This window comes from Micromonospora sp. CPM1 (assembly GCF_023896895.1).
Taxonomy (GTDB): Bacteria; Actinomycetota; Actinomycetes; order Mycobacteriales; family Micromonosporaceae; genus Micromonospora; species Micromonospora tulbaghiae.
The window spans coordinates 1-52,978 of the sequence record NZ_JAMHIU010000031.1; the positions used below are offsets into that span (position 1 = coordinate 1).

Genomic DNA, 52,978 nt, shown 5'->3' on the forward strand with positions numbered 1-52,978 from the left:
GCCCGCTCGACGGAGTCCGCCCGGCCGGCGGGGGGGGGCCCCCCCCCCGGGGGCCCCCCCCCGCTTCCGGTCGGTCCGTCGACTCAGCTGAAGGAGTCGCCGCAGGCGCAGGAGCTGCCCGCGTTGGGGTTGTCGATGGTGAAGCCCTGGGCGTCGATCCGGTCGGCGAAGTCGATGGTGGCGCCGGCCAGGTAGGGGGCGCTCATCCGGTCGACGACGACCTCGACACCGTCGTAGTCGGTGACGACGTCACCGTCGAGCGAGCGCTCGTCGAAGAACAGCTGGTACCGCAGGCCGGAGCAGCCACCCGGCTGCACGGCGACCCGGAGCCGCAGGTCGTCGCGGCCCTCCTGCTCGATCAGGGCCTTGACCTTCTGCGCCGCGACGTCGGTGAGGACGACGGTGCTGGGGGCCTTGGCCTCGGTCGACTCGGTCTGCGCTGGCGTGGTCACGTGGAAGTCTCCCTGCGCGGTATGAGGTCCGGACGTCCTGGCCAACGCCGCACGTCCGCCAGTGATTCCCGGTGTGGTCCGTCTTTCGATCGTACGCCGCCTCCGGCGTCACCACCCGGCGGCGTGACCAGCGGAACCGGTCAGCGGCTCCACTGCCGCGCCAGGCGGGCGCCGAGCGCGCGCAGCCCCTCGGCCGGACGGGTCATCGCCGCGTCCACTCCCCCGTGCTCCTCGCCGCCGAAGTGCTCGACCAGGCTGTGCGCCTCGGTGACACCGGCCGCTGCCGCCTCCCGCCGCCCGGTGCTCACCCGTCCCGCCAGCACCACGCAGGGCACGCCCCGGTCCCGGGCCGCGCCGGCCACGCCGGCGACCACCTTGCCGCGCAGCGACTGGTGGTCGAACGAGCCCTCACCGGTGATCACCAGGTCGGCCGCGTCGAGCGCGGCGTCCAGCCCCACCGCGCGGGTGACCAGCCCGATGCCGGACTCGCACCGGCCGCCGAGCGCCAGCACCGCCGCGCCGAGGCCGCCGGCGGCGCCGCCGCCGGGCAGCGCGCCCAGCCCGGACGGGCAGCCGGGCAGCAGCTCCGTCAGCACCTCCGCCCAGCGGGTCAGCGCGGCGTCCAGCAACAGCACGTCGGCCCGGTCGGCGCCCTTCTGCGGGCCGAAGACGCTGCTCGCGCCGTGCAGCCCGAGCAGCGGGTTGTCCACGTCGGTGGCGGCGACGAGCGTCGCGCCGCGCAGCCGGGGCTCCCCGTCGAGCGCGGCCACCCCGGCGAGCGCCGCGCCGCCGTACGGCAGGGCCCGGCCGGCGCCGTCCAGCGGCGTGACGCCCAGCGGGACGAGCATCCCGGCGCCGCCGTCGTTGGTGGCCGAGCCGCCCAGCCCCACCACCACCGTGCGCGCGCCCGCCTCGACCGCGGCGGCCACGAGCAGCCCCAGCCCGTACGAGGTGGTCGCCTTCGGATCGCGTTCGGCGGCGGTGAGCAGGTGCAGCCCGCACGCCTGCGCGCTCTCCAGGTACGCGGTGCCGTCGTCGGTGAGCAGGATCTCACCGGCGGCCGGGCGACCGAGCGGATCGACCGTGGGCACCGGCACCCGGCGTCCGCCCAGCGCCCCGGCGAGCACGTCGACGAACCCCGGCCCGCCGTCGGCGAGGGGCCGGACCAGCAGCTCGTCGCCGGGGGCGACGTCACGCCAGCCGTCGGCCACCGCAGCGGCCACCTCGGGGGCCGGCAGCGTGCCGGCGAACTTGTCCGGACAGAGCAGCACGCGCATGCGCAGCAGTGTGGCAGGCCACATCGGGGACGGCTGCGCCGTGGTCGCGCTGTGGGACCATGGGGGCGTGACTTCGACCTGGGTTGAGCCGTCCAACACCGCCACGGCGCTGCTGCTCCTCGGCCGTGGCAGCGACCCCGCCACCGAGCGTGGCGTGGAGTGTCCGGGTGATCTCCCCGCGCCGAGCGACCCCGACCTGGTGGCCCGCGCCGCCGCCGCGAAGGCCGCGCTCGGCACGAAGGTGTTCGTCCTGGGCCACCACTACCAGCGCGACGAGGTGATCCAGTTCGCCGACGTGACGGGCGACTCGTTCAAGCTGGCCCGGGAGGCGGCGGCCCGCCCGGACGCGGAGTACATCGTCTTCTGCGGCGTGCACTTCATGGCCGAGAGCGCGGACATCCTCACCTCGGACGCGCAGAAGGTGATCCTGCCCGACCTCGCCGCCGGCTGCTCGATGGCCGACATGGCGGTGCTGTCGCAGGTCGAGGCCGCGTGGGACACGCTCACCGACCTGGGCATCGCGGCCGAGACCGTGCCGGTGACGTACATGAACTCCTCGGCCGACATCAAGGGCTTCGTCGGCCGCAACGGCGGTGTGGTCTGCACCTCGTCGAACGCCAAGCGGGCCCTGGACTGGGCCTTCGAGCAGGGCCGCAAGGTGCTGTTCCTGCCCGACCAGCACCTCGGCCGCAACACCGCGGTGCTGGAGATGGGCTTCTCGCTCGACGACTGCGTGCTCTACGACCCGCACAAGCCGAACGGCGGGCTGACCCCGGCGCAGCTGCGCGACGCGAAGATGATCCTGTGGCGGGGGCACTGCTCGGTGCACGGCCGCTTCACGCTCGACAGCGTCAACGACGTACGCGAGCGGGTGCCGGGCGTGAACGTGCTGGTGCACCCGGAGTGCCGCCACGAGGTGGTGAACGCCGCCGACCTGGTCGGCTCGACCGAGTTCATCATCAAGGCGATCGAGGCGGCCCCGGCCGGCTCGGCGTGGGCGGTGGGCACCGAGCTGAACCTGGTACGCCGGCTCGCGCTGGCCCACCCGGACAAGCAGATCATGTTCCTCGACCGGGCGGTCTGCTACTGCTCGACGATGAACCGGATCGACCTGCCGCACCTGGTCTGGGCGCTGGAGGAGCTGGTCGCCGGGCGTGTGGTCAACCAGATCACCGTCGACCCGGACACCGCCCGACACGCCCGGTCCGCGCTGGACCAGATGCTCGCCCTCCCGGGAGCCTGATCACCGTCGGTGACCCCACTGGCACGGAAACGCACCGGACACCCCGGTTCGTGCCCTCGCTGGCGATGTGACCGATTCCATTCCCGTCACGGAGGGCTATGCTGCCGGGGCGACGACACACGCGGCCCGTTTTCCCATGACCGCGTTCCGGGTAGCGATGAACTTCGTGCACCCATCACTAGACACGGCAGCACCCAACGCGCTGGAGGTTGCGTTGACCGACGACGTCCTGGTCGTACACGGAGGCACTCCGCTTGAAGGGCGGATCCGCGTGCGCGGCGCGAAGAACCTGGTGTCCAAGGCGATGGTGGCCGCCCTGCTGGGCGACACACCCAGCCGGCTGTTCGACGTGCCGCGTATCCGTGACGTCGAGGTGGTCCGCGGTCTGCTCGGCCTGCACGGCGTCAAGGTCAGCGACGGCGACGAGGAAGGCGAGCTCGTCTTCGACCCCACCAACGTCGAGAGCGCCAGCACCGACCAGATCAACGTGCACGCCGGGTCCAGCCGGATCCCGATCCTGTTCTGCGGCCCGCTGCTGCACCGGCTCGGCCACGCCTTCATCCCCGACCTGGGCGGCTGCCACATCGGCCCGCGCCCGATCGACTTCCACCTCCAGGCGCTGCGCGAGTTCGGCGCAACCGTCGAGAAGACCCCGGAGGGGCTGCACCTGTCCGCGCCCAACGGGCTGCACGGCACGAAGTTCGCGCTGCCGTACCCGAGCGTGGGCGCCACCGAGCAGGTGCTGCTCACCGCGGTGATGGCCGAGGGCGTCACCGAGCTGCGCAACGCGGCGGTCGAGCCGGAGATCATCGACCTCATCTGCGTGCTGCAGAAGATGGGCGCGATCATCAAGGTGCACACCGACCGGGTGATCGAGATCCAGGGCGTCAAGAAGCTGCACGGCTACACCCACCGGCCGATCCCGGACCGGATCGAGGCGGCCAGCTGGGCGGCGGCGGCGCTGGCCACCCGCGGTCACGTCGAGGTGCTGGGCGCCCAGCAGGCCGACATGATGACCTTCCTGAACATCTTCCGGTCGGTCGGCGGCGAGTACGAGGTCACCGACCTGCGCCCGCCGCGCGGCGGCAGCCCCGGCCAGGAGGGCGGCATCCGGTTCTGGCACCCGGGCGGCGAGCTGAACGCGGTGGCGCTGGAGACCGACGTGCACCCCGGTTTCATGACCGACTGGCAGCAGCCGCTGGTGGTCGCGCTCACCCAGGCCCGGGGCCTGTCGATCGTCCACGAGACGGTCTACGAGCAGCGGCTCGGCTACACCGAGGCGCTGAACACGATGGGCGCCAACATCCAGGTCTACCGGGACTGCCTCGGCGGCACCCCGTGCCGCTTCGGCCGGCGCAACTTCAAGCACTCCGCGGTGATCGCCGGGCCGAGCAAGCTGCACGCGGCCGACCTGGTCATCCCGGACCTGCGGGCCGGGTTCAGCCACCTGATCGCGGCGCTCGCCGCCGAGGGCACCTCCCGGGTGTACGGCGTGGACCTGATCAACCGTGGCTACGAGGACTTCGAGGCCAAGCTGGCCGACCTCGGCGCGCACGTCGAGCGTCCCTGACCGTCCCGCTTCACTCGTCCGGTCGCGCCCGGTGCACCCGTGATGTGCACCGGGCGCGGCCGGTTGGCTACCCTTGCCGCGTGCCGTCGCTGTTTCGCCGCAAGTCCGCCGACCTCGTCGAGGAGTCCGTCACCACTGTGACGACCGACGAGGAGCCCGCCGCCGCCCGCCCTCGGGGCTACACGCCCAGCAAGAAGGAACTCGGGCAGCTCACGCCGAAGCGCCCGGTCGCCGGCCGCCGGCCGACCGCGCCGGCCAAGCCGCTGACCAAGGAGGAGGCCCGCGCGCAGCGCCGCGCCGCCCGCGCCGAGGCCGCCGCCGAGTTCCGCCGCGAGGGCGGCCCGCGTGACCGGGGCCCGGCGCGGCTGCTGGCCCGCAACGTGGTCGACTCCCGGCGGACGATCGGCACCTGGTTCTTCGGCGGCGCGCTGATCGTGCTGTTCGGCTCCAACCAGGCCATGCCGCCGATCGTGCGGCTGCTGTCGAACGTGCTGTGGGGCGCGCTGGCGCTCGGCGTGCTGATCGACTCGGTGCTGATCTCCCGGAAGATCAAGCGGCTGGTCCGCGAGCGCTTCCCGAAGAGCACCGAGAAGCTCGGCTCGCTCTACTTCTACGCGATCATGCGGTCGATCACGTTCCGCCGGATGCGCGCGCCCGCGCCCCGGGTGAACATCGGCGACAAGGTCTGACCGGGGCGACCCGGACCGATCGGCCCCTCCCCGCTTCGGCGGTGAGGGGCCGATGTCTTGCCGGGCGCGGCCCGGGCCGCCGCGCGACGCCCCCTGCGGGCCGCGCCGACGCCGCGCTCAGGCCACGCCGAGCAGGCGCAGCACCGCGGTGGTGGCCGCGGCCGCGACCACGACCAGCACGAACGGCGCCCGGCGCCAGGCCAGCAGCAGGCCGACGAGCACACCGGCGGGCCGGGCGTATCCGGCGAAACCGCCGGCCTCGGTGAGCGCCGCGGTGGCGGCGAGCGCGGCCAGCAACGTCGCGGCGCCGACCGGCAGCAGGTGACGGGCCCACTCGGGCAGGTCGAGCCGGTCCCGCAGCAGCACCCCGGCGACGCGGAAGCCGTAGGTGCCGGCGGCCAGCGCGAGGATCACGGCGATCAGCACGAGACCTCCCCGGCCCGCACACTCCGACCATCAGCGGGCGCGTCCGGCACGGCGACCGGACCGCCGCCCGGTGCGGCGTCCGGGCCGGACGGCACGCCGGACCCGCCGGCGGACGCGACGCCCGGGCCGGGCGGCGCGGCGGGTGGACGGCGGCGGGCCAGCAGGGGCAGGGCCAGCGCGGCGAGCGCGAGCAGCACCGGCAGCCCGGCCGGCAGCAGCGGGGTCGCCAGCACTGCCAGGCCGGCGCCGAGAAGCGCCACCCGGCGGGTCTCCCGGTCGCGCAGGCTGGGCAGCAGCAGGGCGGCCAGCCCGGCGGGGAACGCGGCGTCGAGTCCCAGGGCGGCCGGGTCACCGGCCGCGCCGCCGGCGAGCACGCCGAGCGCGGTGCCGGCGTTCCAGGCCAGGAACAGCAGCACCCCGGCGAGCCAGAACGCCCGGCGCCGTTGCGGCCCGGCCGGGCGGGCCAGCGCGAACGCGGTCGCCTCGTCGGTCATCAGGTGGCTGCCGAGCAGCCGCTGCGCGCGCCGGGTGCCGAGCGCACCGCCGAGGGCCAGGCCGAACGGGAGGTGCCGGGCGTTGAGCAACAGGCCGGCGAGCACCGCCGCCAGCGGGTTGCCGGCCACGACGAGCCCGACGGCCATGAACTGGGCGCCACCGGCGTAGACGAACGCGGACATGGCGAGTGTGGCCCACACGGGCAGACCGGCGGCCACCGCCACGGCGCCGAACGACGCGCCCACGGCGAGCATCGCCGCGCCGATGGCGGCCACGTCGCGGAGCACCCGGGCGTCGCCCGTTCGGTATGCCGTACGCATGTCCATTATCCTGAACGGGAGCACGCTGGTTCGTCAAACCGAACAAACCGACCGATGGAGCGAACAGATGGCGATCGACCCCGCTCCCCCACTCGCCACCATCGCCGCCGCGCTGCGCCGCGAACGCGAGCGGGCGGGCCTGTCGCTCACCGAGCTGGCCCGCCGCGCCGGGATCGCCAAGTCCACCCTGTCCCAGCTGGAGTCCGGGTCCGGCAACCCCAGCGTGGAGACGCTCTGGGCACTCGGCGTGGCGCTGGACGTACCGTTCAGCCGCCTGGTCGAACCACCCACCGCCGCCGTCCGGGTGGTACGGGCCGGGCAGGGGCCCCGGATCCGGTCCGAACACGCCGACTTCTCGGCCACCCTGCTCGCCGCCGGCGCGCCGCACGCCCGCCGCGACGTCTACGTGATGGAGCTGGAACCCGGCGCGGTCCGGCTCGCCGAGGCGCACACCCCGCGCAGCGTCGAGCACGTCGTGGTAGCCGCCGGGCGGATGCGCGTCGGCCCCGAGACCGACCTGGTCGAGCTGGAACCCGGCGACTACGCCACCTTCCCGGGCGACACCCCGCACCGGTACGAGGCACTGGCCCCCGGCACCTTCGCCGTACTCGTCATGGAGCACCCGTGACGGCGGACGGCCCGGCCGGGGCGCGGTAGAGCCGGGTCACCACCTCCTCGATGTCCGGCTCCACGATCGAGATGTCCCGCAACGTGGTCAGGCCGGCCAGCCCGGCCACCACCTCGGCGACGCTCGCCCGTTCCAGCGCGAAGACCAGCCGCCGCCCGTCCGCCTCCACCCGCTGCACCGGCGCGCCGGGCAGCACCGGCGGCTCGGGCAGCGCCGCGTCCAGCTCGGCGACCACCATCCGGCGCGAGCCGTACCGGCGGTGCAGCTCGGCGATCGACCCGTCGTGCACCACCCGCCCGTGGTCGATCACCACGAGCCGCCGGCACAGCCGTTCGATGTCGGCCAGGTCGTGCGTGGTGAGCACGAGCGTGGTGTCCCCGGCCCGGCCCAGCTCGGCCAGGAAGCCGCGCACCGCCTGCTTGCTCACCACGTCCAGGCCGATCGTCGGCTCGTCCAGGAACAGCACCTCCGGGCCGTGCAGCAGCGCCGCGGTCAGCTCGCCGCGCATCCGCTGACCCAGCGATAGCTGCCGGACCGGGGTGTCCAGGAACGCGTCCAGGTCGAGCAGGTCCCGGCAGCGGGCCAGCCGGGCCGCGTGCGCGCCGGCCGGCACCCGGTAGACGTGCCGCAGCAGGTCGAACGAGTCCCGCAGCGGCAGGTCCCACCACAGCTGCGAGCGCTGCCCGAACACCACCCCGATCCGCAGCGCCAGCCGGGTCCGGTCGGCCACCGGCCGCAGCCCGCACACCCGGGCCCGCCCCGCCGACGGCGTCAGCACGCCGGTGAGCATCTTCAGCGTGGTCGACTTCCCGGCGCCGTTCGGGCCGATGTAGCCGAGCATCTCGCCGCGCTCCACCCGCAGGTCGACCCCGTCGACGGCGGTCACCGTCCGCTTCTCGCGCCGCAGCGGCCCGGCCTTCACCCGTACCGTGAACTCCTTGCGCAGCCCGTCCATCTCGATGACGCTCATGACCCCGTACTCCGGTAGTGGCGGACCCCGACGCGCCAGGCCAGGGCGGCCAGCGCCGCCGCGACCACCGCGACGCCCGGCGCGGCCCAGCCCGCCCACTGCGGCAGGCCGAGCGGGTCGGCGCGGCCCAGCAGCGCCAGCGCCGGGTGGTAGCTGACGAAGGCGAACCCCATCCCGTACGCGAACAGCGCGCGGAACCACCCGCCGTACACGGTGACCGGGTACGAGGTGAAGTCGCGCCCGCCGTAGGTGACCGCGTTGGCCAGTTCGCCGGAGTCGACCCAGTAGAACGACACCGTGGCGGTCAGCACGAAGACCGAGCCGAAGAAGACCACGGCAGCCAGCGGGGCGACCACCGCCAGCGCGACCCGGCCCGGCGTCCAGTCGATGCCGGCCGAGACGAGCGCGAACAGCAGCACTGCCAGCCCGAACACGGCCCGGGACAGCTTGCGCAACGGCAGGTCCATCAGCAGCAGTTGCGGCAGCGCCCCCAGCGGGCGCACCAGCACGGCGTCGAAGAGGCCGGTGCGCACGTACCGGGGAAGCCGTTCGATGTTGCCGACCAGCAGGTCGGCGGTGGCGAAGCCGCACGACGACAGGCCGACCACGACGAGCGTCTCGCGCAGCGTGAAACCGCCCAGCTCCCGCGTCACGCCGAAGATCACCAGGACGGTGACCACGTCGAACACGGTGGCGCCCACGTTGCCGACCAGGTCCACCACGAACGAGGTGCGGTACGCCGCCTGCGAGCGCGCCTGCGCACCGAGCAGCGCCCGGTACGCCCGCAGCTCAGCCAGATCAGCCACCCTGGACCACCAGACGACGCTCGGCGCGACGCTGCACCAGCCGGCACAGTGCCAGCAGCAGCACCGCCCAGCCGGCCTGCACCCCGACCAGGGTGAGACCGACGGACATCGGCTCCCGCTCGACGAGCACGTCCAGCGGCACCTGGAGGATGCTGGGGAACGGGGTGGCGTACCGCAGAACCGCCTCCAGCGGGCCGGGCAGGAAGCCGAGCGGGAAGTAGAGCCCGGCCAGCACGCCGGAGCCGAGCGTCCACAGGATCATCGGGCCCCGGACGTCCTGCAACCAGTACGCGGTGGCGTTGACCAGGTAGCGGCAGCCGAAGCAGACCACCACCGCGAGCACCGCGGAGAGCAGGAACAGCGGCACCGTGGCCCAGTGCCGGGGCACGTACACGGCGAAGAAGAACGGGCCGACCACCAGCGGCGGCACCAGCCGGACCAGCGACGCGAACCCGGCCCGGCCCAGGTCGGTGGCGAGGTAGCTGGTCACCGGATGCACCGGCCGCAGCAGGTCGGCGGCCACCTCGCCGGTACGGATCCGGTCGGCCAGATCGGTCCAGCCCCAGATCGCGATCACCGCCAGCAGACCCTGGCCGGCCCAGACGAACGTGGCGAGCTGCGCCCGGTCGTAGCCGGCCACCGTGCCCGCCGCACCCGTCGCCGCGAGGAAGATGTAGCAGCGCAGGAAACCGAACACGGTGTTGGTGCACAACCCCGCCACGGCGGCCTGACGGTAGGTCGCGTGCCGACGGAACCCGGCCGCCGCGATCGCGCCGAATGTCCGAAACCATGGGGTAACGTGTGCGCCGGTGGGTGGTGCCACAGTGGCGGTGACCGAGCCCACGCCGTTACCCTCCTTCCGCAGCCACGACGTGCTGGACCGGGCGACTGTACCGGCATGTCCGGCGCCCCAGCGCGAGAATTTCCAATGAGGTGACACCGCCGTGAGCGAGCGACGCGAGCCGGCCCCGGGGCCGTCCCGCGCGAGCGGCGGGAGGGGTTGCCGATGAGTGGCTGGGGCAGCTGGCGCGAGCCGGCCGAACCGGCCTGGGCCGCCGAGCCCACCCACGAGTGGCAGCCGCAGTTCCCCGGGCAGCGCTACCCCGGTGACATCGGCATCGAGAACCTGACGCCGCGTCCTCGCGCCGTGGTCGGCCGGGCCGAGGTACGCCCGGTCAGCCCCGCGCCCGACGCGGACACGTACCCGGTGAGCCCCGCCGGTCCCCGGCCCCCGGCGCACGAGGGCGGGCGCCCGGTGAGTCCGGCGGGCCCTCGCGACGCCCACCCGGTCAGCCCGGCCGCCGGTCATCCGGTCGGTCCGGCCGACCCGCGCCGCGGTGAACCCGTCAGCCCCGCCGGCCCGCACGGCACCTACCCCGTCGGTCCGGCGGGTCCGCGTACCGGTGACCGCGTCGGTCCACGTGACGGTGAGGGCGTCGGCCCGGTCGGCCCGCGTCGCGGTGAGCGGGTCGGTCCGGTCGGCCCGCGTCGCGGTGAACCCGTCGGCCCGCGTGGCGGTGAGCCCGTCAGCCCCGCCGGCCCGCACGGCGCCTACCCCGTCGGTGCCGGTCCACGCGAGGCGCATCCGACCAGTCCCGCCGGTCCACGCTGGGCGGACCCGGTCAGCCCGGCGGGCCCGCGTGACGCGCACCGCGCCGGCCCTGCCGGTGCGCCGGACGCGTACCCGGTCAGCCCCGCCGGGCCACACGGCGCATACCCGACCAGCCCGGCCGCCCCCCGCGAGGCGTACCCGATCAGCCCCGCGTTCCCGCCCGGCGTACACCCGACCAGCCCGGCCGGGCCACGCGGCGCGCACCCGGACGGAACGGCGGGCCCACGCGACGGTCATCCGGACGGACCGACAGGGCCGCGTGGCGCGTATCCGGACGGACCGACAGGGCCACGCGGCGGGCACTCCGCCGGGTCGGCCGGGCCACGCGGCGCGTACCTGGACGGGCCGGCGGCCTCGCGCGGGGCGTACCCGACGGGTGCCGCCGGTCCCGGCGGACGGCGCCCCGCGGGGCCGGACGAGCGGCGCGGGCATCCCGACAGCCCCGGCGCGGACGGCCGCCGGGATCTCCTGCCCGGTCGGGACGGCGGCGAGCGCCGACCGGCCGGCCGCCCCGGTCCGCCGCCGGAGCGGCTCGACCAACGCTGGGTACACCCCGAGGGCGCACCGCGCCGGGCTGCCCAGCCGGGCTGGATGCCGGAGCCGAACGAGACCCCGCACCCCGCCCCGCACCGGCCCGACCGCCCGGCGGACGGCAGGCGCACCCCGGCCGACGGTCGCCCGGCGGCTTCCGGCGAGCGATGGGGCACGCCACCCGATGCTCGCCGGGACCACTCCCCCGGCGGGCGCCGCGAACCCCTGCCCGACGGACGCCGTGGCCCCTTCCCGGAGCCGTCACCGAGCGACCCCGGCCGGGGCCGGCGCGGTCCCGGCGTCGACCGGCGCGACGATGCCGTGCCGCCGCCGGAGCGGAACGCGGCCGGCTGGAGCGACCCGGCTCGGCGTGAGCCGGGCTGGGGCGAGCCGAGCCGGCGTGATCCCGGCTGGGGCGGGCCGGGCCACGACGGACGGCGTGAACCCGGCCCTGACGGCTGGCGCGAGCCCGGCCCACGTCCCCCGGCCGACCGGCGCGAACCGGCGGGTGGCCGGTGGGACGACCGTGCGCCGGGTCGCGAGGCCGCCGCGTACCCGGACACCCAGCGCCGGGCACCCGGGAACGGGCGACCCGCGCAGCAGGGCGAGCCCGACCGGTACGGCGCACAGCGACACCGTCCGGCCGACCCGCAAGCCACCGCCCCAGCACGGCCGGGCACCGACCAGCGTTGGCAGCGCCCACCGGCCGACCGGCCCCGCCCGCACCAGGGCGAGTGGCCCATCGTCGAGCCGCGCCCCCGGCCGGAACCCGACGCGCACCGGCCCGACGAGCGGCACCGCCCGCCCGCGGATCGGCCGGTACCGTCCCGGCACCCGATGCCGCCCGCCGACGACCCGCGGGACGGTTTCGTTCGCCCGGACCCGCGCGACGCCCGGCCTGCGAATGCGGGCGGACAGCCCGACGGCACCGGTCCGCGTACGCAGCCCCACCCCACCCGGCCGCCCACCGCCCCGTCCCGCCCGGACACCGCCCCGTCCCGTCCCGAGGCCGGCCGAGCGCAGCCGGAGCAGGACCGTCGCCGGCCGGACGATGCCGCCGCGCGTCCCGATTCCCGGCCGCAGCAGTGGCCGGTACGGCCCGACGACCGTCCCCGTCCCGCCCCGTCGAGGCCGGATTCACTGTCGGCACCGCGCACGCCCGTACGTCCCGGCGACGGGGCGCCGTCGACCGGCAACGCCCCGCTGCGGCCCGTGCCACCTGCTGATGCGGACGAGCAGCGGCGGATGCCGGCACCGGACCTGCGCGACGCGCCTTCCGGTCAGCCGCCCCGCGTACCCGCGGGCGGCACGCCTTCGGTTTCCACGTCCGGCGTGCCCGCTTCCGCGAGCCCGGTGACCAGCGCACCCGTCTCGGGTATGCCGGACTCCCGCAGGCCCGTCTCCGGCCCGCCCGTCTCCGGCCCGCCCGTCTCCGGCCCGCCCGTCTCCGGCCCGCCCGTCTCCGGCGGGCCCGCCTCGGGCACGCCACTTGCCGGCGCACCGGTCTCCGATTCGGCCACGCCGGTCGTCGGCTCGCCCAGCAGCGGTGCCCGGGCTCCGATCGGCACCGGACGGGCGGAGCGAAGCGAGGAGTCCACCCGCACCACGCCGTCGCGGGGACGGACGGAAGAACGTCAGGGCCCGCCTCCGGTCGATCCGGTCGATCCGACCCAGGCCGCGTCGGCCCGTCCCGCGCCGCCGGCCTATCCCGGCCCCGTCCCTGCCCAGCCGACCGTGCCGACCGCGCCGATCGAACCGGCGGAGCAGCCTGCCGGTCCGGAAGCGCAGGCTATGCAGCGGTCCGCCGTCGAGCCGCAGGCCGGTACGCCCAGCCGCTCCGGCACGGACACGGGCGCCGTACCCGTGCCAGCCACCGGCACCCGACCCGTCCCAGGCGCGGAGGCCGACCGTCGCGACGCCGACGCAGGCGCGACATCCCAGGCGAGCAGCCGGCCGACGCCGGACACGGACGCCGGACGTCCCGAAGCCGACGCGGCCGCCCGGCCCACCCAGGCAACGGACCATCCCGAAACGGACCGTCCCGAAGCCGACGCCGTCGCCCGGGCCGCCCAGGGCACGGACCGCCCCGGAACGGACGCGACCGTCCGGCCCACGCAGGGCACGGACCGCCCCGGACCGGACGCGGCCGCTCGGCCCGCCCAGGGCTCGGACCGTGCCGGAGCCGACGCGACCACGAACCGGAGCGACGAGCCGTCGGAGAACCGCCGCTCGGCGGAGAGGACACCTCCGCCCTCCCCCGGTGCCGAGGCATGGTTCCGGCCAGCCCAGTCCCAGCCCGCAGAAACCCCGGAGCCGCCAGAGATCTTGGACGATTTCGGCCCCTCTGGGGGCCGTTTCGTACCAAGATCTCCGGCCGGCGACGACTCGATCGAGCGGGCGGATGGCGACCGCAGTGGGGCGCCGTCGGTCGGGGCCTCGGCGGCTCCCCTCGGTGCACCGCTGCCGACCATGCGCACCGTCCACGACGAACCGTCAGCCGTGGTGCAGGCTCCGGAAGCGGTGGCGGAGACGCCGGGATCGAACGCCGGTCCGGCACGAGCGTCCACCGGAGACTCGGCCGCGCCCCTCGCCGACACCGCGCCATCCCCGGCAGCCGCGCCATCCCCCGCCACCCCGCCGGGCGGTGCCGCCCTGCCGCTCCCGGCCGCCCCGTCGACCGGCGACGCCGACCTGCAAGCCGACTCCACTCAGCTACTCGACGGCGGCATCACAAGCAGCACGTCGGCCATGTCGAGAGTGGACGTCACAAGTGGCGCGGCCGTGTCGAACACCGGCACCGCGAGCGGTACGTCGGCCGTGTCGAACACCGGCACCGCCCCCGCCGCCGACTCGAACACACCCGCGCCCACCAGCTCCAGCGAACCGGCAAGCACCTCCGACACACCGCCGACCCCGGCACCGGCAACTGCACCGGCACCGGCACCGGCACCGGCACCGGCACCGGCACCCGCAACAGCACCAGCACCCCCGCCCGCATCGGCACCCGCAGCCGCATCGGCATCGGCATCGATCGTCACCGCATCCGCCGCGGGCGCATCGGCCGAGGCCGCAACGACCACCGGCTCACCGCCCGCATCCGTGGACACGCCGATCATCCCGGCGGCCGAGCGGCCGACCGCAGAGGCCGGCACCCCCACAACCGAAACCGACAGGTCGGCCGCTGATCCCGAGCCGCACATCGCGGTGGCGGCGGCATCCGGCCTGCCCGGCCCCGGTCCGCAGCGCACTCCGAACGATGTCGCCTCCTCCGGCACCGCCGATGTCCGCCAGGACGGCGCGGCACCGCAGACCACCGCCGACGAGACGGCGCGGGCGACCACTGCCGCGGACACGGCCGAGGAACCGACGGCGACCGACGGCAACGCCGATGCCGACCGCACCGGTTCCACACCGCCCGCTCCCCCGCGGCCCGGCACGACGGCCGATGCCGCGCGAGCCGAGACGACGGCCGACGCCGAGCAGGCCGACACCATGCCCGCGCAGCCTTCGCCCACCGCGGAGGGGATCGCCGTCCCCGGCAGCACACCCGACGCGCACGTCGGCACCCCGACCGGCACCGAGGGCAGCAGCACCGAACCGGCCGAACATCAGCACGCCGGCACCGACCACGGCGACACCGCCGACGACGGACCAGGACACGCCGGCACCAGCCACAACGACACCCTCGACGACGCGCCAGGGCACGCCGACCACAACCGACACGCGCACCAGGGACAGGCGCAGGCCGACACCGACGGCGGCGTACCGAACGCGGCCGGCGCCGACGACACGCAGGAACCGCGTACCCCGGAGGAAGCCGGAACCGACGACGACGCGGAACCTGCGGCGGACGCCGCGCCGCCGCCTCCGGTGGACCCGGAGCAGGCGCTCGCCGCGGTCGGCTGGGAGCTGGATCCGCGCACGCTGCGCGAGCAGGCCCCGGACCCGGCGCAGTTGCGGGTGATCCGGGACGGGCTGACCGCCAAGCTGGACACCACACTCGACAACCGCAGCCGGGCCCGGCTGCTCAGCCTGCGCGCGGTGGCGTCCCGGATCCTCGGTGACCTGGACGACGCGCTCGGGGACGCGCGGCTGGCCGTCACGTACGCGGAGGCCACTGGCGAGTTCCGGCGGACCGCGCTGGCCCGCGCGCGTCTCGCGGAGGCGCTGCGGTGGCGGGGTGACCACGCGGAGGCGGACCGGCTCTTCGCGGAGGCGAACTCGCCGGAGCTGCCGGACCGGCTGCGCGCGCTGCTGCACGAGCACGCCGGGCGGTGCTGCTACGACCAGGGCCGGCTGACCGAGGCGTGCCTGCACTTCGAGCGGGCGCTGGACCTGCGTCACGGCGAGGACGCTCAGCTCAACGCGCGGGTCGAGGTCGCGCTGGACGCGGTCGCGGAGCGGGCCGCCGCGGACGGGTTCGGTCCGCCGCCGCGCCGGCCCGAGGAGGTGCTCGGCACCCCGCGTCCGCCGGTGGCGACGTTCGACGAGGAGCAGCAGCTCTGGGGGTACGCGGACGCCGACGGCGAGATGGTCATCGCGCACCGGTACGCCGAGGCGCAGCCGTTCCACGAGGGACTGGCCTGGGTGCGCCGGCCGGAGGCGTCCCGTTGGGCGCTCATCGACACGTCGGGCGCGGCGCTGATCGAGGCGAACAACGGCTACCGGTCGGTGGTGGCCTTCTCGGAAGGGCTGTCCTGGGTGTCGATGGACGGCAAGGGCCGGTGGATGGCCGTCGACCGGATGAACATCGTGAAGATCCCGCCCGGGTACGAGGAGGCCCGGCCGTTCCGCAACGGCCTGGCGGCGGTACGGCAGAACGGCGGCTGGGGCGCGGTGGACCTCACCGGCGAGGTGGTGGTGCCGACCCGCTACCACCGTCTCGGCACGCCGCTCGCCGACGGGCGGGAGGTCGACGGGTTCACCGCCGACGGCCTGGCGGTGGTGGAGCTGGCCGGCCGCCGGGGCGTGGTGGACCGGGCCGGGCGGGTGGTGGTGACACCGGCGTACCCGACGGTGGTGGTGCATCCGGTGGCGTTCCTGGTCGCCACCGAGTCGGGCCGGTGGGGCGCGCTGGACCGGCGCGGCGAGCCGCTGATCGACCCGGTGCACCCGGGCCGCGCGGCGGTGGTCGCGGAGATCGACCGGCTGCTCGCCGACGCCAGCCCGGTGCTCTGACCCGCGCCCGGCACGTCGTCCGGACCGCCCGCGACCGGCCGCGCCGTCCACGCCGCCGGGCGGGGAGCGCCGGACGGCGTCGGGGACCGGGCGGGTCTAGGGTCGGGAGCATGGAATTCCGTCACCTGGGCCGCTCCGGCCTGATGGTCAGCGAGATCTCGTACGGCAACTGGATCACCCACGGCTCGCAGGTCGAGGAGGACGCGGCGGTCGCGTGCGTCCGCGCCGCCCTCGACAGCGGCATCACCACGTTCGACACCGCCGACGTGTACGCGGGCACCCGCGCCGAGTCGGTGCTCGGCCGCGCGCTCAAGGGCGAGCGTCGCGAAGGGCTGGAGATCTTCACCAAGGTCTACTGGCCGACCGGTCCGGGCCGCAACGACCGGGGTCTGTCCCGCAAGCACATCATGGAGTCGATCGACGGCTCGCTGCGCCGCCTCCAGACCGACCACGTGGACCTCTACCAGGCCCACCGCTACGACTACAGCACGCCGCTGGAGGAGACGATGGAGGCCTTCGCCGACGTCGTGCGCTCCGGCAAGGCGCACTACATCGGCGTCTCCGAGTGGAAGGCGTCCCAGCTGCGCGAGGCGCACGCGCTCGCCCGCGAGCTGCGCATCCCGCTGATCTCGAACCAGCCGCAGTACTCGATGCTGTGGCGGGTCATCGAGACCGAGGTGATCCCCACCAGCGAGGAGCTGGGCATCGGCCAGATCGTCTGGTCGCCGATGGCCCAGGGTGTGCTGTCCGGCAAGTACCTGCCGGGCCAGCCGCCGCCCGCCGGCTCCCGCGCCACGGACGAGAAGTCCGGCGCCGGGTTCATCGCGCGGTTCATGACCGACGACGTGCTCACCCGCGTGCAGCGGCTCAAGCCGCTGGCCGAGCAGGCCGGGCTGACCATGGCGCAGCTCGCCGTCGCCTGGGTGCTGCAGAACCCGAACGTCTCCTCGGCGATCGTCGGCGCGTCCCGGCCGGACCAGGTGCACGACAACGTGAAGGCGGCGGGCGTGAAGCTCGACGCCGACCTGCTCAAGGCGATCGACGAGATCGTCGAGCCGGTCACCGAGCGGGACCCGGCGAAGACCGAGAGCCCGGCTCAGCGCCCGTGACGTCGCCTCGTTCCCGGGCCGGCTCGCACCGGCCCGGGAACGACCGGGTGGCTACTCCCAGAAGCGGATCAGGGCGTAGCCGATCTGGTACAGCTCGCGCGGCAGGCCGAGCGCGTCGCCGACGGCGAAGACCGCGCCGAAGAACGCCCGGTTGATCTGCGGGCTCCACAGCAGCGCGAACAGCAGGATGAAGCCGTACGGGGCGAACAGGTCGTACATCCGCCGGTAGGCGGGGCTGAGCCAGGGCTGGAGCATGTTGCCGCCGTCCAGGCCCGGCACCGGCAGCAGGTTGAGCACGCTGGCGGTGAGCTGGAGGAACGCGAGCAGCCCGACGCCGGCCCAGAACTCCAGCGGCCCGCCCAGCTCCGGCCCCCACGCCACGGCTGCCACCAGCACCAGCGTGAACAGCACGTTCGTGGCCGGCCCGGCGAGGCTGACGAGCGTGTGCCGCAGCCGGCCGGGGATGGCGTGCCGGTCCACCCAGACCGCGCCGCCGGGCAGGCCGATGCCGCCGAGCAGCACCACGACCACCGGCAGCACGATCGACAGCAGCGGGCTGGTGTACTTCAGCGGGTTGAGCGTGAGGTAGCCCCGGTGCGCGATGTCCCGGTCACCGGACCGGTACGCGACCACGGCGTGTGCGTACTCGTGCAGGCACAGCGAGACCAGCCAGCCGGAGACGACGAAGAGGAACACGTCGAAGCCGACGTTGCCGTACCGGTTCCAGGTCATCGCCCCGGAGGCGACGAAGAGCGCGACCAGGGCCAGGAAGATCGGGCTCGGCCGGAACGCCGCCCGGGGCACGCCGAGGATCAGCGGTTCGCCCGGGCGGTCGTAACTGGTCATTCGGCCGGGGGTTGCAGGCTCATCCGGTAGTCCACCCGGTCGTCCTCGACCAGCACGACTGTGGTGACGCCGGATGCCGCGAGCTCCCGCCAGGTCTGGCCGATCCACGACTCGGCGTCCGCCTGGCTCGTGAACGATTCGGCGGGTCCGTCGACCGCGTCGCCGTTCGTGCCCTCGTACCGCCAGCTCCACGCCATGCCGCGTCTCCCCTCGCCGCCGTCGTCCCGTGGGACGCCAAACCTCCGCAAGCCTAGTCGGCCCCGCCGACGACGGCCCGTCACCACATGGATCATGCCCACCCGCACCGCCGGCCCGCACCCGCGATCTTGCGGTTGCCGCCCCGGCAGAGCGGTCATTCCCGGCATCCGGAGGGCCGCAACCGCAAGATCGGCGCGGCGACGGGACGGGGAGAGGACGAGGAGGGGCGAGCTGCCCGGAACGCGGGCGGGCGAACTAAGGTACGGGCATGTCCGTTGACGGGTGGCACACCCTCCTGGTGCTCGGCGGTATCCGCTCCGGCAAGTCCGAGTTCGCCGAGTCACTGGTCGCCGACGCGCCCACGGTCCGGTACGTGGCCACCGCCCCGGCCGGCGACCCGGAGGACACCGAGTGGGCGACCCGCCTCGCGGCGCACCGGGCCCGGCGGCCGGGGAGCTGGACCACCGAGGAGACCGCGGCGAACCCGGGCCGGCTGGTCGAGGTCATCGCCGCCGCCGGCCCGAACGAGACGCTGCTCGTGGACGACCTGGGCGGCTGGGTGACGGTGCTGCTCGACCCGGCCCACCAGCCGGCCGACGACACCGCGACGATCGCCGAGCTGGCCGCGGCGGTGCGCTCCAGCACGGCCCGGCTGGTGCTGGTCAGCCCCGAGGTGGGCCTGTCCCTGGTGCCCACCACGCCGCTGGGCCGGGCGTTCACCGACGCGCTCGGCGCGACCAACCGCGCGGTCGCCGACGCCTGCGACGCGGTCGCGCTCGTGGTGGCCGGTCAGACCGCGTGGCTCAAGCCGACCACTCCGGCCCCCGCGCACGCCGTGCCGCCGGCCGCCACGTCGCCCGAGGCCGCACCGAGCCGAGCCGCGACGCCCCAGACCGCCGCGCACCAGGCCGCACCGGCCCAGGCCGTGCCGGCCGACCTCGGCGCCGGGGACGTGACGCTGCCCGAGGTGCTCACGCCGGCCGCCGCCCCGGTGCCCGCCCGGGCCGCGTCCGACGAGCCCGGTACGGGCGACTGGGCCGCACCCACGATGGCGCTGCCGATGATCGCCACCGGTCTGGTGATCCAGCCGGGCATGGAACTGCCGATGCCCGACGACTACACCGGGCCGCAGGCCGTCGACCGGCTCGCCACCCTCGACATCCCCGGCGCCGGTCTCGGCGTGCTGGAGCAGGTGGTCGGCTTCGCCGCCGCCACCCAGGGCACCGCGACGCCGCGTCCGTGGGACGCGGTGCGCGTACTGCTGATCCAGGGCGACCACGAGGGCGGCGCGTCGGCCGGCGCCACGCCCGGCGAGTCGTCCCGCCGCGCCCGGCAGGCCCGCGCCGGCCGGGGTGCGCTGGCCCGGCTGGCCGCCGAGAACCGGGCCGGCCTCCAGATCGTCGAGGCGCCCGCCTCGGCACCGATGGAGGAGCGCCCGGCCCTGTCCGCCGACGAGGTCGAGGCGGCGCTGCGCTACGGCTGGCGGCTCGCCGAGCAGGCCGCCGACGCGGGGGTGCAGCTGCTGGTGCTCGCCGCGTGCGGTGCGGGTGCCGAGGCGGCCGCCGCCGCGGTGCTCGCGGCCACCGCGGGCGCGGAACCGCCGACGGTGCTCGGCCGGGTGGTCACCGAGCAGGGCGAGATCGACGACGCCGCCTGGATGGTCCGCTGCGCGGCGGTGCGGGACGCGCTGCACCGCACCCGGCGCTCCGCCCGAGAGGCCAAGGACGTCCTGGCCGAGCTGGGCGGCGGCGACATCGCGCTGGCCACCGGCGTCCTGCTGGGCGCCACCGCCCGCAAGGTGCCGGTGCTGCTGGACGGGCCGGTCGGCACCGCCGCCGCCATGGTCAGCCGCGACCTGGCCGGCCAGGCCCGGCACTGGTGCCTGCTGCCCGACCACGGCGGCCGTCCGGGCGTACGGCTCGCCGCCGACGTGCTCGGCCTGACCCCGCTGGTGGACCTGCGGCTCGACCTGGGCGAGGGGGCGACCGCGCTGGCCGCGCTGCCGCTGCTGCGCTCCGCGCTGACGCTCGCCGCCACGCTGCCGGTGCACCCGTCGCTTGGCGGCCCCGACGACGAGGGCGACACCGGCGAGCGCACCGGCACCGGCGACCGCATCGGCGACGACGGCGGCGACGACGGCCGGGCCGAGGACGAACCGGACTTCGCCGAGCCGGAGCCGGCCGGTCCGGGACCGACCACCGTCGGGGCCGACGAGCCGGTCTTCCCCGGCCGACGTGCCGACTGAGGCGCGGCTCGCCGACGGCATCCGGCTGGCGCTCACCACGTTCACCACCCTCCCGGTACGCGCCGGCCGGGTCGACCGGGCCGCCGCCGGCACCGCGATGGCGCTCGCCCCGCTGGTCGGGGCGCTGCTCGGCGCCGTACTCGGCGGGGTGCTGCTGCTCACCGGCGCGCTCGCGCCACCGTTGGTCGCCGCGGTGGTCACCGTGGGGCTGGGCGCGCTGCTCACCCGGGGCCTGCACCTGGACGGGCTGGCCGACACCGTGGACGCGCTCGGCTCCTACCGGCGTGGTCCGGCCGCGCTGGAGATCATGAAGCAGCCGGACGTCGGCCCGTTCGGGGTGGTCGCGCTCGTGGTCGTACTCCTGCTCCAGAGCGCGGTGCTCGCGGAGCTGGCCGGCCGGGACGCCCTCGCCGCGTTCGCCGCGGTGGTCGCGGCCACCGCGGCCGGGCGGCTCGCCGTCGGCCTGGCCTGCCGGCGCGGCGTGCCGGCGGCCCGGCCGGAGGGCCTGGGCGCGCTCGTCGCCGGCACGGTCGGGTGGGGCGCGCTGGCGCTCGGCGCGGTCGCCGTCGCGCTGGCGGCCGTGCCCGCGGTGGCGGACCGTCCGTGGCAGGGGCCGCTCGCCGTGCTGGGCGCGCTCGCCGTCGCGGCCGGGCTGCTCCGGCACCTGGTACGCCGCTTCGGCGGCATCACCGGCGACGTGCTCGGAGCGCTCGTGGAGGTCGTCACCACGCTGTCCTACCTGGGACTGGTGCTGACCGGCTGAGCGTCACCGGTCCGGGCGGGTAGCGTTCGGGGCGAGTGCACCGGCGCGGTCGAGGGGGACGGCATGCTCATCACGGACGACTTCCTGCCGGTACCGGTGCCCGAGTCGCTCGACGCGACGTACCTGGTACCGATCACCGGGCTGCCCAAGGTGAGCCCGAAGACCGCCGTGGAAGGGCTGGCCGGGCGGCTCGCCGAGCCGGTGCACGGGCTGGCCCGGCAGATGCTCGACAGCCCGCTGATGACGGTGGACACCCGTACCGTCGACGAGTTCCCCGAGCTGCCGCCGGACCTGCTCACCGCGTTCGGCGCCACCGAGGAGCAACTGGCCCGGCTGGCCGCCGCCACCCACCTGGTGGTGGTGCAGGCCGAATACCGGCCGGGCTGGCCGCCCGCGCACGAGTGGGCCGCCCGCGCGGTGGCCGCGGCGGTCGCCGAGACGGTCGGCGGGGACGTGGTGGACGTCTTCGGGCTCCAGTTCCTCGACCCGGCGGCGGCGCTGCGCTCGCTGCCGGACGAGCAGGGCCGGATCCGGCTCGTCGACTGGGTGCTGGTGCCCTACTCCTCGGACTCCGACGGGCTCTGGTTCACCACGAAGGGGCTGCGCCGGTTCGGGCTGCTGGAGTTGCAGGCCCAGGGCGTGCCGGACCACCTGACCCGGGCGTGGGGCGCGGTGATGACCGGCGCGGCCCGGCGGCTGCTGCGGGACTGGACCGACGGGCTGGCCGGCGAGGAGGTGCCGGCGTTCGTGCAGCTTCCGGTGCTGGCCACGGTGACCGGGCACGACATCGCCGTGGCGTACGGCAATCCGGAGCAGCACGGCGCGACCGCGCCGGTGCTGCTGCGGCTGGAACTGGACCCGGCCACCGACCCGGACGCCGACTCGTTCCTGAGCCTGAACCCGCCGCCCGGGCACCCGGGTCCGCCCGGCCGCTACTTCGCCGCCGCCTGCGCGACGCTGTTCAACGGCATCCAGCCGGACGTCCGCTACACCCGCACCGGTGACGCGATGAGCCGCGCGGTGGAGACCGCCCGCGCCGCGCTGGGCGACATCCGGGCCCGTTTCCTGGCCGGGCGGCTGCCCGAGGAGAGCCAGCTCGTGGTCAAGTACGGCCTGCCCGGCGACGACGGCCCCGAGTACGTCTGGGCCGGGGTGACCTCGTGGGACACCCCGGAGCGGATCGTCGGCGCCAGCGCCAGCGACGCCAACACCGACCCGAGCGTGCGGATCGGCTCGCCGGTGGTGGTGGAGGCGTCGGACGTCGTCGACTGGGCGGTGCTGGACGGCACCGGCGTGCTGGAGGGCGGCTGGACGCAGGCGGTGCTCGACGCCGGGGAGCGCGGCGAGCACTGACCCGCGCGGCTCAGCGCACCGAGGGCTTGACGAACGGCGGCCTGGTCAGGCGCATCCGGGCGCGGCGGCCACGGATGTCCACCTCCAGCTCCTCGCCGTCGGGCAGCTTCGGGTCGGTGTCGACAAGCGCCAGCGCGACGCCCTGCTTGAGCGTCGGGCTGAACGTGCCGCTGGTGACGGTGCCGACCTGCCGGTCGCCCGCGTACACGGCCATGCCGGGGCGCGGGATGGCCCGGTCGACGGCGGTGAGGCCGCGCAGCGTACGGGCCGGGCCGGCGGCCTTCTCGGCGCGCAGCGCGTCGCGACCCCAGAACGCCGCCTTGTCCCAGCCCACCGCCCAGCCGGAGCGGCCCTGCACCGGGGTGATCTCCGGGGACAGGTCCTGCCCGTGCAGCGGGTAGCCCATCTCGGTGCGCAGCGTGTCCCGGGCGGCCAGGCCGCAGGCGCGTACGTCGTCGGCCGCGGCGAAGATCGCGTCCCAGACGGCGACCGCGTGCTCGGACGCCACGACCAGCTCGTAGCCCAGCTCGCCGGTGTAGCCGGTGCGGCACACCGTCAGCTCCACCCCGTCGAGCGTGGCGGTGGAGAAGCTCATGTAGTCGTGGCCGGTGGGCAGGCCGAGCGCGCCCAGCAGCTCCGCCGAGCGCGGACCCTGGACCGCGAGCACCGCGTACGCCTCGTGCTCGTCGGTGACGGTGACGCCCTCGGGCGCGGCGGCGCGCAGGCGGCGGGCGACCTCGGCGGTGTTGGCCGCGTTGGGCACCAGGAAGACGTGGTCGTCGGCGTGCAGGTAGGCGATGATGTCGTCCACCACGCCGCCGGTGGCGTCGTCGCAGCAGAGCGTGTACTGCGCCTGGCCGGGGGAGATCCGGCCGAGGTCGTTGGTGAGGCAGGCGTTGACGAAGTCCGCCGCGCCCGGCCCGGTGACCCGGATCTTGCCCAGGTGCGAGACGTCGAACACGCCGACGCCCTCGCGGACGGCCGTGTGCTCCTTGAGCACGCCGCCACCGGCGTACTCCAGCGGCATCTGCCAGCCCCCGAAGGGGGCGAACTTCGCGCCGAGCGCGGTGTGCCGCTCGTGCAGCGGGGATCGGCGCAGCCGGGTCTCGGCAGCGTCGGAGGTCACCTCGGTCATGGGTGGCAACTTACCGGCCCGGCCCGCTGTGGTTAGCATCGGCGGGATCCCGTCGGCACGCATCGGCGGGACAGCCACGCCTCCCGGCGGGTAGGTTGCCGCCGGAGACACCTTCATCGCCGGTACGCGACGACGCGGCCGGCCCGGCCCGCCCGGAGTAGCTTTCGTGACATCGCCCCGCACCACCCTCAGCCTGGTCGACACCGACCCCGCCGAACTCGCCGTCGACGCGATCGTGATCGGCGTGCACAGCCAGACCACCGAGCCGGGCAGCGGCGCACCCGCCCACGCCCTGCTGCTGGCGACCGGCGGGGAGAGCATCGCCGCCGCGTTCGACGGAAAGCTGACCGAGACGCTGGCCCTGCTCGGCGCGACCGGTGGCCCGGGCGAGGTGATCAAGCTGGCCACGCTGGGCACGGTGACCGCGCCGCTGGTCGTGGCCGTCGGCCTCGGCCCGGAGCCCTCGGGCGCCGCTCCGGCCCCGGAGTCGCTGCGGCGGGCCGCCGGTGCCGCGGTGCGGGCGCTGGCCGGCGCCCCGCGCGTCGCCCTGGCCCTGCCGCTGCCCGACGACGCCGACGCCCCGGCCGCGCTGCGCGCGGTCGCCGAGGGCGCGCTGCTGGGCGGCTACCGGTTCGCCGGCTACAAGACCAAGCCGCAGCCGGCCCGGCGCGAGCCGGTGGCCGAGGTGCTGGTGGCGGTGCCGGACGCGGCCGACGCGACCGCCCGGGCCGAGATCGCGCGGGCGCAGGCGGTGGCCGGTGCGGTGCGGACCAGCCGGGACTGGGTCAACACGGCGCCGAACGAGCTGCGTCCCCCGGCGTTCGCCGACGTCGTCTCCGCCGCCGCCCGCGAGGCGGGCCTGGAGGTCGAGGTGCTGGACGAGGCTGCGCTGGCGGCCGGTGGTTACGGCGGCATCCTCGCCGTCGGCCAGGGCTCCGAGGCCCCGCCGCGGCTGGTGAAGCTCACCTACACGCCGGACGGTGGCGGCAACGGCAAGCGGGTCGCGCTGGTCGGCAAGGGCATCACGTTCGACACCGGCGGCATCTCGATCAAGCCCGCGCAGGGCATGTGGGAGATGAAGTCGGACATGGCCGGCGCGGCGGCGGTCGGCGCGGCCATGCTGGCGGTCGCGGCGCTCAAGCCGTCGGTGACCGTGACCGGCTACCTGCCGATGGCGGAGAACATGCCGTCGGGCACCAGCTACCGCCCGGGCGACGTGATCAGCATGTTCAACGGCAAGAAGGTGGAGGTGCTCAACACCGACGCCGAGGGCCGGATGGTGCTGGCCGACGCGATGGCGCGGGCCTGCGCGGACGGCGCGGACTACCTGTTCGAGACCTCCACGCTGACCGGCGGGCAGGTGATCGCGCTGGGCAAGCGGATCGCCGGTGTGATGGGCACCCCGGAGCTGTGCGAGCGGGTGCGGGTGGCCGGTGACGCGACCGGTGAGCCGGCGTGGCCGATGCCGCTGCCGGACGACGTCCGCAAGGGCATGGAGTCGGAGGTCGCGGACATCTCGCAGGTCAACGCCGGGATGGACCGGGCCGGGCACATGCTCCAGGGCGGGGTGTTCCTGCGCGAGTTCGTCACCGACGACGTGGCGTGGGCGCACATCGACATCGCCGGTCCGGGCTACCACTCGGGCGAGGCGACCGGCTACTGGACCAAGGGCGGCACCGGCGTGCCGGTGCGTACGCTCGTGCACCTGGTCGAGGACGTCGCCGCCAACGGCTGACCGACGCGTGCGGCAAGGGGCTCCCGGCGTTGCCGGGGGCCCCTTTCGCGTGACCTCAGTACAGCTCCGGGCGGCGCTTGCGGCGCTCGTTGTAGTCGCGCATCCGCTGCGGGTAGCCCATCAGCCGCACGTCGTAGATCGGGATGGCGATCCGGTGCGCCCAGCGGCGGGCCTCGTCCGGCCCGCCGACGCGCCGCCGGGTCCACTCGCCGTCGTCCGCGATCAGCATGATCGTGGTCTCGGTGACTGTCGTGCGCGGTTCGATGTACGCCTCGACGCCCTTCCGGGTCCGGACGAAGTTCTCCAGATGGTCCAGATCGGCACGGTCGGCGGCGCGGTCGCGGCTCGCCGGGGCCGCCCGCTTGCGTCGTCGGAACAGCCCCACCGAATCCACTCCTCCCCCACCGCCGTCATCGAGAACGGTGCCAAGGGTACGTGTCACCGACGTGTCGTTGGGCACCTCGGTACGCGCCCGGTCCGTGGTGGTGACAAGATGACCGAGGTGGGGTGTGCCTGTTACTCCGCCGTAACCCCCGATGCAGTGACGCGACCTGGGAGTTGGATGTGAGCGAGCCGAACGACACGACCTTCGACATCGTCATCCTCGGAGGTGGTAGCGGCGGCTACGCGGCGGCGCTGCGTGCCGCCCAGCTGGACCTCTCCGTCGCGCTCATCGAGAAGGGCAAGCTGGGCGGGACCTGCCTGCACAACGGGTGCATCCCGACCAAGGCGCTGCTGCACGCCGCCGAGATCGCCGACCAGACCCGTGAGTCCGAGCAGTTCGGCGTGAAGGCCGAGCTGGTCGGCATCGACATCACGGCGGTCAACTCGTACAAGGACGGCGTGGTCTCGCGCCTGTACAAGGGCCTCCAGGGCCTGGTGGGCAGCAGCAAGAAGATCACCTTCGTGGCGGGCGCCGGCAAGCTGGTCGGCAAGAACGTCGTCGAGGTGGACGGCAAGCGCTACACCGGCCGCAACGTCGTGCTGGCCTCCGGGTCGTACGCCAAGAGCCTGCCCGGCCTGGACATCGACGGCGAGCGGATCATCACCAGCGACCACGCGCTGACGCTGGACCGGATCCCGTCGTCGGCGATCGTGCTCGGCGGCGGCGTGATCGGCGTCGAGTTCGCCAGCGTCTGGAAGTCCTTCGGCGTGGACGTGACCATCGTCGAGGCACTGCCCCGCCTGGTCGCCGCCGAGGACGAGGAGTCGTCGAAGGCGCTGGAGCGGGCGTTCCGCAAGCGGAAGATCAACTTCAAGGTCGGCAAGCCGTTCGAGAAGGTCGAGAAGACCGACAAGGGCGTGAAGCTGACCATTCAGGGCGGCGACACGGTCGAGGCCGAACTGCTGCTGGTCGCCGTGGGCCGCGGCCCGAACACCGCCGGCCTCGGCTACGAGGAGCAGGGCGTCAAGATGGACCGCGGCTACGTGCTGACCGACGAGCGGCTGCGCACCAGCGTGCCGAACGTCTACGCCGTCGGCGACATCGTGCCCGGCCTCCAGCTCGCGCACCGCGGCTTCCAGCAGGGCATCTTCGTCGCCGAGGAGATCGCCGGGAAGACCCCGGCCGTGATCGACGAGGCCGGCATCCCGCGCGTCACCTACTGCGACCCGGAGCTGGCGTCGGTCGGCCTGACCGAGGCGAAGGCCAAGGAGCAGTACGGCGCCGACAAGATCAAGACCTACAACTACAACCTGGGCGGCAACGGCAAGAGCCAGATCCTCAAGACGGCCGGCCACGTGAAGCTGGTCCGGGTGGACGACGGCCCGGTGGTCGGCGTGCACATGGTCGGCGCCCGGGTCGGTGAGCTGATCGGCGAGGCGCAGCTCATCTACAACTGGGAGGCGTACCCGGCCGAGGTGGCGCAGCTCGTGCACGCCCACCCGACGCAGAACGAGGCTCTGGGCGAGGCGCACCTGGCCCTGGCCGGCAAGCCGCTGCACGCGCACGCCTGACACGACAACCGCGGCGTCCGGCGACGGGCGATGATCCCACCAGGGGAATGAAGGAGTCTGGAGAACATGCCGGTATCGGTCACCATGCCCCGGCTCGGCGAGAGCGTCACCGAGGGCACCGTCACGCGCTGGCTCAAGCAGGAGGGTGACACCGTCGAGGTCGACGAGCCCCTGCTCGAGGTGTCGACCGACAAGGTCGACACCGAGATCCCGTCCCCCGCGGCGGGCGTGCTGAGCCGGATCGTGGTCGGCGAGGACGAGACCGCCGAGGTCGGCAGCGAGCTGGCGGTCATCGCCGGCGAGGGCGAGGACGCGGGCGCGGCTCCCACCGAGGAGGCCGAGCCGGCCACCGAGCCGACGGCCGCCGCCGAGGGCACCGGCCCCGAGCCGGAGCAGCAGGCCGAGCAGGCCGCCGCCGAGCCGGGTGCCGAGGCCGAGCAGCCGGCCGTCGAGGAGCCGGCCCAGCCCGCCGCGTCGTCGGGCGAGGGCACGCCGGTGACCATGCCGGCCCTGGGCGAGAGCGTCACCGAGGGCACCGTCACCCGCTGGCTCAAGCAGGTCGGCGAGACCGTCGAGGTGGACGAGCCGCTGCTGGAGGTCTCCACCGACAAGGTCGACACCGAGATCCCGTCGCCGGTCGCCGGCACGCTGCAGGAGATCAAGGTCGCCGAGGACGAGACCGCCGACGTCGGCGCCGTGCTGGCGATCGTCGGGGTGGCCGGCGCCGCGCCCGCGAAGGCGGAGCCGAAGCCCGAGCCCAAGCCGGAGCCCAAGGCCGAGGCGAAGCCCGAGCCCAAGTCCGAGCCCAAGCCGGAGCCGAAGGTCGAGGAGCCCACGCCGGGCGCGTCCTACAACGAGCCGGCCGCCGAGGCGGAGCAGGCCGCGCAGCCGGCCAAGGCCGAGGCGGCGGCCCAGCCGTCCGCGCCGGCCGCCACGCAGCGCCCGAGCGTCCCGGCCGAGTACGGCGAGGACGCCGCCGGGTACGTGACGCCGCTGGTGCGCAAGCTCGCCGCCGAGCACGGCGTGGACCTGGGCTCGATCAAGGGCACCGGCGTGGGTGGCCGCATCCGCAAGCAGGACGTGCTGGAGGCGGCCGAGAAGGCGAAGGCTGCCAAGCCGGAGCCGGCCGCCGCCGCGCCGGCCGCCAAGGCCGAGGCCCCGGCCAAGCCGGCCGCCAAGCCGGAGCCGAGCGCCAAGCGGGGCACCACGGAGAAGCTGCCGCGGATCCGCGCCACCATCGCCAAGCGGATGCAGCAGTCGCTGCACGAGACGGCGCAGCTGACCACCGTCGTCGAGGTCGACGTCACCAAGGTCGCCAGGCTGCGCGCGCGGGCCAAGGACTCGTTCCAGGCCAAGCACGGCGTGAAGCTGTCCTTCCTGCCGTTCTTCGCGCTGGCCGCGATCGAGGCGCTCCAGACGTACCCGATCATCCAGGCCAGCATGGACCTGGACGGCGGGACGATCACCTACCCGGCCGCGGAGCACCTGGGCATCGCGGTGGACACCGAGCGCGGGCTGCTCGTGCCGGTCATCCACAACGCCGGTGACCTCAACATGGGCGGCATCGCGAAGCGGATCGCCGACCTGGCCGAGCGCACCCGGGCCAACAAGATCACCCCGGACGAGATGGCCGGGGCGACGTTCACGCTCACCAACACCGGCAGCCGGGGCGCGCTGTTCGACACCCCGATCGTGCCGTCGCCGCAGTCGGCGATGCTCGGCACGGGTGCCGTGGTGAAGCGCCCGGTCGTGGTCAACGACCCGGAGCTGGGCGAGGTCGTCGCGATCCGGTCGATGGTCTACCTGGCCATGTCGTACGACCACCGGCTGATCGACGGCGCCGACGCGGCCCGCTTCCTCACCGCGGTGAAGGAGCGGCTGGAGGGCGGCAACTTCGAGGCCGAACTGGGTCTGTAGATCCGAGACGGTAAGGGGCGCGCGGCGACATGCCGCGCGCCCCCTTCGTCGTTTCCGCGGGTCAGCCGCGCAGGTGCTCCTCGGAGACGGTCCAGAGCTGCTCGGCGGCCTCCGGATCCCGGGCGTACGCGGCCCACCCGGTACGCGTGCCCGGCTGGTTCGGCCCGGCCTCCTGGCAGTCCTCGAAGTACCGGCCGCCGACGCCGTCGAGCAGCGGCGAGGTGGCGACCAGCACCGAGGTCGCCGCGCCCTGCTCCGGGGTCTTGAACGCGGCCGCGTTGCCGCTGCGCATCCGCGCCAGCTCCTCCTCGCTGATGTAGCGCTGGAGGTTGGTCCGGATCGCGCCCGGCATCAGCGCGTTGGTGTAGATGCCGTCGTCCGCCCAGCGGCGGGTCGCCTCCACCGCGAACAGCACGTTCGCGGTCTTGGACTGCCCGTACGCCAGCCACGGGTCGTACGGCCGCTGCCGGAAGTGGATGTCGGAGAACACCACCGGTGAGCGCAGGTGGGCCGCGGAGCTGACCGAGACGATCCGCGCGCCGTCGGCCGCGGCGAGCGCCGGGCGCAGCCCGGTGGCGAGCGCGAAGTGGCCGAGGTGGTTGGTCGCGAACTGCATCTCCCAGCCCTGCTCGGTGCGCATCTCGGGCGAGGCCATGATCCCGGCGTTGTCGACGAGCATGTGCAACGGTCCGTCCCAGGTGCGGACGAACGCGGCCACCGAGGCGAGGTCGGCGAGGTCGAGCGGGGCGACCAGGATCCGGTCGTTGCCGGTGGTGCCGGTGATGTCGTCGGCGGCGCGCTGCCCGGCCTCGGTGTTGCGGACGGCGAGTGTGACGTCCGCTCCGGCGGCGGCGAGCGCGCGGGCGGTCTCCACGCCGATGCCGGAGGCGCCGCCGGTGACGACGGCCCGGCGGCCGGTCAGGTCCAGGTCGCGGACGACCTCCTGGGCTGTGGTCTCGGCGGAGAACGGGGTGGTGACTGGTGTCGGGGTTGTCATGGTCCATCCTTGTCGACGGCGACGCGGACCGATGTCCGCCCGCTACGATGAGAAGCGGAGGATCCTCCGTTACTCCGCCAGCATAACCGGAGGGGGCTCCGGTTACCACGGTGCCGGGCCGGCGACCCGGCCGAGGGAGGAGGGCCCGTGCCCGACCGACCGCTGCGCGCGGACGCGCTGCGCAACCGGCAGCGGCTGCTGGACGCCGCGGTCCACGCGTTTTCCCAGGACGGCCCGGAGGTAACGCTGGACCGGGTCGCCAAGGAGGCCGGCGTCGGTATCGGCACGCTCTACCGCCACTTCCCCAGCCGGGAGGCGCTGATCGAGGCGGCGTACCGCAACGAGCTGGAGAAGCTCTGCGACGCCGCACCGGCGCTGCTCGCCGCCCAGCCCGCCGACGCGGCGCTGCGCGCGTGGATGGACCGGTTCGTCGACTACCTCGCCACCAAGCGGGGCATGGCCGACGCGCTGCGCCTGGTCATCGCCTCCGGCGCCAACCCGTACGCGCAGAGCCGCGACCGGCTGCTCGCGGCGCTCGGCGAACTGCTCGCGGCCGGTGCGGCGGCCGGTGTCCTGCGCGCCGACGTGGCCGCCGCCGACGTGCTCGCCAGCCTCAGCGGGGTCTCCCTGGTGGCGGGCGAGCCGGACCAGCGCGCCCAGGCCGGACGCCTGCTCGACCTGCTGATGGACGGCCTGCGCCACCGGCCGGGCTGACCGAATCGGCCACCCGGCCCGACCTGCGCTGACAGACTCGGCCGGTGGGCTCGTACGGGTGGCGGGGACGCCTGGGACCGGCGGTGCCGGTGGCCCCCGGTGCCCGGGTCGACCGGTTCGAGATCTTCTTCGACCTGGTCTTCGTATTCTCGTTCTTCATCATCACCCGGGCCACCGCGCTCCAGGTGACCGGCGGGGCGCTGCTGCACGCGCTGCTGGTCCTCGCCGTGCTCTGGTGGTCGTGGGTGGTGCACAGCGTGGTGGCCACCCGGGTACGCCTCGGCGAGGGCTTCGTCCCGGTGCTCATGACAGTCGGCATGGCCGCGCTGTTCACGTTCGCGCTGTCCCTGCCGCACGCGTTCCGCGACCCGCGCGGCAACGAGGCCGGGCCGATGGTCGCGGCGCTCAGCTACACCGTCCTGCGGTTGATCCACCTGCTGCTGTACCGGCACGCGGTCCGGGACAGCCCGAACGAGCGTCGGCAACTCCTCCGGTTCGGCCCGGAACTGATCGGCAGCACCGCGCTGCTGCTGGTCGCCGCGCTGCTGCCACCGAGAATCGACGACCTGTTCTCCGCGGCGGTGCTCCGGGACGTGCTGTGGGGCGGGGTCATCCTGCTCCAGTACGGCAGCGGCATGATCGCCGGCACCTGGGGCTGGGGCGTCTCGTCCGCCGAACACTGGACCGAGCGGTACGACCTCATCCTGATCATCGCGCTGGGCGAGTCGGTCATCTCCGTCGGCGTCGGCAGCAACCTGCTCGGCCAGCCGCCCACCTGGCCGGCCGTGGCGGCGGCGGTGCTCGGCATCTTCTTCACCGCCGCGCTCTGGTGGGCGCACTACGACATGGTCGGGCCGGCCGCCCGGATCGCGTTGCACGCCGCGCAGGACGGCCCCCGGGTGGCGATGGCCCGGGACGCGTACGCGTACCTGTTCCTGCCGATGATCGCGGGCATCATCCTGTTCGCGCTCGGCGCCGAGACGATCGTGCACGGGATCGCCGACCCGAACGTGCCGCCGAGCGAACCGGCGCACGGCCCGGGCGTGCCGCTGCTGTTCGGCGGCGTGATCTGCTACCTCTGCGGCAACATGTTGTTCCAGCTCCGAACCCTGCGCACGGTGAGCTGGACCCGGGTCGGCACGGTGCTGCTGCTGGGCGTGACCATCCCGGTCGCGGAGCGGGTGCCGGGGCTGGCCGCGCTGGGCATGCTGACCGCGATCACCGTGGGTATGGTGGCCGTCGAGGTGATCGTCTTCGCCGAGGGCCGGCAGGCACTGCGCAAGCTGGTCTTCGAGGAGCGCACCAGCCACGAGGCGCACGAGGCGGCCTGGCGGGCCCGTTGGCACGAGCAACCCGAGGACCGCGACGAGAACGGGTGAACCACCTGCCCGCCGCCCTCGTGATACCTGTCGGTCCCGCACCGGGGCCGCAGACGAGGGATACGGGGATCGCATGACCATCGACACCGTCCACGCCGGCGCGGCCGGCACCTGGCAGCTCGGCGACCTGACCGTCAACCGGATGGGTCTGGGCGCCATGCGGCTGACCGCGAACGCCGACGGCAGCCCGAGCGACCGGGACCGGGCCGTCGCCGTGCTGCGCCGCGCCGTCGAGCTGGGCGTCAACCACATCGACACGGCCGCGTTCTACTTCTCGCCGCTGCGCTCGGCCAACGAGCTGATCAACCGGGCACTGTCGCCGTACTCCGACGATCTGGTCATCGTGACCAAGGTCGGGCCCGGCAAGGACCCGTCCGGGCAGTGGCTGCCGGCGGCCCGCCCGGACCAGTTGCGCGGGCAGGTGGAGGAGAACCTGCGCCAGCTCGGCCGCGACCACCTGGACGTGGTGAACCTGCGGGTGCACGGCCCGGAGCCGCTGTCCGAGCACTTCGGCGCGCTGGCCGAGCTGCGCGACGCCGGGCTGATCCGGCACCTGGGCGTCTCCGCGGTACGCCCGCACCAGGTCGCCGAGGCCCGCGCCATCGCCCCGGTGGTGTGCGTGCAGAACTCGTACGGCCTGGGCTACCGCCGTACCCACGACGAGCTGATCCGGGACTGCGCGGCGCACGGCACCGCGTTCGTGCCGTTCTTCTCCATCGTCACCAGCGGCCGGGAGGCCGGCGCCACCGGCGAGGAGCACCCGGAGGTGCACGCGGTGGCCCGGGAGCACGGTGTGACGGCGGCCCAGGTCCGGCTCGCCTGGACGCTGGCCCGGGGCCCGAACGTGCTGGCCATCCCCGGCACCGGCAACCCGGCGCACCTGGAGCAGAACATCGCCGCCGCCGCGCTGCGCCTCTCCCCCGCCGACCTGGCCCGCCTCGACGCGGTGTGAGGTTCGGCCGTCGGCAGAATCGGCGCGTACGGGTGGCCCACCGCCGCGTGCGCGCCGATGCTGAGGCGATGGCGACCTTCTCCGTGCAGGCCCAGCCCACCGACGCGGCGAGCTGGACCGAGCTGGCCCGTACCGTCGAGGCGGCCGGCTTCGACGCGCTGTTCGCGGCCGACCACCCCGGCGACTGCGCGTCGCCGTTCGTCGCGCTCGCCGCCGCGGCGGCGGTGACCAGCACGCTGGGGCTCGGCTCGTACGTCTCGAACGCCGGCGTCCGGGAACCGATCCTGCTCGCCGCCGACGTGGCCACGCTCGACGTGGTCTCCGGCGGGCGGGCCCGGTTCGGCGTCGGCGCGGGCCACACACCGGCCGAGTGGCGGGCCGTCGGGCGCGAGCGCCCGGACGTCGCCGGCCGGGTCCGCCGCTGCGTCGCGGTGACCGAGGCGGTACGGGCGCTGCTGGCCGGCGACGACGTCACTGTGGACACCGAGGAGCTGACCGCGCACGCCGCCCGCCTCAGGGCACCCCGGCCGGTCCAGGACCGCATCCCGCTGACCGTGGGCACGTCCAACTCGACGTTGCTGCGCTGGGCCGGGAGGCACGCCGACGTGGTGGGCCTGGCCGGCCTGGGCCGTACCCTGCCCGACGGCCACCAGCACACCGTCCGGTGGCGGGCCGACCAGATCGAGGCGCAGCTCGCGTGCGTCGCGGCCGGCGCCGCCGGCCGGGACACCCCGCCGGTCCTGGAGGCGCTGGTCCAGCACGTCGCCGTCTCCGACGACGCCGAGGCGGCCGCCGCCGGGACGGCCGCCGAGACCGGACTCACCCCGGCGGAGGTGCTGGCCACCCCGTTCGTGCTGGCCGGGACGCCCGACGAGATCGTCGCGGCGGTGGCCGGGCACGAGCGCCGCTGGGGCGTCACCCGCTTCGTGGTACGCGCCGGAGCCGTCGACGCGCTCGCGCCGCTCCTGCCCCGGCTGGCGGGAAAAGAGCTGGACTTCGAGCACACTCGAAAGTGAACACTGTGCGCATGACGACGACACGACGGCTGGGCCGCAGCGGCATCGAGGTCAGCGCGATCGGCATGGGCTGCTGGGCGATCGGCGGCCCGCTCTGGGACGGCACCCAACCGCTCGGCTGGGGCGAGGTGGACGACGACGAGTCGGTGCGCACCGTCCACCGGGCCCTCGACCTGGGCGCGACGCTGTTCGACACGTCCAGCAACTACGGCGCCGGGCACAGCGAGCGGGTGCTCGGGCGCGCGCTGGCCGGCCGCCGGGACCGCGCGGTCATCGCCACCAAGTTCGGCTACCCCACCGACGAGGCGACCCGGCAGGCCCTCGGCGAGGACGCCACGGCGGACTACGCCCGGCGCAGCCTGGAGGGTTCGCTGCGCCGGCTCGGCACCGACCACGTCGACCTCTACCAGCTGCACCTGGGCGGCCTGCCGGTACCGCAGGCACTGGACCTCGTCGGCACCCTGGAGGACCTGGTCACCCAGGGGAAGATCCGGGCGTACGGCTGGAGCACCGACGACCCCGCCTCGGCGCGCGCCTTCGCCGAGGCCGGACCGCACTGCGCGGCGGTCCAGCACGACCAGTCGGTGCTGCGGGACAACGCGGCCATGCTCGCGGTGTGCGCGGAGTTCGACCTGGCCGCCCTGAACCGGGGGCCGCTGGCGATGGGCCTGCTCACCGCGAAGTACCAGGACGCGCCGGCCGCCCGGGGCGACGACGACGTGCGCGGCGTGGCTCCGGAGTGGCTGGACTGGTTCACCGGCGGCGTACCGCGCGCCGAGTGGGCGCAGCGGGTGGCCCGGGTCCGTGAGGCGCTGACCGCCGACGGCCGCACGCTCGCCCAGGGCGCGCTCGGCTGGCTGCTCGCCCGCAGCCCGCACACCCTGCCCATCCCCGGGTGCCGGACCGTCGCGCAGGCCGAGGAGAACCTCGGCGCGCTGGCGTACGGGCCGCTGCCGCAGGACGCGTTCGCCGAGGTGGAACGCCTGCTCGCCGACCTGCGTACCGCCCCTGCCGACGCCTGACCGCCCGGCCGCACCGGCAGCCACACCGCAGACGTGTAGCACCTCGTAGCACACAGGCGGTAGGCTGCCGGTGTGGCCGAGCACGCTCATCGCGAGATCACCCAACGCGAGCTGCGCAACGACTCCGGTGCCATCATGCGCGGAGTGGAGCGCGGAGAGTCCTTCACCATCACTCGCAACGGCACGCCGATCGGGCGGTTGATCCCGATCCGGCGCCGCACCTTCGTGCCGCGAGCGGAGGTTCTCGCGGCCTTCGCCGGCGCACCCCGGTTGGACGAGGCCCGCTTCCGGTCCGACCTCGACGCCGCCATCGACCAGGATCTGCCCAGCCGTGACTGGTGACCTCCCCGTGCGGGGTCTGATCGACACCAACATCGTCATCCATCTGGGTGGCCTCGACGGGACGGAACTGCCCGACGAGATGGTCATCAGCGCGGTCACGTTGGCCGAGCTTTCGGCCGGTCCCCATCACACCGACGATCCGCGCGAGCGCGCCCGCCGGATGAGCGTCCTGCAACACGTCGAGGCCACGTTCGAGCCGCTTCCGTTCGACGCCGAGGCGGCGCGGGCCTTCGGCCTGGTCTCAGCGGCGGTGCTCGCCGCCGGACGAGGAACGCGCCGCCGGGTGGCGGACCTGATGATCGCCTCCGTCGCACACGCCAACGCGCTCCCTCTCTACACCACGAACCCGGGCGACTTCCTCGGGCTCGACGGGCTGGTCACCGTGCATCCGGTCAGCAGGCCGACCGGCTGAAGGCCCGTCGTCGACGCGCAACCGGCGGGCGTGACGAGTGAGTGATTTCGCTCAACGCATCCGAATCGCGCTCCGTACTCGAAGATGTGAGCATGCGGATCCTCATGGCCGGCGCGTCCGGTTTCCTCGGCACCCGACTGGTCGACTGCCTCACCGCGGACGGCCACCAGGTCACCCGCCTGGTCCGCCGCCCGCCGCGCACCCCCGTCGAACGGCAGTGGAACCCGTCCGCCGCGCAACTGGACCCGCAGTGCGTCGCCGACGCCGACGCGGTGGTGAACCTGGCCGGCGCCGGGGTGGGTGACAAGCGCTGGAACGACGAGTACCGGAAGGTGATCCGGACGAGCCGGGTGGACAGCACCACCACGCTCGCCATCACGATCGCCGGCCTGCCCGCCGCCGACCGGCCCGCGGTGCTGCTGAACTCCTCCGCCGTCGGCTGGTACGGCAACACCGGCGACCGCGCGGTCACCGAGGAGGCGCCGGCCGGTGAGGGGTTCCTCGCCGACGTCTGCCGGGTCTGGGAGGCCGCGACCCGCCCGGCCGAGGACGCCGGCGTACGGGTGGTGCGCCTGCGTACCGGACTGCCACTGCACCGCGACGGCGGCCTGCTCAAGCCGCAGCTCCTGCCGTTCCGGCTCGGCGTCGGCGGCAAGCTGGGCAACGGCCGCCAGTGGCTGCCGTGGATCTCGATGCGGGACTGGCTCGACGCCGCGAAGTTCCTGCTGGCCCGCGACGACGTGGCCGGCCCGGTGAACGTCGTCGGCCCGGCGCCGGTCACCAACGCCGAGTTCACCCGGGAACTCGCCCGGCAGCTGCACCGCCCGGCGATCATGCCGATCCCGGCGCTGGCGCTGAAGGTCGCGCTCGGCGGTTTCGCGCAGGAGGCGCTCACCAGCACGCGGGTGCTGCCCGGTGTGCTCGACAAGGCCGGCTTCGCCTGGGCGCACCCGGACCTGCCGGGTGCGCTGCGCGCCGCCCTCACCGGCTGAGCGAGGGCGGCGCGACGCGGCGGATCAGCAGCCGATCACCCAGTACGCGGGCCCGGTCTGCTTCAGCGTGCTCGTGTAGAAGGTGTTGTAGAGGCCCATCCGCTGCCCGCTGCCGAGCGCGTAGGCGTACCCGCCGGACTGGTAGGCCCGCCCGGCGACCACGTGCGCGTAGTTGCTGGCGGTGACGCAGACCGGCGCACTGGTCGGGGTGGGCGAGGGAGGGGCGGTCGGCGACGCGGTCGGGGTGGGCGACGCGGTCGCCGTCGGGGTCGGGCTCGGCGAGGCGCCGCCACCGCCGAGCCCGAAGAAGACCGCGTCCCGGTACGTCGAACAGATGGTGTCCAGGAAGTACGCCCCGGCGGTGCCGCACTGGTCCGCGCCCGTACCCGGGTCGACGGGGGTGCCGTGGCCCATCCCGGAGACCCGGTAGAGGCGGACCTGGTCGCTGCCGTAGACCTCCAGGCTGGTGCCGGCCGGCAGCGTGGACGTGCCGGTCGGGGTGGCCGACACGCCCAGCACGTTCGTCCACTGGTCCCGCGACTCGGCGGCGTTGGCGGTCGCCACCGTGGTGTCGCTGGTGCCGTGCCAGATCGCCACGCGGGGGCGCTTGCCGGAGTAGCCGGGGTACGCGCCGCGTACCAGGTCGCCCCACTGCGCCGGGGTCTTGTCCACGCCGGGGTTCATGCAGCTGAACGCGGTGACGGTGCTGGTGGCGCAGCGGTACGGGATGCCGGCGACGATCGAGCCGCCGGCGAAGACGTCCGGGTACGCGGCGAGCATGGCCGCGCTCATCGCGCCACCGGCGGAGAGGCCGCTGACGTAGACGCGGGCGCCGTCGGTGCCGTAGGTGCTCTTGGCGTAGTCGACCATCTGCTTGATCGACAGCGCCTCGCCCTGTCCGCGTGCGGTGTCACCGGTCTCGAACCAGTTGAAGCAGGAGTTGGCGTTGTTGCCGCTGGGCTGCTGCGGGGCGATGAGCGTGAACTTCCACTGGTCGGCGTACTTCTGCCAGCCGGAGTTGGCGACGTACGTGGAGGCGTTCTGCACGCAGCCGTGCAGCAGCACCACGGCGGGCGCGCCGGCGGGCAGGCCGTCCGGGCGGTACGCGTACATGGCCAGGTTGCCGGGGTTGGAGCCGAACCCGGTGACCTGGGTCAGCGAGGCGGCCTGGGCGGGGAGGGCGGCGACCAGCGCGGTGGCCGCGGCCAGCACGACCCCGGCCGCCGCCCCGGCGACGCGGGCGATGAGGGATGAGGAGCGGGGCACGGGGACCTCCCGATCGTGGAATGTGAACTGAGTCACCTCCGGGTTGCCGCGACGTTACGGCCGCGTTTCGTCACACCGGAATGGCCGCCACTCACACATTCACGACCACCGAAGTGTGCGGTGAGTTCCGTGTCCGGGCGGTCTGCCCAGGTCCGGTTGGTAACGTCCGCTGCGTGCCCTCCTCCCCGTCCCCGGCCGCCGGCCCGGCGCCGACACGCGTCCGCGACCGGCGCGCCGACCTGCTGGTCACGCTCGCCGCGCTGGCCCTGGCCCTCTGGGTGACGAGTGGCCTGTGGCGGGATCCCAACAGCCGCGCGATCACCGTCAACTCCAGCGACCAGGCGCTGTTCGAGTGGCTGCTGGCGTTCGGCGGGCACGCGCTGACGCACGGGCAGAACCCGCTGTTCACCACGTTGATCAACGTCCCGGACGGGGTGAACCTCGCGGTCAACACCTCGATCACCGTGTACGCGGCGGTCTTCGCGCCGCTGACGTACCTGATCGGGCCGCCCGCGACGTTCCTGGTGATCCTCACGCTCAACCTGGCCGCGACGGCTGTCGCCTGGTACTGGCTGCTCAGCCGGCACCTGGTCGGCAGCCGGCTGGCCGCCGGTGTGGGCGCGCTGTTCATCGCCTTCTGCCCGGCGATGGTGTCGCACGCCAACGCGCACCTGAACTGGACCGCCGGCTGGCTGGTGCCGCTGCTCATCTGGGGCGTGTTCCGGCTGCGGCGTCCCGGGCGGGCGGTCACCGGCGGGATCGTGCTCGGCCTGCTGGTCGCCGTCGCGTTCTCGATCGCCGCCGAAGGGCTCTTCTTCACCGCGCTGGCGCTCGGCGTGTTCCTCGCGGTGTGGGCGCTGCACCCGGCCCGCCGGTCCGAGGTGCGTGCCGCGCTGCCCCGGATGGCGGCCGGGCTGGGCGTGACCGCGCTCGTCGCCGGGGCGCTGCTGGCGTACCCGCTCTGGCTGCACTTCCTCGGACCGCAACGGTTCCACGGCACCGGGTTCGACCCGCTGATCCACTCCGAGGACATCGCGGCGTACGGGTCGTACCCGCGCCGGTCGCTGGCCGGCTGGGCCGGGTGGGGCACCTCGCTGGCACCCAACCCGACGGAGGAGAACTCGTTCTTCGGCGTACCGCTGCTCCTGCTCGCGGTCGCCTGCTTCGCGCTGCTGTGGTGGCGCGCGGACCGGGCGTTCCGGGCCACGCTCGCGGCGCTCGGGGTGACCGCCGTGGTCTTCGCGGTGCTGTCGTGGGGGCCAACGGTGAAGTGGAACGGCCGCCGCTTCGACCAGACGCTGCCGTTCGGGGTGCTGGACAACCTGCCGGTGATCAACGCGGCGCTGCCGTCCCGGCTGGCCCTCGTCGTCGCGCCGGTCATCGGCCTGCTGCTGGCGTACGCGATCGACACGCTGCGCGCCCGGCCGCCACGGCACCGGGTGAGCGGGCTCGCCTGGACGCTCGGCTTCGTCGCCGCGTTGCTGCCGCTGGTGCCGACCCCGCTGCTGACCAGCGTCCGCGAGCCGATCCCGGCGTTCATCACCAGCGGTGCCTGGCAGCGCTACGTCCCGCCCGACGGGGTGCTGACCCCGCTGCCGCTGACCGTTGACGTCTACCCGGACGGGCAGCGCTGGCAGGCGTACGCGCTGGCGAACCGGCAGGGCGAGTTCCGGATCCCGTCCGGGTTCTTCCTCGGGCCGGGCGGCCCGGAGGGCCGGGGCCGGATCGGCCCGGTGCCGCGCACCTTCGACTCGCTGATGGACCAGGCCGGCCGGACCGGGCTGGTGCCGATCATCACCGACGGCAGCATCCGCGAGTCCCGGGCGGACCTGCGCTACTGGGGGGTGCAGGCGGTGGTGCTGCCGGACCGGGTGCACGGCGCCAAGTTCGACGTCGACGAGGAGGCGCTGCGGCGCACCGCCACCGCGCTGCTCGGCCCGCCCGAGCGGGTGGAGGACGTCTGGCTGTGGCGGGTGCCGGAGTGACCGTCGCCGCGACGCGATGGCGACGAGGCTCACGGGTCCGGTTCCCGGAGGGCGGGACTAGGCTGGACGGGTGAGCGTGACGACTTCCGGGCTGACCGCCGTCCGCGCCGGCCTGCTCGACTACCAGGCCGCCTGGGACGAGCAGCGCCGGCTGCACGAGGCGGTGGTGGCCGGCGAGCAGGGCGACACCGTGCTGCTGCTGGAGCACCCCAGCGTCTACACCGCCGGCAAGCGCACCGAGCCGTGGGACCGGCCGATGGACGGCACCCCGGTGGTGGACGTGGACCGCGGCGGCAAGATCACCTGGCACGGTCCGGGGCAGCTCGTCGGCTACCCGATCGTCCGGCTGCCCGACCCGGTCGACGTGGTCGCGTACGTCCGGCGCACCGAGCAGCTGCTGATCGACGTCTGCGCCGAGTTCGGGCTGGCCGCCGGCCGGGTCGAGGGGCGCAGCGGCGTGTGGGTGCCGGAGGACGACCGGGGCCCGGCCCGCAAGGTGGCCGCCATCGGCATCCGGGTGGCCCGCGGCGTCACGCTGCACGGCTTCTCCGTCAACTGCGACTGCGACCTGGGCTTCTTCGACCGGATCGTGCCCTGCGGCATCCGTGACGCCGGGGTCACCTCGCTGACCGCCGAGCTGGGCCGGACGATCACCGTCGCCGACGTGCTGCCCGTGGTCGAGCGGCACCTGCCGACGCTGACGCAGGTCTGAGCCCGGTGCGGCTCGACCTGGTCACGCTCGTCGTGGCCGAGTACGACCCGGCCATCGCGTTCTTCACCGAGGTGCTCGGGTTCGAGCTGGCGGAGGACAGCCCGTCGCTGACCAACGACGGCCGGCCCAAGCGCTGGGTGGTGGTACGCCCTCCGGGCGGCGGCACCGGCCTGCTGCTGGCCCGCGCCGACGGCGAGCACCAATCCGGTGCCGTGGGCGACCAGACCCACGGGCGGGTGGGCTTCTTCCTCCAGGTCGACGACTTCGAGGCGGTGTATCGGCGGATGGCCGACGCGGGCGTCGAGTTCGTCCGCCCGCCCCGCACCGAGCCGCACGGCCGGGTCGCGGTCTTCCGCGACATCGCCGGCAACCCCTGGGACCTGCTCGGCCCGGCCTGACCGCTCCCCATTTCCCCTCCTCGCCTCTCGCCCCCTTGCCCCTTGCCTTTCGTCTCGCCGCGCTCGCCCCGCCTGACCTCCCGGCCTGGCCCGCCCGCGTGGTCCCGCCCCCGGCCCCCACGCATCCGCTCGGTGCGCGGTGGCCGACCGGTCCGGGTCGCCGCCCGCCCAGGGCCACCTCGCCATCGGTCACGGTAAGTGACAGGGCGCGCGCCTGCGGCATGTGACCTCTCGCCGACTTTGCTCTGCAGCCGGATCCGCGACGGTCACTCCCGGTCGATCGGTGCGCCCGTGGCTGCAGAGCAAAGTGCGCAGAGACCATTCCCTCCCGCTCGAGGGTCGCTCGCCATAACCCCTGGTCAGCGCGATTTGCCGCCGCAAAGAGCATCTCGACGACTTCGGGTGCCCCATCACCGAGCGTGACCGCAAGTCTGTGCGACCTTTCATTACCTTCTGTGACCGATCCGAGCCGGTTGCGGAAGCCGGCGGCTCGACCGACTGCTCCGGCGAGCCCGCGCCCCGCCACCTGGACCGGGCCGGCACCGGGACCCGGACCGGCAGAGAGGAACCCGCGGGCCGGCACGGCGCAAGCCGTGCCGGCCCGCAGCCGTCAGGGCGTGAGGCGGTGCAGGTCGCGCGGGAAGGCGGTCACCTCGCGGACGTTCGCCGCGCCGGTGAGCCGCGCGACGAACCGCTCCAGCCCGATCGCGAAACCGCCGTGCGGCGGCATGCCGTGCCGGAACGCGTCCACGTACCCGGCGTACGGCTCGACCGGCTCGCCCCGCGCCGCCAGGGCGGCCAGGTAGTCGGCGTGCCGGTGCAGCCGCTGCCCGCCGGTCACCAGTTCCACGCCCCGGAACAGCAGGTCGAAACCGTTCGAGTACGCGGGCCGGGCCGGGTCCGGATGGGTGTAGAACGGGCGCTTCGCCATCGGGTAGCCGGTGACGAAGAGGAAGTCGCTGCCGTGCTCACGGAGCGCCCACTCCCCCAGCGCCCGCTCGTGCGCCGGGGCCAGATCGGGTTCGTCGGCCGGCGCTCCGGCGATCTTCAGCGCGTCGGTGAAGTGCACCGCCGGGATCTCCGCCGGCACCTCCGGCGCCGTCACGCCGAGCGTGGCCAGCGAGCCGCCGGCCCGCTCGGCGACTGTCGCCATCATCCCGGCCAGGGTGCCGCGCAGCACCGCCATCACGTCCCGGTGGTCGGTCACGAAACCCAGCTCGACGTCGAGCGACGTGTACTGGGCCAGGTGGCGCACCGTGTCGTGCGGCTCGGCGCGGAACACCGGCCCCACCTCGTAGACCCGCTCGAAGACACCGACCATGAGCTGCTTGTAGAACTGCGGCGACTGGGCCAGGTAGGCGGGCCGCCCGAACCAGTCCAGCGCGAACACGTTCGCCCCGCTCTCGGTGGACGAGGCGACCACCTTCGGCGTGTGCACCTCGACGAAGCCCTGCCCGTCGAGCGTGGCCCGGAAGCCGGACACGGCCGCCGCCGAGATCCGCAGCGCGGCGGACCGGCTCGGGTGCCGCAGCGCGGTCGGCGCGTTGTCGAGCTGGGTGGGCAGGGTGGCGGTGAGCACCGGCCGGTACAGGTCGAACGGGGGCGGGACGGCGGGCGGCCCGAGCGGACGTACCGTCGGCTCGACGACCTCGACCCCGGCGGGCGCGGTGGGGTTCGCGACCACGGTGCCGACCACCTCGACGACCGTCTCCTCGGTGAGCGCCTCGACCTGCTCGCGCACGGCGGGCGCGGCGACCACCACCTGGGCGAGCCCGGCGGCGTCGCGGAGGATCAGGAAGGCCACCGACTTGAGCAGCCGGCGGCGGTGGACCCAGCCGGCGAGTCGCACGGTGGCGCCCACATGGGCGGGGAGTTCTGCGGACAGGATGCGTTGCACGACGACTACCTCCTTGACCAATCGCAACGCGATCCCCAGGGAGGTGTGGGCGAGCGGGAACCTCGCGGTGCCACCACACCTTCGCCCCCGCCGTGGCGGGAGCCTCGTTCGTCGCCTTTTCACCGGGGCCGGCCGGGCGGGCTCTACTGGGCGCACGGCGCCGTTCTTCCCGCAGCTCGGGAGGGTCTTCACGGGCCGGCGCCAGACCGCCTCGCAGCAACCGGCGGCTCTCTCGACTGGCGGATCGGTCCGTTACTCGGCTCCGTCACAGCTCTGCCCGGCACGCTAGCACCACGCGCGCCACGCTGTGACCGGGTTTTTTCGCCCCTGGTGTCCGGTGTCACAGCGATTCCGGCGTGACGGCCGTCGCCCGCCGTTCATCGACCGGCGCCGACCGGCGTACGCTCGGTTTTGTGACGATCGAGCAATCCGCGCCGACGACTGAGCAGCCAGCGCGCACCGCGACTGTCGCCCCGGAGGGGCGGCGGATGCTGCGGATCGAGGCGCGCAACGCCGAGACGCCGATCGAGCGCAAGCCGCCGTGGATCAAGGTCAAGGCCAAGATGGGCCCGGAGTACACCCAGTTGCGCGGGCTCGTCTCGCGCGAAGGGCTGCACACCGTGTGCCAGGAGGCCGGCTGCCCCAACATCTACGAGTGCTGGGAGGACCGGGAGGCCACCTTCCTCATCGGTGGTGACCAGTGCACCCGGCGCTGCGACTTCTGCCAGATCGACACCGGCAAACCGGCCGAGTTCGACGCCGACGAGCCGCGGCGCGTCGCCGAGTCGGTCGCCGCGATGGGCCTGCGCTACGCGACCATCACCGGTGTCGCCCGCGACGACCTGCCCGACGGCGGGGCGTGGCTCTACGCCGAGACGGTCCGGCAGATCCACGCGCTGCAGTCCGGCTGCGGCGTCGAGCTGCTCATCCCCGACTTCAACGCCGTGCCCGAGCAGCTCGCCGAGGTCTTCGGCTCGCGGCCCGAGGTGCTGGCCCACAACGTGGAGACCGTGCCCCGCATCTTCAAGCGGATCCGCCCGGCGTTCCGCTACGAGCGTTCGCTGGACGTGATCCGCCAGGCGCGGGCCGACGGCCTGGTCACCAAGAGCAACCTGATCCTCGGCATGGGCGAGGAGCGCGCCGAGGTTTCCCAGGCGCTGCGCGACCTGCACGAGGCGGGCTGCGAGCTGATCACCATCACGCAGTACCTGCGTCCCTCCCCCCGGCACCACCCGGTGACCCGCTGGGTCAAGCCGGAGGAGTTCGTCGAGCTGCGCGAGGAGGCCGAGGAGATCGGCTTCGCGGGCGTGATGAGCGGCCCGCTGGTCCGCTCGTCGTACCGCGCGGGCCGTCTCTACCAGCAGGCGCTCGACGCCCGCCGGGAGGTCACCGTCGCCGGCTGAGGCCGGCTGACCACCGCGTCACCCGCCGCCGGCCGCCCGCCGGATGCCATGATCACAGGCATGACCGCCGGGGTACGCGAGGAGCCACGCGAAGCCGTGCGCCCTCGTACGCCCCGGCGGCTGCCGTTGCCGACGCTGCTCGCCCTGCTCGTCGGGTTCGCCGGGGTGGGCTACCGGCTGGCGCTGCTGTTCGCCGACGTGCCGCCCACCAACAGCGACGAGGCGACGATGGGGCTGGCCGCCCTGCACATCGCCCGGGGTGAGGGCTTCCCGGTCTGGTTCTACGGCCAGGCGTACATGGGCACGCTGGAGGCGTACCTGGCCGCGCCGCTGGTCGCGCTCGCCGGGCCGTCGGTGCTCGTGCTGCGGCTGCCCACGCTGGCGTTGTACGCGTTGTTCCTGCTGCTGTCCTGGCGGCTGACCCGGCGGCTCGGCGGTGACCGCTGGTACGCCCTGCTCGTCGTCGCCGTGCTGGCGCTCGGCGCGGACCGGGTGGTGAAGAACCAGCTCATCGCCGGTGGCGGCTATCCGGAGCTGAACCCGGCCGGTGCGGCGCTGGCGCTGCTCACGGTCGGGCTCTGCGTGAGCGGGCCGGGCGCGCGGCTGCCCCGCTGGGCGGCGTGGGGACTGATCTCCGGGGTGCTGCTCTGGGTGGACCCGCTGATCCTGCCGTACGTGCTGACGCTCGGCGTGCTGCTCGTGGCGCGGCGCCGGCGGGAACTGGCCGGCCGGGCCGGGCTGGTGCTGGCCGGCGCGCTGCTGCTGGGCGCGGCCCCGATGCTGGTGGACAGCATCCGGCACGGCCGCAACCCGGTGACCGCGGTGCTGGCGGCGGGTGGCTCCGGCACTGCTGCGGACTGGGCGGACCGGCTGCACGGCGCGCTGGTCCTCGGGCCACCGCTGGCGATGGGCTTCTGCTCACCCGGCCGGTGTGCCACCTGGCAGCTCTGGTGGGCCGTCGCGTTCCCGGTGCTGCTGGTGCTCGCCGCGCTCACCGCGTGGCACACCCTGCGCCGCGCTTCCGGCCGTCCGGGTTCGGCGGAGCGGGTGTCGGCCGGGGTGCGGCTGGCGCTGCTCGGCGGCGCGGCGGGCGTACTGGCCGCGTACGCGGTGAGCAACGCGGCCGGGCAGACGCCGACCGAGAGCAGCCGTTACCTGTCGTGCCTGGCGGTCGCCGTGCCCGCCCTGCTCTGGCCACTGTGGCAGGCCGCCCGCCCGCTCGCCGCCCGCCGGCTCACCGGGCGGCGCCAGCTCGCCGAGGTGGCGGGATTCGGAGCACTGGCGGTGCTCGCGGGCGTGCTCGGCACCGGCGCGTCAGCCACTGTGGACGTGATCCGGGCGGCGCCCGGCGTGCACGCCGAGGCCGACCGGCACCGGTCGCTCGTGGACACGCTCGGCGCGCTCGACGTCCGGAACGTCCGCGGCGGCTACTGGACGTGCAACCGGCTCACGTACGCCACCGGCGAGAACGTGGTCTGTGCCGTGGTCGACGACGACCTGACCCCGGGTTTCGACCGGTTGCCCGCGTACCGGCGGGAGGTGGCGGCCGACCCGGACGCGGCGTGGGTGGCGCCGGCCGGCTCGCCGCTGGCCGCGCGGCTGGACGAACGCCTCGGCACCGAATCCGGCGCGCTCGACGTGGTCACGGTGGCCGGCTGGCGGATCTACCTGCCGCGCCGCTGACGCGGACGCGGCGCGCTACCGGGCGCGGCGCTGTGCCGGGGCGGGTGGCGAAGCGTCGAGCAGGCCGAGGCGGTGGGCCAGCGCGGCGGCCTCGACCCGGTTGGTGACGTCGAGCTTGGCGATGATCCGGGACACGTGCACACTCGCCGTCTTCGGCGAGATGAACAGCCGCTCGGCGATCCGGCTGTTGCTGTGCCCCTCGGCGACCAGCCGCAGCACCTCCTGCTCCCGGCTGGTCAGCAGGTCCGGCCCGGGTCGCCCGGTGCCCCGCAGCCCGACCCGGCGGGCCAGCGTCGCCGCCTGCTCGCCCAGCGGGGTGGCACCCAGCCGGGCGGCCAGCTCGGCCGTCTCCCGTACCGCGGCGGCGACCTCGTCCCGCTCGCCCGCCGCCGCGGCCGCCTCGGCCAGCCCGAGCAGCGCCCGGCCCAGCGGGTACGGCTGCCCGGCCGCCCGCCACGCCGCCACGGCCTCCCGCCACGCGGCGAGCGCCTCGGCGGGAGCGGCGGGGCCGAGCCCGGTCAGGACGGCGGTGACGTGGGCCGCGTGGGCGTGCTCGGCCGGGTGCCGGGCGGGCAGCGCGGCGGCCACCGCCGACACCTCGGCGGCGAGCGTCGCGTCCCCGCTCTCCGCGGCGGTACGCGCCAGCGCGTTCAGCAGCGGCCAGCCCTCACGCGGCAGGTCGGCCAGGTGCGCGTCGGCCAGGGCGGCGCGCGCCGCGCGTACCGCCTCCAGCTTGTCGTCGGCGGCGAGCGCGGCCTCCACGCGCAGCTCGTGCAGCGGCAGCCGGTGGTTCGGCCAGAGGTAGGGCCGGCTGAGGAACGCCAGCGCCCGCCCGACGACCTCGTCGGCGCCGGGATGGGCGCGGGCCAGGTGGAGCCCGGCGCGCAGTTGCAGCCAGTGCAGCCCGGACACGCCGGGCGGGTCGATCCGGGCCGCCTCGGCGCAGGTGGCGTCCGCCTCGTCCCAGCGGCCCAGCGCGATCAGCGCCTCGGCCCGGTTGGACAGCAGGTACGCCCCGATCGAGCGGCTGATGCCGACCCGGCGCGCCTCGCTCACCCCGGCCGCGGCTGCCTGTTCGGACTCGTCGTAGCGGCCCAGTTCGTAGAGCACGTCGGAGAGGAAGACCAGCGCGCTGACCAGGGCCCACGAGTCACCGGCGGCGCGGGCCCGCGCCTCGACCCCGCGCAGCTCGGCCAGCCCGCGCTCCGGGGTGCCGTCGAGGCGGTGCAGCAGGGCGATCCGGGTGGGCAGCAGCACCAGGTCGGTGCCGACCTCGGACGCGCCGGCCGCGGCTTCGGCGGCGACCGAGGCGGCCTCGCGCGGGTCGACCTTCATCAGGTGCGACGCGATGTCGGCCAGCACGGCGAACCGTTCCGGACCGTCGGGGGCGCCGGCCGCCAGCCGGTACGCCTCGCGCAGCTCGGCCGCGCCGTCGCTCTTGCCGAGCAGCGCGAACAGCCGGCCGCGATGGTCGAGCAGGCGGGCGGCGCGCAGCGGCTCGGCGCCGGGGTCGACCTCGGCGAGCGCGGCCCGGGTGAGCGTGAGCGCGCGGCTGAGGTCACCGGCGGTGACCGCGGCGGTGAGCGTGTCCTCCAGCACCCGCAGGTGGTCCATGCCGAGCCGGTCGGCGGCGTCGGGCACCTGCTCCCACAGTTCGAGGACGCGCTCCAGCAGGCGGCTCTGCTCCGCGTACGCGTACCGTTCGGCCGCCGCCTCGGCGGCGACCAGGGCGGCGGTGAGCGCGCGCGGGTGGTCGTGCGCGGCGTACCAGTGGTGGGCGATCTCGGCCGGAGCGCGACCGGCGGCGACCAGGTGGGGTTGGGCCTCGATCGCGGCGGCGTACCGGGCGTGCAGCCGCGCGTGCTCGCCGGGCAGCAGGTCGTCGTGCACGGCCTCGCGGACCAGCGCGTGCCGGAATTCGTAGTCGCCGTCCGGGTCGGCCACCACGAGCTGCCCGGCGACGGCGGCGCGCAGCGCGTCCTCCAGTTCGGCCTCGGGCAGGCCGGCCACCTCGGCGAGCAGTTGGTGGGCGAAGCGGGTGCCTCCGGCGGCGGCGATCCGCAGCACCCGCTGGGCCGGCTCGGGCAGCCGGTCGACGCGGGCCAGCAGCAGGTCGCGCAGCGTCTCCGGGATGGTCGCGCAGCCGACCGGGCCGCCGGCGGCGGCCAGCTCCTCGATGAAGAACGGATTGCCCTGGGTGCGTTCGTGCACGTCGTCGACGGTCCGGGCGTACTGCTCGGTGCCGAGCAGGTCGGCCAGCACGGCGGCGGTGCCGTCGCGGTCGAGACGGCCCAGCTCGATCCGGTCCACGCCGCGGACCCGGTCCAGCTCGGCGAGGAACGGCCGCAGCGGGTGCCCGCGGTGCAGCTCGTCGGTGCGGTACGTGCAGACCACCAGCAGGCGGGTGGCGCGGGCGGCCCGCACCAGGAAGCCGATGAGATCCCGGGTGGACCGGTCGGCCCAGTGCAGGTCCTCGATCACCAGCACCAGCGGGCGTTCCTCGGCGATCCGCCGGAACAGGTCGGCCACCAGGTCGAACAGGTAGCCGCGCGGGGTGTCGGCGAGCGCCGGCCCGGCGGGCGCGGCGACGCCTGCGGGCATCCGGGCGAGTTCCGGCAGCAGCCGGGCGAACTCCGCCTCGTAGCCGGCGAAGGCGGCCGGCCCGTCGTGGCGCAGCACGTCGCGCAGCGCGGCGGCGAACGGGGCGAACGGCAGGCCGGCCTCGCCCAGCTCCAGGCACTGGCCGACGAGCAGCCGTGCGCCGGCGGCGTCCACCTGCGTGCCGAACTCCTCCAGCAGCCGGGTCTTGCCGACACCCGCCTCGCCGCCGACGAGCACCGTCGCCGGCTCGCCGGACCGGGACCGGGCCAGCGCGTCGCCGAGCGCGGTCAGCTCGGTCCGGCGGCCGACGAGGACGGTGCTGGCGGCGCGTACGGTCACGCCGTCGAGCATGCCACGCGCCCCCGACGGCCCGACCGGGCCGATCGGGCCGCGCGTCGCCGCCGGTCCGGCCGCCCCCGTGACGGCCGGACCGGCGAACTGCCCTGCGGCACCGGCCGCGCCCACGATCCCGGGGACGGCCGGACCGGCGAACTGCCCTGCGGCACCGGCTGTGCCAACGAACCCGGCACCGGCCGCACCGGTGAGCCCGGCGACGGCCGCCGGTGCGGTCACCGGCGGGCGTCGGTGGTGCGGGCGCTGTGCTGCCGGCGGCTGAGCCAGCCGCGCGGGTGCCGCCGTGGCAGCGACCGGGCGAGCCGGTCCTGTGCGGCGTCGGCCTGCAACTCGGAGGCGTGGCTGCGGTGGATGCTGAGGATGAAGTCCGCGTCGTTGCCGAACATCTCGATCTCCCTTGTCGTGCGGTGTCGTTCCCTGTCGAGATCGACTCTCCGCGCGAAGGTGCCCCCGGGGCATGGGTACGCCGCCTGATCTTCGCCCGCCCGGCCTCCTTACCGGCGGGCCGGTTCGGCCCGGCGCGGCGGTAAGGTACTCAGCCCGCGGCGGAAGAGGCGGCCACGGATCAACGTGATGTGCGCCGACCACTAGACTCTGCGGTATGGCAAAGCCCCAGGAGAAGGTCTCGTTCGGCCAGCGGCTGAAGCAGATCGGGATGGTGTTCCGGTTCACCGCCAAGCAGGACAAGTGGTTCGCGCCGCTGACCGCGGCGGCGGTGCTGATCCCGCTCGCGCTCACCGTGGTCGCGGTGATCGCCTGGGGCTGGCTCTGGCTGCCGATCGGCATCCTGCTCGCCCTGCTTGCCGTGCTGATCGTGCTCAACCTGCGCTCCAACAAGGCGATGATGAACGCCGCCGAGGGGCAGCCGGGCGCGGCGGCGCAGATCATGGAGAGCATGCGCGGCGACTGGCGGGTCACCCCGGCGGTCAGCTCCACCACCCAGATGGACATGGTGCACCTGGTGGTGGGCCGGCAGGGCGTGATCCTGCTGGCCGAGGGCAACCCGCAGCGCGTACGCGGCCTGCTCGGCCAGGAGAAGCGCCGCCTGGCGAAGGTGATCGGCACCGCCCCGCTGCACGACTACGTGATCGGGCAGGGCGAGGGTGAGCTGCCGGTCCGCAAGCTGCGGATGACGCTGATGCGGCTGCCCCGCGCCCTGTCCCCGAAGGACGTCAACGCGCTCGACAAGCGGCTCAAGGCGCTCACCGCCCGGCCGCAGATGCCCAAGGGCGCGATCCCGAAGAACATGCGGCCGGCGCGCGGCGCGTTCCGGCAGACCCGGGGTCGCTGACCTCCGGCGTACGCGAAAAGGAGCCGGTTCCCGAGCGGGGCCGGCTCCTTCGTCGTGCGGGTCAGCGGCGCGGGGCGTCGGTGACGACCGACCCGGAGAGCCGGTCGTGCAGGCCGCGCCGGTGCTCGTCCATGAGCAGGGCCGGCACCACGAGGGCCAGCAGGAGGCCGCGCAGCAGTCCGCGGAGCAGCCCGATCCGGCCGCCGTCGGCCCAGGACACGCAGCGCAGCCGGGTCAGGTACATGCCGGGGGTCTGGGCGAACAGGCCGATGAAGAAGCCGTACTCCAGGATCAGCACCAGGACCGGCGGCCAGCCGTCGCGGACCGGGTCGGAGAAGGCCCGGGCGACCATCAGGCACAGCACCCAGTCGATGATCAGGGCGCCGAAGCGGCGGCCGAGGCTGGGCGGGGTGAAGGCGGGGTCGGTGGCGGGCGGCACCGGTGTGGCGGCGGTATCGGTCACAGCGGCCAGGGTAGCGCCGCCGCGACCCCTGACGAAAAATACGACATTCAGCATCAGAGCGTGCCGGGATGACGCTCCGCAAGCGACGTAACACGGCGGAAACAGACGAGACACGGCCGGGCAACCCCCCGGCCATAGCGTCGCCAGTAGCCAGCTACCGGAGTGGACCTGCCAGGAGGACGTGTGTTCGCCAATTCCGAGGAACTCCTGCGATACCTCGCCAACGAGGACGTGAAGTTCGTCGACGTACGTTTCTGTGACCTGCCCGGCGTGATGCAGCACTTCAACCTGCCGGTCGAGTCGTTCGACGACAGCGTCTTCACCGACGGCCTCGCCTTCGACGGATCCTCGATCCGCGGCTTCCAGGCCATCCACGAGTCCGACATGCTCCTGCTGCCGGACGTCGCCACCGCCTTCATCGACCCGTTCCGGGCCCAGAAGACGCTCGCGCTGAACTTCTTCATCCACGACCCGTTCACCCGCGAGGCGTACTCCCGCGACCCGCGCAACGTGGCGAAGAAGGCCGAGGCGTACCTCGCCGCCAGCGGCATCGCCGACACCGCCTACTTCGGGGCGGAGGCGGAGTTCTACATCTTCGACTCCATCCGCCACGAGACCTCCGCGCACCAGTCGTTCTACTACATCGACTCGATCGAGGGCGCCTGGAACAGCGGCCGGATCGAGGAGGGCGGCAACCGGGGCTACAAGACCGCCTACAAGGGCGGCTACTTCCCGGTGCCGCCGGTGGACCACTACGCCGACCTGCGCGACCGGATCGTGCGGCGCCTCGTCGACGGCGGCTTCACCGTCGAGCGTTCGCACCACGAGGTCGGCACCGCGGGCCAGTCGGAGATCAACTACAAGTTCTCCACGCTGCTGCACGCCGCCGACCAGCTCCAGCTGTTCAAGTACATCGTCAAGAACGAGACCTGGGCCGCCGGCAAGACCGCGACGTTCATGCCCAAGCCGCTGTTCGGTGACAACGGCTCCGGCATGCACACCCACCAGAGCCTCTGGCGCGGCGGCGAGCCGCTGTTCTACGACGAGACCGGCTACGCCGGCCTGTCCGACACCGCCCGCTGGTACATCGGCGGCCTGCTCCACCACGCTCCCTCGCTGCTGGCCTTCACCAACCCGACGGTGAACTCCTACCGTCGTCTGGTGCCGGGCTTCGAGGCGCCGGTCAACCTGGTCTACTCCCAGCGCAACCGCTCCGCCTGCACCCGCATCCCGGTCACCGGCAGCAACCCGAAGGCCAAGCGCGTCGAGTTCCGGGTGCCGGACCCGTCGAGCAACCCGTACCTGGCGTTCTCGGCCATGATGATGGCCGGCCTGGACGGCATCAAGAACAAGATCGAGCCGCCGGCCCCGATCGACAAGGACCTCTACGACCTGCCGCCGGAGGAGTGGGGCGACGTGAAGCAGGTGCCGGGTTCGCTGCCGGAGGTGCTCAACGCGCTCGAGGCCGACCACGACTACCTGCTCGACGGCGGCGTGTTCACGCCGGACCTGATCTCCACCTGGGTCGACTGGAAGCGGGCCAACGAGGTCGACCCGGTGCGTCTGCGCCCGACCCCGCACGAGTTCGCGATGTACTTCGACTGCTGAGCACGTACGTCAGCACCGGCCGGGCCGGCTCCGCGAT

The 52,978-nt window shown here is 74.4% G+C and carries 46 protein-coding genes; 27 read left to right on the forward strand and 19 right to left on the reverse strand.

The window, feature by feature from the left end; genetic code table 11:
• Positions 1–83: 83 nt before the first annotated feature.
• Entirely contained in the window at positions 84–452 is a 369-nt protein-coding gene (gene erpA, locus M8C11_RS27055) for an iron-sulfur cluster insertion protein ErpA (protein ID WP_120568749.1), read from the reverse strand.
• Positions 453–592: 140 nt separating this feature from the next.
• Entirely contained in the window at positions 593–1,753 is a 1,161-nt protein-coding gene (locus M8C11_RS27060) for a glycerate kinase (protein ID WP_252454170.1), read from the reverse strand.
• A 43-nt stretch (positions 1,754–1,796) separates the two neighbouring features.
• Between M8C11_RS27060 and nadA the strand changes: the two genes are divergently transcribed.
• The 3 genes from nadA to M8C11_RS27075 all read left to right on the forward strand — a co-directional run bounded on the left by nadA (position 1,797) and on the right by M8C11_RS27075 (position 5,231).
• Positions 1,797–2,972, forward strand: a complete 1,176-nt coding sequence (nadA, locus tag M8C11_RS27065; RefSeq protein ID WP_252454172.1) for a quinolinate synthase NadA — start codon at positions 1,797–1,799, stop codon at positions 2,970–2,972.
• Between the two features lie 214 nt (positions 2,973–3,186).
• A complete protein-coding gene (gene murA / locus M8C11_RS27070; RefSeq protein ID WP_120568748.1) occupies positions 3,187–4,542 on the forward strand; it encodes a UDP-N-acetylglucosamine 1-carboxyvinyltransferase in 1,356 nt (451 codons plus the stop codon).
• 80 nt (positions 4,543–4,622) lie between these two features.
• On the forward strand, positions 4,623–5,231 hold the full coding sequence (locus M8C11_RS27075) for a DUF3043 domain-containing protein (RefSeq protein WP_252454174.1): 609 nt from the start codon (positions 4,623–4,625) through the stop codon (positions 5,229–5,231).
• Between the two features lie 117 nt (positions 5,232–5,348).
• Here M8C11_RS27075 and M8C11_RS27080 read toward each other — a convergent pair whose 3' ends face one another.
• Both M8C11_RS27080 and M8C11_RS27085 read right to left on the reverse strand, forming a co-directional pair.
• Positions 5,349–5,657: an AzlD domain-containing protein gene (locus tag M8C11_RS27080; RefSeq protein ID WP_091421090.1), complete on the reverse strand. Its 309-nt coding sequence runs from the start codon at positions 5,655–5,657 to the stop codon at positions 5,349–5,351.
• Positions 5,651–6,472 carry an AzlC family ABC transporter permease gene (locus M8C11_RS27085; RefSeq protein WP_252454176.1) on the reverse strand — a complete coding sequence of 274 codons (822 nt, stop codon included), beginning with the start codon at positions 6,470–6,472 and terminating at the stop codon, positions 5,651–5,653. The genes M8C11_RS27080 and M8C11_RS27085 overlap by 7 nt, the downstream gene beginning before the upstream one ends.
• A 67-nt stretch (positions 6,473–6,539) precedes the next feature.
• Here M8C11_RS27085 and M8C11_RS27090 point away from each other — a divergent pair, with 67 nt between their 5' ends.
• The gene (locus tag M8C11_RS27090; protein WP_013287712.1) at positions 6,540–7,100 is read left to right on the forward strand and encodes a helix-turn-helix domain-containing protein; all 561 of its coding nucleotides are present in this window, start codon (positions 6,540–6,542) and stop codon (positions 7,098–7,100) included.
• Here the strand turns inward: M8C11_RS27090 and M8C11_RS27095 are convergent.
• The 5 genes from M8C11_RS27095 to M8C11_RS27115 form a co-directional block, all read right to left on the reverse strand.
• Positions 7,084–8,070: an ATP-binding cassette domain-containing protein gene (locus M8C11_RS27095; RefSeq protein ID WP_121683138.1), complete on the reverse strand. Its 987-nt coding sequence runs from the start codon at positions 8,068–8,070 to the stop codon at positions 7,084–7,086. The two genes, M8C11_RS27090 and M8C11_RS27095, sit on opposite strands and share 17 nt — an antisense overlap.
• Positions 8,067–8,867 (reverse strand): ABC transporter permease, encoded by an 801-nt coding sequence (locus M8C11_RS27100; RefSeq protein ID WP_030273041.1) that lies wholly within the window; start codon positions 8,865–8,867, stop codon positions 8,067–8,069. Before M8C11_RS27100 ends, M8C11_RS27095 begins: the two co-directional genes overlap by 4 nt.
• A 1-nt stretch (position 8,868) precedes the next feature.
• Complete coding sequence (locus M8C11_RS27105; RefSeq protein WP_308212789.1) at positions 8,869–9,720, reverse strand: ABC-2 family transporter protein; 852 nt, start codon at positions 9,718–9,720, stop codon at positions 8,869–8,871.
• Positions 9,721–12,299: 2,579 nt separating this feature from the next.
• Positions 12,300–12,617, reverse strand: coding sequence for a hypothetical protein (locus M8C11_RS27110; protein WP_252454180.1), 318 nt, complete (start codon positions 12,615–12,617; stop codon positions 12,300–12,302).
• A gap of 1,110 nt (positions 12,618–13,727) precedes the next feature.
• Positions 13,728–14,429 (reverse strand): hypothetical protein, encoded by a 702-nt coding sequence (locus M8C11_RS27115; RefSeq protein WP_252454182.1) that lies wholly within the window; start codon positions 14,427–14,429, stop codon positions 13,728–13,730.
• An 82-nt stretch (positions 14,430–14,511) separates the two neighbouring features.
• Here M8C11_RS27115 and M8C11_RS27120 point away from each other — a divergent pair, with 82 nt between their 5' ends.
• Together M8C11_RS27120 and M8C11_RS27125 are read left to right on the forward strand one after the other, a co-directional pair.
• The gene (locus M8C11_RS27120; protein WP_252454184.1) at positions 14,512–16,197 is read left to right on the forward strand and encodes a WG repeat-containing protein; all 1,686 of its coding nucleotides are present in this window, start codon (positions 14,512–14,514) and stop codon (positions 16,195–16,197) included.
• A 110-nt stretch (positions 16,198–16,307) separates the two neighbouring features.
• Entirely contained in the window at positions 16,308–17,306 is a 999-nt protein-coding gene (locus tag M8C11_RS27125) for an aldo/keto reductase family protein (RefSeq protein ID WP_252454186.1), read from the forward strand.
• A gap of 51 nt (positions 17,307–17,357) precedes the next feature.
• Here the strand turns inward: M8C11_RS27125 and M8C11_RS27130 are convergent, their stop codons facing one another.
• Both M8C11_RS27130 and M8C11_RS27135 read right to left on the reverse strand, forming a co-directional pair.
• A complete protein-coding gene (locus M8C11_RS27130; RefSeq protein WP_252454187.1) occupies positions 17,358–18,152 on the reverse strand; it encodes a site-2 protease family protein in 795 nt (264 codons plus the stop codon).
• Positions 18,149–18,349 (reverse strand): hypothetical protein, encoded by a 201-nt coding sequence (locus M8C11_RS27135; protein WP_120568738.1) that lies wholly within the window; start codon positions 18,347–18,349, stop codon positions 18,149–18,151. The genes M8C11_RS27130 and M8C11_RS27135 overlap by 4 nt, the downstream gene beginning before the upstream one ends.
• Before the next feature lie 269 nt (positions 18,350–18,618).
• Between M8C11_RS27135 and M8C11_RS27140 the strand changes: the two genes are divergently transcribed.
• The 3 genes from M8C11_RS27140 (at position 18,619) to M8C11_RS27150 (ending at position 22,711) form a co-directional block, all read left to right on the forward strand.
• Positions 18,619–20,595: a bifunctional adenosylcobinamide kinase/adenosylcobinamide-phosphate guanylyltransferase gene (locus M8C11_RS27140; protein ID WP_252454189.1), complete on the forward strand. Its 1,977-nt coding sequence runs from the start codon at positions 18,619–18,621 to the stop codon at positions 20,593–20,595.
• Positions 20,585–21,358 carry an adenosylcobinamide-GDP ribazoletransferase gene (cobS, locus tag M8C11_RS27145; protein WP_252454191.1) on the forward strand — a complete coding sequence of 258 codons (774 nt, stop codon included), beginning with the start codon at positions 20,585–20,587 and terminating at the stop codon, positions 21,356–21,358. The genes M8C11_RS27140 and cobS overlap by 11 nt, the downstream gene beginning before the upstream one ends.
• Before the next feature lie 63 nt (positions 21,359–21,421).
• Positions 21,422–22,711: a DUF2314 domain-containing protein gene (locus M8C11_RS27150; RefSeq protein ID WP_252454193.1), complete on the forward strand. Its 1,290-nt coding sequence runs from the start codon at positions 21,422–21,424 to the stop codon at positions 22,709–22,711.
• A 10-nt stretch (positions 22,712–22,721) separates the two neighbouring features.
• Here the strand turns inward: M8C11_RS27150 and gcvT are convergent, their stop codons facing one another.
• On the reverse strand, positions 22,722–23,846 hold the full coding sequence (gene gcvT / locus M8C11_RS27155) for a glycine cleavage system aminomethyltransferase GcvT (protein ID WP_252454195.1): 1,125 nt from the start codon (positions 23,844–23,846) through the stop codon (positions 22,722–22,724).
• 166 nt (positions 23,847–24,012) lie between these two features.
• Between gcvT and M8C11_RS27160 the strand changes: the two genes are divergently transcribed.
• Positions 24,013–25,581, forward strand: a complete 1,569-nt coding sequence (locus tag M8C11_RS27160) for a leucyl aminopeptidase (RefSeq protein ID WP_252454197.1) — start codon at positions 24,013–24,015, stop codon at positions 25,579–25,581.
• A gap of 55 nt (positions 25,582–25,636) precedes the next feature.
• Here the strand turns inward: M8C11_RS27160 and M8C11_RS27165 are convergent, their stop codons facing one another.
• Positions 25,637–25,966: a hypothetical protein gene (locus M8C11_RS27165; protein WP_064448299.1), complete on the reverse strand. Its 330-nt coding sequence runs from the start codon at positions 25,964–25,966 to the stop codon at positions 25,637–25,639.
• Positions 25,967–26,145: 179 nt separating this feature from the next.
• Here M8C11_RS27165 and lpdA point away from each other — a divergent pair, with 179 nt between their 5' ends.
• Positions 26,146–27,537, forward strand: a complete 1,392-nt coding sequence (gene lpdA, locus M8C11_RS27170) for a dihydrolipoyl dehydrogenase (RefSeq protein WP_121686037.1) — start codon at positions 26,146–26,148, stop codon at positions 27,535–27,537.
• A 66-nt stretch (positions 27,538–27,603) separates the two neighbouring features.
• On the forward strand, positions 27,604–29,454 hold the full coding sequence (gene sucB / locus M8C11_RS27175) for a 2-oxoglutarate dehydrogenase, E2 component, dihydrolipoamide succinyltransferase (protein ID WP_252454199.1): 1,851 nt from the start codon (positions 27,604–27,606) through the stop codon (positions 29,452–29,454).
• A 61-nt stretch (positions 29,455–29,515) separates the two neighbouring features.
• On the opposite strand, the gene M8C11_RS27180 is transcribed toward sucB, so the two are convergent.
• Complete coding sequence (locus M8C11_RS27180; protein WP_252454201.1) at positions 29,516–30,451, reverse strand: SDR family NAD(P)-dependent oxidoreductase; 936 nt, start codon at positions 30,449–30,451, stop codon at positions 29,516–29,518.
• Positions 30,452–30,598: 147 nt separating this feature from the next.
• Here M8C11_RS27180 and M8C11_RS27185 point away from each other — a divergent pair, with 147 nt between their 5' ends.
• From M8C11_RS27185 to M8C11_RS27220, 8 genes are all read left to right on the forward strand, one after another.
• Positions 30,599–31,165, forward strand: coding sequence for a TetR/AcrR family transcriptional regulator (locus tag M8C11_RS27185; protein WP_252454203.1), 567 nt, complete (start codon positions 30,599–30,601; stop codon positions 31,163–31,165).
• A gap of 44 nt (positions 31,166–31,209) precedes the next feature.
• Complete coding sequence (locus M8C11_RS27190) at positions 31,210–32,544, forward strand: low temperature requirement protein A (RefSeq protein ID WP_135241373.1); 1,335 nt, start codon at positions 31,210–31,212, stop codon at positions 32,542–32,544.
• 73 nt (positions 32,545–32,617) lie between these two features.
• Positions 32,618–33,496 carry an oxidoreductase gene (locus tag M8C11_RS27195; RefSeq protein ID WP_120568729.1) on the forward strand — a complete coding sequence of 293 codons (879 nt, stop codon included), beginning with the start codon at positions 32,618–32,620 and terminating at the stop codon, positions 33,494–33,496.
• A gap of 68 nt (positions 33,497–33,564) precedes the next feature.
• Entirely contained in the window at positions 33,565–34,512 is a 948-nt protein-coding gene (locus M8C11_RS27200; protein ID WP_120568728.1) for an LLM class flavin-dependent oxidoreductase, read from the forward strand.
• Positions 34,513–34,523: 11 nt separating this feature from the next.
• Positions 34,524–35,534 (forward strand): aldo/keto reductase, encoded by a 1,011-nt coding sequence (locus tag M8C11_RS27205; RefSeq protein ID WP_252454205.1) that lies wholly within the window; start codon positions 34,524–34,526, stop codon positions 35,532–35,534.
• A gap of 72 nt (positions 35,535–35,606) precedes the next feature.
• Positions 35,607–35,876, forward strand: coding sequence for a type II toxin-antitoxin system Phd/YefM family antitoxin (locus tag M8C11_RS27210; RefSeq protein WP_252454207.1), 270 nt, complete (start codon positions 35,607–35,609; stop codon positions 35,874–35,876).
• The gene (locus tag M8C11_RS27215) at positions 35,866–36,288 is read left to right on the forward strand and encodes a type II toxin-antitoxin system VapC family toxin (RefSeq protein ID WP_116507637.1); all 423 of its coding nucleotides are present in this window, start codon (positions 35,866–35,868) and stop codon (positions 36,286–36,288) included. The genes M8C11_RS27210 and M8C11_RS27215 overlap by 11 nt, the downstream gene beginning before the upstream one ends.
• A gap of 92 nt (positions 36,289–36,380) precedes the next feature.
• Positions 36,381–37,280, forward strand: coding sequence for a TIGR01777 family oxidoreductase (locus M8C11_RS27220; protein WP_120568726.1), 900 nt, complete (start codon positions 36,381–36,383; stop codon positions 37,278–37,280).
• A 24-nt stretch (positions 37,281–37,304) separates the two neighbouring features.
• On the opposite strand, the gene M8C11_RS27225 is transcribed toward M8C11_RS27220, so the two are convergent.
• Positions 37,305–38,546 (reverse strand): PHB depolymerase family esterase, encoded by a 1,242-nt coding sequence (locus M8C11_RS27225; RefSeq protein WP_252454208.1) that lies wholly within the window; start codon positions 38,544–38,546, stop codon positions 37,305–37,307.
• Positions 38,547–38,719: 173 nt separating this feature from the next.
• Between M8C11_RS27225 and M8C11_RS27230 the strand changes: the two genes are divergently transcribed.
• From M8C11_RS27230 to M8C11_RS27240, 3 genes are all read left to right on the forward strand, one after another.
• The gene (locus tag M8C11_RS27230; RefSeq protein ID WP_252454210.1) at positions 38,720–40,531 is read left to right on the forward strand and encodes a DUF2079 domain-containing protein; all 1,812 of its coding nucleotides are present in this window, start codon (positions 38,720–38,722) and stop codon (positions 40,529–40,531) included.
• Between the two features lie 70 nt (positions 40,532–40,601).
• Positions 40,602–41,243 (forward strand): lipoyl(octanoyl) transferase LipB, encoded by a 642-nt coding sequence (lipB, locus tag M8C11_RS27235; RefSeq protein WP_252454212.1) that lies wholly within the window; start codon positions 40,602–40,604, stop codon positions 41,241–41,243.
• A gap of 5 nt (positions 41,244–41,248) precedes the next feature.
• Complete coding sequence (locus M8C11_RS27240) at positions 41,249–41,641, forward strand: VOC family protein (protein ID WP_252454214.1); 393 nt, start codon at positions 41,249–41,251, stop codon at positions 41,639–41,641.
• A 610-nt stretch (positions 41,642–42,251) separates the two neighbouring features.
• Here the strand turns inward: M8C11_RS27240 and aspS are convergent.
• Complete coding sequence (gene aspS, locus M8C11_RS27245; RefSeq protein WP_252454216.1) at positions 42,252–43,538, reverse strand: aspartate--tRNA(Asn) ligase; 1,287 nt, start codon at positions 43,536–43,538, stop codon at positions 42,252–42,254.
• Positions 43,539–43,894: 356 nt separating this feature from the next.
• Here aspS and lipA point away from each other — a divergent pair, with 356 nt between their 5' ends.
• On the forward strand, positions 43,895–44,941 hold the full coding sequence (gene lipA, locus M8C11_RS27250; RefSeq protein WP_120568722.1) for a lipoyl synthase: 1,047 nt from the start codon (positions 43,895–43,897) through the stop codon (positions 44,939–44,941).
• A gap of 60 nt (positions 44,942–45,001) precedes the next feature.
• Positions 45,002–46,624 carry a DUF423 domain-containing protein gene (locus M8C11_RS27255; protein ID WP_252454218.1) on the forward strand — a complete coding sequence of 541 codons (1,623 nt, stop codon included), beginning with the start codon at positions 45,002–45,004 and terminating at the stop codon, positions 46,622–46,624.
• Positions 46,625–46,639: 15 nt separating this feature from the next.
• Here the strand turns inward: M8C11_RS27255 and M8C11_RS27260 are convergent, their stop codons facing one another.
• Together M8C11_RS27260 and M8C11_RS27265 are read right to left on the reverse strand one after the other, a co-directional pair.
• The gene (locus M8C11_RS27260) at positions 46,640–49,564 is read right to left on the reverse strand and encodes an AAA family ATPase (RefSeq protein ID WP_252454220.1); all 2,925 of its coding nucleotides are present in this window, start codon (positions 49,562–49,564) and stop codon (positions 46,640–46,642) included.
• A 230-nt stretch (positions 49,565–49,794) separates the two neighbouring features.
• Positions 49,795–49,965 (reverse strand): hypothetical protein, encoded by a 171-nt coding sequence (locus M8C11_RS27265; RefSeq protein ID WP_252454222.1) that lies wholly within the window; start codon positions 49,963–49,965, stop codon positions 49,795–49,797.
• 215 nt (positions 49,966–50,180) lie between these two features.
• Here M8C11_RS27265 and M8C11_RS27270 point away from each other — a divergent pair, with 215 nt between their 5' ends.
• Positions 50,181–50,870 carry a DUF4191 domain-containing protein gene (locus M8C11_RS27270; RefSeq protein ID WP_120568720.1) on the forward strand — a complete coding sequence of 230 codons (690 nt, stop codon included), beginning with the start codon at positions 50,181–50,183 and terminating at the stop codon, positions 50,868–50,870.
• Between the two features lie 61 nt (positions 50,871–50,931).
• Here the strand turns inward: M8C11_RS27270 and M8C11_RS27275 are convergent, their stop codons facing one another.
• On the reverse strand, positions 50,932–51,387 hold the full coding sequence (locus M8C11_RS27275) for an RDD family protein (protein ID WP_091421189.1): 456 nt from the start codon (positions 51,385–51,387) through the stop codon (positions 50,932–50,934).
• Between the two features lie 129 nt (positions 51,388–51,516).
• Between M8C11_RS27275 and glnA the strand changes: the two genes are divergently transcribed.
• Complete coding sequence (glnA, locus tag M8C11_RS27280; RefSeq protein WP_013287749.1) at positions 51,517–52,941, forward strand: type I glutamate--ammonia ligase; 1,425 nt, start codon at positions 51,517–51,519, stop codon at positions 52,939–52,941.
• Positions 52,942–52,978 lie beyond the last annotated feature (37 nt).

Bases quoted from the DNA above. Each gene is read 5' to 3' on its own strand.
- M8C11_RS27130 (WP_252454187.1), bottom strand. From the start codon at position 18,152: ATGACCAGTTACGACCGCCCGGGCGAACCGCTGATCCTCGGCGTGCCC.
- M8C11_RS27270 (WP_120568720.1), top strand. From the start codon at position 50,181: ATGGCAAAGCCCCAGGAGAAGGTCTCGTTCGGCCAGCGGCTGAAGCAG.
- M8C11_RS27095 (WP_121683138.1), bottom strand. From the start codon at position 8,070: ATGAGCGTCATCGAGATGGACGGGCTGCGCAAGGAGTTCACGGTACGG.
- M8C11_RS27275 (WP_091421189.1), bottom strand. From the start codon at position 51,387: ATGCTGAATGTCGTATTTTTCGTCAGGGGTCGCGGCGGCGCTACCCTG.
- M8C11_RS27220 (WP_120568726.1), top strand. From the start codon at position 36,381: ATGCGGATCCTCATGGCCGGCGCGTCCGGTTTCCTCGGCACCCGACTG.
- M8C11_RS27085 (WP_252454176.1), bottom strand. From the start codon at position 6,472: ATGCGTACGGCATACCGAACGGGCGACGCCCGGGTGCTCCGCGACGTG.
- M8C11_RS27140 (WP_252454189.1), top strand. From the start codon at position 18,619: ATGTCCGTTGACGGGTGGCACACCCTCCTGGTGCTCGGCGGTATCCGC.
- M8C11_RS27255 (WP_252454218.1), top strand. From the start codon at position 45,002: ATGACCGCCGGGGTACGCGAGGAGCCACGCGAAGCCGTGCGCCCTCGT.
- M8C11_RS27090 (WP_013287712.1), top strand. From the start codon at position 6,540: ATGGCGATCGACCCCGCTCCCCCACTCGCCACCATCGCCGCCGCGCTG.
- M8C11_RS27195 (WP_120568729.1), top strand. From the start codon at position 32,618: ATGACCATCGACACCGTCCACGCCGGCGCGGCCGGCACCTGGCAGCTC.
- M8C11_RS27150 (WP_252454193.1), top strand. From the start codon at position 21,422: ATGCTCATCACGGACGACTTCCTGCCGGTACCGGTGCCCGAGTCGCTC.
- M8C11_RS27135 (WP_120568738.1), bottom strand. From the start codon at position 18,349: ATGGCGTGGAGCTGGCGGTACGAGGGCACGAACGGCGACGCGGTCGAC.
- sucB (WP_252454199.1), top strand. From the start codon at position 27,604: ATGCCGGTATCGGTCACCATGCCCCGGCTCGGCGAGAGCGTCACCGAG.
- M8C11_RS27205 (WP_252454205.1), top strand. From the start codon at position 34,524: ATGACGACGACACGACGGCTGGGCCGCAGCGGCATCGAGGTCAGCGCG.
- M8C11_RS27180 (WP_252454201.1), bottom strand. From the start codon at position 30,451: ATGACAACCCCGACACCAGTCACCACCCCGTTCTCCGCCGAGACCACA.
- M8C11_RS27060 (WP_252454170.1), bottom strand. From the start codon at position 1,753: ATGTGGCCTGCCACACTGCTGCGCATGCGCGTGCTGCTCTGTCCGGAC.
- M8C11_RS27200 (WP_120568728.1), top strand. From the start codon at position 33,565: ATGGCGACCTTCTCCGTGCAGGCCCAGCCCACCGACGCGGCGAGCTGG.
- M8C11_RS27120 (WP_252454184.1), top strand. From the start codon at position 14,512: ATGCCCGCGCAGCCTTCGCCCACCGCGGAGGGGATCGCCGTCCCCGGC.
- M8C11_RS27125 (WP_252454186.1), top strand. From the start codon at position 16,308: ATGGAATTCCGTCACCTGGGCCGCTCCGGCCTGATGGTCAGCGAGATC.
- M8C11_RS27265 (WP_252454222.1), bottom strand. From the start codon at position 49,965: ATGTTCGGCAACGACGCGGACTTCATCCTCAGCATCCACCGCAGCCAC.
- gcvT (WP_252454195.1), bottom strand. From the start codon at position 23,846: ATGACCGAGGTGACCTCCGACGCTGCCGAGACCCGGCTGCGCCGATCC.